The following is a 57501-nucleotide window of genomic DNA, read 5'->3' on the forward strand; positions in this document are numbered from 1 at the left end:
CCCTCATCGCCCTCGCCATGCTCAGCCTCGGCGGCCACAAACCAGTGCTCCCCGGCCGGGTTTAACCCACGGTTACGACAGGAGAGCCAAAATCTCCGTCGAATTCGTTAGGGCGTGGGGCTCCCACGCGTGCGGGGGATGTGCGGGAGACGCGCGGGGCTGGCTCGCGAGGCCAGCCGAGGCAGGCCTAGAGGGGCTCGCCCGAGGTTCGGGCCGCCGGGACGGATGCGCCGGGCGCCGGCTCCGGCTGCTCGCGGGGCTCGTGGTGCGGCGCCGTTCCGGACAGGCGCAGGGTGGCCAGGAAGCCGAGCACGAGGAACCCCGCCGCGGCGAAGGCCGAGTAACGGGTGCCGTCGCTGAAGGCCTCCCGCGCGGCATCCGCCACGGCCGGGCTCTGCGCCTCCAGGGCCGGGATCGCGGAGCCGGCGCTGTCCACGACCGCGTCCACGATCTGGGTCTGCGTCTGGGCCGGCAGACCCGGCACAGAGGACAGCTTCTCGTCGAGCGAGGCCCCGACCGCGGTGAACAGCACGGTGCCGAGCACCGCGATGCCCAGCGCAGACCCGATCTGCCGGGCGGTGCTGGAGGTGCCGGAGCCCTGGCCGCTCTGGGACACCGGCACATCCTTGAGCACCACGCCGGTCAGCTGGGCGGTGGCCAGGCCGACGCCCATTCCGTAGACGAACAGGAACGGCACGACCACCAGCCAGGTGGCATCCGCCGTGATGACGAGGCCGAGCCCGGTGACACCGATGATCTCCGCAACGATGCCCATGCGCACGATCGTCTCCGGTGAAGTCTTGTTGCCGAACGCGCCCGACAGCCCGCTGGCCACGAAGGAGCCCATCGCGAGCGCGAGCAGCACGAACCCGGTCTGCAGGGCGTCGTAGCCGAGCACGTTCTGCAGCCAGAGCGGCAGCGAGAGGATAATGCCGAATTCGCCGAGCGACACGATCATGGCGGCGATGTTGCCGTTGCGGAACGACGGGATCGCGAACAGGGAGAAGGCGAGCAGGGTGGTCTTGCCGACCCGCTGGCGGTAGAGCCCCCAGTAGACGTACGCGACCCCGGAGAGAATCGTGAGCAGGAACACGAACGGGATGATGGACACCTCGTACGGCCAGGTCCAGTCGCCGACCGTCGGGGCATTGTTGGTGAGCCACCAGCCGTAGCTGCGGCCCTCGATCAGCCCGAAGACGAGCGAGGCGCTGGCGATGACCGAGAGGATGGCGCCGACCACGTCGACGCGGCGGGGCTCCCCCGCGTCCTTGGATTCGGCCACGAAAACCAGCACGCCGACGATGATGACGATCCCGAGCGGCACGTTGATGCCGAACGCCCACCGCCACGAGTAATACGTGGTCAGCCAGCCGCCGAGCAGCGGGCCGACGGCCACCATGCCGCCGATGGTCGAGCCCCAGATCGCGAACGCGATGCCGCGGTCCCGGCCGCGGAAGGTCGCGTTGATGATCGACAGCGACGTGGGCAGCACCATCGCGCCGCCGACGCCCTGCACCAGCCGGGCCAGGATGAGCAGGTCACCCGACTGCGAGAACGCGGCGAAGACGGATGCCGTGGCGAAGACGACCACGCCGAGGATCAGGATGCTGCGGCGCCCGAAGCGGTCCGCGAGGGTGCCGAACACGAGCAGGAGCGCTGCGAAGACGAGGGTGTAGCTCTCCTGCACCCACTGCACCTGGGTCGAGGTGATGGCCAGGTCGTCCACGATCGAGGGGATGGCGACGTTGATGATCGTGGAGTCGACGATGATCAGGGCCACCGCGACGCTGATGAAGACGAGGCCGAACCAGCGGCGGCGGGCCGCTGCGGCGGGCGAGGTGACGGCGGGGGCGGGGGCGGGGCCGGTCATGCGGATACCAATCCTTCTGTTGAGGCGAACGAGGAGCTGCGGATGCGGGCGAAGGCCGTGACGATCACGATCACGGCCACCGCGGCGATGGCCGCGATCGCGGTCGGGGTGGAGAGGAGGTAGCCGGTCAGCCGGGCGACGGCCACCCAGCCGAGGCCCCAGCAGAGCGAGGCGGCGGGGGCGAGCCGGCCACGGCCGTAGAGGGCGATCAGCACGCCGACCAGGCCGGCCACCGCGATCACCCCGACCCCCCAGACGTCGGAGCCGAGGCCGAAGCCGAAGAAGCCGGAGGCGACCAGCACGGCCGTCACGTTCGCGGCGGTCGCGACGCTGACCCAGCCGAGGTACAGGCCGACCGTGCCGTCGGCGACGATCGTCTCGATCAGGTTCTTCGGCCGCGACGCGAGGGTGAGCCGGAAGGCCCGGGTCAGCACGATCAGCAACAGCACGATCACGGGGACGCTGAGCACCAGAAGATCGAACTGGATGCTGAGGATCCAGGCGGCGTTCAGCACCAGCGAGGCCGCGATCGGGTAACCGAGGGCGCGCTGCCGGGCATCCGTCTTCTGCGCCGGCAGGAACTGCCAGATGGCGTAGGCGATGAGGCCGAGGTAGATCGGCGTCCAGATGCCGAATGCCGGGCCGCCGGGCGCGATCGGAGTCGCGTCCGCGGCGAGGGCACCGCCCGACGCGTTCTGGATCGGGGTTCCGCCGGCGGCGCCCGAGCCGATGAACGACCCCACGATGGCCAGGACGGCGCTGACCAGCACCACCGTCTGCCGCAGGCGATCGCTGCTCTGTTTCATTTCAGTCTCCTAGTAATCAGCTAGCTGATGACTTGACGCTAGCACTAGATTAGGGGCATGACCACACCTGATCCGGGACCTCCCGCGGAGAAGGAGCCGCTGACCGAGTCGATGGCCTGCTGGCCGACCGGACGCCTGCTCTCGACCGCCGCACGGCTGGTCGAACACGCCTGGGTGGAGGCCCTGGACCGGCTTGGACTCACCCACGCCGGCATGATCGCGCTGCACCTGCTCGGCTCGGGACCGCTCAGCCAGACCGAACTCGCGCACGCCGCCCGGGTGCAGACCCAGACCATGTCCCGCACCCTCGAACGGCTCGAACGGGAGGGCTACGTGGTGCGCACCCGGGACGAACACGACGCCCGGCGACACTCCGTGGCCCGAACGGATGCCGGCACCGCCGCCTGGGAGAAGTCGCGCACGCTGGAGGCGGACCTGTTTCCCGCGCTCGAGAACGCCGACGCGATGCGCGACACGCTGCTCCAGATCATCTCCGCTTCCTCCGCCCACCGCTGGTAGCACTCACCTAGTAGGACGCCTCCGAACAGGTTTGCTGCGCGGCGGTCTGGCCCCGGAGCCCCTCGAGCACCGCCGGGCTGGTCGGGGTCGGGGTCGGCGTGGGGGTCGGCGCCGGGGCCGGGCCCGAGACGGGGCCAGCCGACGGGTTGGTGCCGGGCAGGATCGACGGTGGCGCCGACGGGGCAGCCGACGCAGGGACCGACGTTGCGGGGGCGGTCGGCCCCGGGGACGCCTGGTCGAGCGTGGCACTGGGACCGAGCGCATCCGGCGCGAGTGCGAAGGATTCGTCGGCGGCGACCTTGCGGAATAGCTCAGTGGCGAGGTCCGGGGACGGCACGAGCTTGGCGCTGTTGTCCGGGTTGGGCTCCGAGGGGTACTGCACGAACACGATCCGGTCGAGGCTGATGTCCCGCAGCGCCAGCGCCATGCTCACCATGGTGGACATGTTCGCGAGCGAAGTGGAAAGCTTGAGGTTCTGGCCGGCGGCGGCGGACAGCCGAGACAGCTTGGGCAGGTCGGTCAGAGTGGAGTTGCTCTTCAGCACCCGCACGAGCGAGGACATGTAGGCCTGCTGCGAGGAGATCCGGGACAGGTCGCTGCCGTCTCCCACCCCGTGCCGGCTGCGGAGGTAGGACAGTGCGGTCTGGCCCGACACGACGCTCGGTCCGGCCGGGAGGTTCAGCCCGGTGTACGGGTCGTTGATGGGGTCGGTCAGGCAGATCGGCACGCCTCCCACCGCATCGGCCATGGCGACGGTGCCCTCGAACGAGATCAGCCCCGCGTAGGGGATCGACAGTCCGGTCAGGAGGCCGACCGTCGCGACCACGCATCCCAGACCGCCCCGGCCGAACGCCTCGTTGATCGGCTGGGCCGAGACCGCGCCCGCGACGTCGCCGGTGACCGGGTCGGTGCAGTCCGGTTGCGGGATGACGAGGTCCCGGGGAATGCTGACGACGACGGCGCTCCGGTGGTCCGCCGCCACGTGCAGCAGGATGTTCACGTCATTGAGCGTGCCGCCACGATCGCCGAAGGCCGCGCTCTGGTCGGCCGTGTTGTCGACCCCCACCATCAGCACGTTGAAGCCGCCGTCGAACGAGCCGAGCTGCGGGGCGGCGGCCCCGCGGCCATCCGTGCGGCCGTTGGAGATGTCGACCGCGTTCGCCGTGACATCGTTGGCGAATCGGGTCACCCACAACCCCGCCAGGACCGTGCCGCTGACCAACACGACCGCGAGGGTGCTCGCGGTGAACTCGAGCAACGGCAGCCCCGTGCTGTGCCAACGGGAGCGGCGCCGGTGCCGCACCGGAACGGTGCCGTGGCGGCGCCCCGGCTCGGCCAGTTCGTCGGGTTGCCCATCCGGAGCCACCGGTCCCTCCCGCCACTCGAGTATGCGAAACTGCGGAGATGCTCATCAACGGAGTGCACCACATCGCCATTATTGCCAGCGACTACGAAGTGTCCAAGGCCTTCTATCTCGAGATTCTGGGGTGCACCCTCGAAGCGGAGTACTACCGCGCCGAACGGGAGTCCTGGATGGGCAAACTCGCCCTGAACGGCCATTACCTGATCGAGTTGTTCTCGTTTCCGGACACCCCGCCCCGCCGCAGCGGACCCGAGGCGCTCGGGCTGCGCCACCTCGCGTTCGAGGTCGACGACGTGGCGGCGGCGCACGCCGAACTGCTGGGCAAGGATGTCGACTGCGAGGAGCTCCGGGTGGATCCCAACAACGGGAAGGCAATGTTCTTCTTCCGGGACCCCGACGGCCTGCCGCTGGAGGTCTACGAACGCTGACCCGGTTTCGGGGGCGATCGGTAGAGTGGCCCGCGCCATCGTCGCCTCCGCCCCGCAGGCGGAGTTGTTCCTGTATCCCGGTGATCAGCATTACTTCGCCGACAGTTCGTTGCCCTCCTACGATGCCGGCGCCGCCGAGCTCCTTCTGGAGCGGGTGATCGGTTTCCTGGGCAAGATCCCCGGGTGAGCAGCCGGGCCCGGGGCCGCTAGCGCGGCTCGACCAGGTGGAAGACCACTCCATCGTCCTGTACCGACACGCGCAGGCGGTCGAGACCGGGCACGACCAGGTCGGCCTCCAGTTCGGCGGCGAGGTGGGTGCCGACGACGCCGATCGTGGCGCAGCCGGCGGCGCGGGCCGCAGCGAGTCCGGCGGGGGCGTCCTCGACGACGACGCAGCGGGCCGGGTCGACGCCGAGACGTTCGGCCGCCAGCAGGAACGGCTCGGGGAACGGCTTGCCGCGGCTGGTGTCGTCGATGGTCACGACCGTGACCGGTGCGGAAAAGCCCGCGGCGTCCAGGCGCAGCAGGCAGAGTTCCCGGCCGCAGGACGTGACGATCGCCCGGCGGCCCTCGGGGATGCTCTGCATGAGTTCCGCCGCGCCGGCCAGGATCGTGACGCCATCCGTGTCGGCCAGTTCGAGCTCGGTCAGCCGCACGACGGATGTCTCGACCAGCTCCTCCGCCACCAGGGTCGCGATCATCTGACGTGCCGGTACGCCGTGCTCGGGCCCGGTGAACGACGGCCCGAGCCCGACCTCGGCGGCCCAGCGCAGCCAGGACCGGGTGACGGCCCGGGTGGAGTCGACCAGGGTGCCGTCCATGTCGAAGAGCACCGCCTGGAAGACCCGTCCCTCCAGGGCTTCCGTCACGTGGGGCACGGACGTGTCGAGCGGGGCGGTTCCTGGCTGCGTCATTCTGGTTCCATTCGTCTCTGGGTCGGTACCCCTCAAGTCTGCGCCCCCGCCGCGCCCGGACCTATCCGGGGCGGCGTCCCGGCCGGAGCGCATCCACCGCAACTACGCTGGAACTCATGACCACTCCTCCCCGCGCCGCCAGGAAGCCCCAGCAGCGCAGCTTCCACAACGATGTGTTCACCGACGACTACGACTGGCTGCGCGACAAGGACAGCCCCGATGTGATCGCCCATCTCGAGGCCGAGAACGCGTTCACGGATGCCCGCACCGCGCACCTGTCCCTGTTGCAGGAGCAGGTCTTCGAGGAAATCAAGGGTCGCACCCAGGAGACCGACCTCAGCGTTCCCGTTCGGCAGGGAAAGTGGTGGTACTACACCCGCACGGTGGAGGGGCAGTCGTACGGCATCCACTGCCGGGCGCCCATCGCGGGGCAGGGCGACTGGACGCCGCCGGTTCTGCCCGAGCAGGTTCCCGGAGTGACGCCGGGCCTTCCGGGCGAGCAGATCGTGCTCGACGACAACGCCGAGGCGGCGGGCCATGAGTTCTACTCGCTCGGCAGCACCGACGTCAGCGGTGACTCGAGCCGGCTGCTGTACGCCGTCGACGCCGAGGGCGACGAGCGGTACACGATCCGGGTGCGCACCATCGCGACCGGCGAGAACCTCGCCGACGAGATCCCGAACACCGGCGAGGGCGCCCTGTTCGACCCCAGCGGCCGCTACATCTTCTACACCACGGTCGACGACGCCTGGCGGCCCGACACCGTCTGGCGGCACGAGGTGGGCACCGCGGCATCCGCCGACGTGTCCGTCTTCCACGAACCCGACGAACGGTTCTGGGTGGGCATCGGCCTCACCCGCAGCCGCCGGTTCCTGCTGATCGAGGCCGGCTCGAGCGTCACCACCGAAACCCGCCTGCTCGACGCCGCCGACCCCACCGGGGACTTCGCGCTGGTCTGGCCGCGCCGCGACGGCGTCGAATACGACGTGGAGCACGCCGTGCTGGGCGGCGAGGACGTCCTGTTGATCGTGCACAACGACAACGCGGTCAATTTCGAACTGGTCAGCGTCTCCGTCACCGACCCGCAGGGCGGGAAACGGATGCTGCTGCCCCACGACGCCGCCGTGCGCCTGGAAAGCATTGACGCCTTCCGCGATTTCGTGGTGGCCGAATACCGCCGGGACGGGCTCACCCGCGTGGCCGTCGCCCCGTCCATGGCCGGGGGCGGGGCCGGGGGCGGTCTCGATTTCACCGAGCTCGCCTTTGAAGAACCGCTGTACTCGGTCGGCACCTCGGCCAATCCCGAGTGGGAGCAGCCGACCATCCGTCTCGGCTATACCAGCTTCGTCACCGCGTCGACCGTCTACGACCACGTCGTCGCCACCGGCGAGCGCCACCTGCTCAAGCAGCAGCCTGTGCTGGGCCGCTACGACCCGAGCCTGTTCGAGCAGCGCCGCGAGTGGGCCACCGCGGCCGACGGCACGCGGGTGCCGATCTCCCTCGTCTACCGGCGGGACCTGGTCGCGGCAGGCAAGCCCGCGCCGACCCTGCTCTACGGCTACGGGTCGTACGAGATCAGCATCGACCCGTCGTTCAGCATCGCCCGGCTCAGCCTGCTCGACCGCGGCATGATCTTCGCGATCGCGCACGTGCGCGGCGGCGGCGAACTCGGCCGGCTCTGGTACGAGAACGGCAAGAAGCTGCACAAGCGCAACAGCTTCACGGACTTCATCGACTGCGCCCAGCACCTGATCGACGCGGGTTACACCGCTCCCGACCGGCTCGTCGCCGAGGGCCGCAGCGCCGGCGGCCTGCTGATGGGCGCCGTCGCCAACCTGGCCCCCGAGCTGTTCTCCGGCATCCTCGCGGGGGTCCCGTTCGTCGACGCTCTGACGTCGATCCTGGACCCGTCGTTGCCGTTGACCGTGATCGAGTGGGACGAGTGGGGCGACCCGCTGCACGACCCGGAGGTGTACGCGTACATGCGCGGCTACTCCCCCGTTGAGAACGTGCACGACACGCACTACCCGCGCGTGCTCGCCGTGACCAGCCTCAACGACACCCGGGTGCTCTACGTCGAACCGGCGAAATGGGTGGCCCGGCTGCGCGACGTGGGGGCGGACGCGCTGCTGAAGACCGAGATGTCGGCCGGACACGGCGGGGTGTCCGGCCGCTACAGCCGCTGGCGTGAGACCGCGTTCGACTTCGCCTGGATCATCGATGCCGCGCGGGCGCATCCGTCGGGTGAAGGGGCGCTCACGGCCTGAGTCGGCGGGGACCGCGCCCGCGGCCCGGGTGAGCGGCCCCGAACCAATTCGACGGAGATTCTGCCCGAATCGCCCCCAAACAGCCCGCACAAGCAGTTTTGCGGCAAAATCTCCGTCGAATTGGGTGAACACCGGACACGGCGGCGCTCCGCCTGTGCGGCCCGCGTGAGAGCATGGAGCCATGTCTGAGGCCGGGTCTCCCCCGGCGCGGGCGGACTGGAAGCGGATTGCGGGGCGCGCCGCTGAGCCGGCCGGCGCAGCCGTGTCACCGGGCGCGCGGCGCGCCGCCCCGGCCCCGCCCGTGGCCATGGGCCTCCAATTCGAGCTGCGCGAGCAGACACCCCGCACGAACGACCGCTGGCGCGGCGCCACGGCCCGGACGGTCACGTCCCTCGGCGCCGGCCACGGCGTCCTGCGGCTGGGGGTGCGGCCGGTCATCCTGAATGCCCGAGGCAATTGGGTGCGCACCAACGTGTCCTGGAACCAGCTCGGCTTCCACCTGAACCGGTTGAACCTGAACCTGGCCCACCACCGCTGGCTCAGCCAGCTCCTCGCCCTGCACCGGGCCGTGCGCGGCGTCTACACCAGCCAGGAAGCCGACTGGCTCTACCTGGACGACTTCGCGAGCCCGCTGCTCTGGACTCTGTTCGACGAAGCCGACGTGCTCGGCCTGCGGCTGGTCGGCAGCAAGAAGGATGCCACGGTCACGGTGCACCGCGAGGCCCGCGTCAGCCTCGACGCCACCGCGCACATCGACTACGAGCTCCTCGACGCGATCGCGCTCGAGACCACCGCGCACCCCGCCGTGCCTGACACCATCGACGTCGCCCCCGCGACCACCCCCGCCACCGTGCCCGCGCCCGCCGGCCTGCGCCTGACCACCCGGCTCCTGTTCGACGGCGCCCCGCACGACCCCGCACGGGCGGGCGCCATCGGCACCCACGGGGTGTACGGCTTCGCCCTGGGTCCGCAGCCGGCGTTCACCCTGGCCCCCACCGCCGGCCCGCTTAGCCCCGAACAGGCCCGGCTGCTCGGCCGGCCCGATTCCGTGATCGTGCCCGAATCCGACGTGACCGAGTTCCTGACCGAGTTCTACCCGGCGCTGCGCCACGCCCTCCCGGTGACCAGCACGGATGCCACGGTGCACTTCCCCGAGTCCGACCCGCCCGTGCTCGTGCTCACCGCACGCTTCCGGCCCCGGCAGACCCTCGACCTGGGGTGGCACTGGGAGTACCACGAGGGTTCCGCCGTGACCGCGCTGCCCGTGCTGCCTTCGCTGCCCCTGCTGCCCGTCCGGGCCGTCCGGGCCGAGGCCGGGAGCCCGGCCGGGAGGCCGGCCGACAGCCCGGCCGACTCTCGTGGCGCAGGTTCTGGCCCGGGGCGCAGGCTCGAGCATGCGCCCCGGGCCGTAACCACCGCCACGACGAACGCTCCGGGCGACGATGGCACCGCCGACGGGACGAACGACGGGACGGACGACGGGACGGACGGCGACGGGACGGACGGCGACGGCACGGACGGCGGCACGGACCACAACGGCACGGGCGACGACGGCAGCAGGGACACGGCCGCCGAGCGCGACATCCTGGGCCGGGTCAACGCAGAGCTCGAGCAGGCCGGGCAGGGGCGGCTGGGCCCGGCCGCGGCATCCGTCACCCTGCAGGGCGTGGACGCGGCCGAGTTCACCGAGAAGACGCTGGGGCGGTTGGCGCTGCCGGGCGTGCGGGTCGATGCCGTCGGCGTGCAGCCGGACTACCGCGAGCTGACCGAGACGCCGGAGCTGACCATCACCACGATCGAGACCGACCAGCGCGACTGGTTCGACCTCGGCGTGATCGTGACCATCGACGGCCGCAGCGTGCCGTTCGGCCCATTGTTCAAGGCGCTGGCCAAGGGGCGGAACAAGCTCCTGCTCGTCGACAACAGCTATCTCTCGCTGCGGCAGCCGGCGTTCGAGCGGCTGCACGAACTGATCGACGAGGCCCGCGCCCTGCAGGAATGGGACACCGGGCTGCGGATCAGCCGCTACCAGGCCGGGCTCTGGGCCGAGTTCGAGGACCTCGCCGAGCACACCGAGCAGGCCGTGGCGTGGCGCGCGGCCGTGTCCGGGCTGCTCGCCCTGAACGGCCCGAACGGAGAGAACGGCGACACCGGCACCGGCGCGGCCGCGAGCACCGACACGAGCCCCGCCCCCGTCCTCGCACCGACCGCCCTCCCGGCCGGCGTGCGGGCGACCCTGCGCCCCTACCAAATGCAGGGCTTCACCTGGCTGGCGTTCCTCTGGCGGCACCGGCTGGGCGGCATCCTCGCCGACGACATGGGCCTCGGCAAGACGCTGCAGACCCTGGCGCTGATCGTGCACGCCACCGGCGAGCCGGGCCCGGTCGAGCCCGGCACCGACCGGCGGCCGTTCCTGGTGGTGGCCCCGACATCCGTCGTCGCCAATTGGGCCTCCGAGGCCGCCCGCTTCACCCCGGGCCTGACGGTGCGGGTGATCACGGCCACCGAGGCGGCGTCCGGCGTGACCCTGACGGATGCCGCGGCCGGCGCCGACGTGCTGGTCACCTCCTACACGCTGTTCCGTCTCGACTTCGAGGCCTACCAGGCCCACGGCTGGGCCGGACTGATCCTCGACGAGGCGCAGTTCGTGAAGAACCGCACCTCCCGGCTGCACCAGTGCGCACGCGAACTGAACACCCCGTTCAAGCTCGCCATCACGGGCACCCCGCTGGAGAACAACCTGTTGGAGTTACACGCGCTGTTCGCGATCGTGGCCCCCGGACTGTTCCCCTCCCTCCGCCGGTTCACCGAGGAATATGTGCGCCCGGTGGAACGCGGGGACAACCCGGAGCGGCTGGCCAGGCTGCGCCGACGCATCCGCCCCCTGCTGCTGCGGCGCACCAAGGAACTCGTCGCCCCCGAGCTGCCGCCCAAGCAGGAGCAGGTGCTGCAGATCCCGCTGAACGCCCGGCACCGCACCCTCTACGACACCTTCCTGCAGCGCGAACGGCAGAAACTCTTCGGCCTGATCGACGACCTCGACCAGAACCGGTTCATCGTCTTCCGCTCCCTGACCCTGCTGCGCCTGCTCAGCCTGGACCCGTCCCTGGTGGACGAGAAATACGCCGGCGTGCCGTCGAGCAAACTCGACGCCCTGTTCGAGCAGCTCGAGGACGTCGTCGCCGAGGGCCACCGGGCGCTTGTCTTCAGCCAGTTCACCTCGTTCCTGCAAAAGGCCGCGGCCCGGCTCGACGCCCGAGGCACCTCGTACTGCTACCTCGACGGCTCCACCCTGCGCCGGTCGGAGGTGATCGACCGGTTCAAGACGGGCGCCGAGCCGGTGTTCCTGATCAGCCTCAAAGCAGGCGGGTTCGGTCTCAACCTGACCGAGGCGGACTACGTGTTCCTGCTCGACCCGTGGTGGAACCCGGCCACCGAGACGCAGGCCGTCGACCGCACCCACCGGATCGGTCAGACCCGCAACGTGATGGTCTACCGCATGGTCGCGACCGGCACGATCGAGGAGAAGGTGATGGCCCTGCAGCAGCGCAAGGCCGCCCTGTTCGATTCCGTGCTGGGGGGCGAAGGCACCGGTTTCAGCGACGCCCTCACCGCCGACGATATCCGCGGCCTGCTCGAGCGCTGACAGGCCCTGAGAGCGGTCAGCGGGCGTCAGCCGGCCGGCAGCTCCTTGGCGATGGCCGCCGCCCACTCGTCGATCGCGGCCCAGTTGCGAAAGTCTCCCTCGGGCAGCAGGTCGCGGCCCGACGGGATACGCCGGACCAACCGGTCGCGGCGGCCGAGCACGGCCGGGTCGAGTGCACCGAAGAACACCTGCATCCCGCGCGGCTGGAGCGCCTGGCTGAACTCCTCGAATTGCTTCGGCTCGGACTCCTTGAGCAGGTCTCGGCCCTGGGCGTCCTTGCCCGCCGCGCCGAGCGGCCCGCTGCTGAACAGCCAGACCGGCTGGGTCGCGAGCAGCTCCCGATTGCGCTTGACGAACTCGGTCGCCTCCTTGCGCCAGGAGCCCATGTAGGCGGAACTGCCGATCACGAACCCGGCGTAGTCGCCGGGGTTGTCAACGGATGCGACGGGTCGGGCCTCGGCCTCGCGACCCGCTTCGCGGAGCTTCCGTGCGATGCGCTCCGCGATCCCCTCGGTGGCGCCGTACTTGCTCGAATAACCCACCAGTATCGTCATGATTGCCTCCCGCTCGTCGTGCACGCCGGCCCTACGGGGTCGTCAGTCCTACGGTTCAATCGTATTCGTGGCGAGCCTGATCCCGGGCGTTCCGCGCACCGATTATCCCACCCTGCCCCCAACGTTCACCGGGCGACGGTTTTCCTGCTGTCATCGGCCACTGACAGCCCGTCCCCGCTGCTACTCTGATCATGAAATATGTGGGGGTCCATTGCAGTCGAAGTCAGGTGCTGATTACCGTCGCCGACTCGGCGTGTACATCGCCAGTCCGGGCACGAAGCTCATGTGGGTCATGGCATTACTGGTCTCCGCCTATGTGGCCGGACTGCTGTTGCCCGGCGACGCTCCCCGCCCCCTGCTCGACGGTTGGCTCGCGGGCCTGATCAAACTGGCTCTCGTCGGTGTCTGCTGGGCATCCGCGGCCAGAACGAGCTTCCGTCGTCCTGAACTCCTGCTGACCGCCGCGGGTGTCACCCTGGTCGGCATTTCCGACACCTACCTCCTCCTGGTTCCGGCGGATGTCCGACCGGTCGCCTTCCCGGCGCCGAACAACGTCGGCTACCTCGGGTTCTACGTTCTGATGCTGTCCGTGCTCGTGATCCTGCTGCGCCGCCAGATCCGCACCACAACCTGGTCGGTGGTGCTGGACAGCACCATCGGTGTCCTCGGCGCGTCCTCGGCGCTGGTCGTTCTGCTCACTCCCGTGCTGTTATCGATCGATGAGAACGGGACGGGCCTCTCCCTGGCACCGGGCATGGGCAACCCCCTGTTCACGCTGCTGCTGGTGGCCGGCATCGCCGGCATCGCGATCTCGCAGGGCCCGGTAGACAAGCGACGGTGGATCCTGTTCGTGCTCGGCCTGGTGATCTTCGCCTCCACCAACATCGTCTACGCCCTGATCGGCACCGGCTACGTGGTGGGCACCCCGCTGGACGCCGGCTGGGCCGTCGGCCTGGCCCTGATCGCCACCTGGACGGATGCCGCCGCCAACCCCGAGACGGCGTCGCCCCATTATGTGAACGGTACGGCCGCTCTCGCGCTGCCCGCCATCTCCACTGCGGCCGGCCTCGGTGTTCTCATCCTGGCCAGCCAGGTCCCGATTCCTGCGTTCGCGGTCGGGCTCGCGGCCACGACCATGGCCCTGGCCGCCATCCCGCTGGTCTCCCGGCAGGTGGCCCTGCGGCGCCAGGCGAGGACGGACGACTTGACCGGGCTGCCCAATCGCCGCGCCCTGTATGCCGGCGTCTCCCTGCGCCTCAGCACCGACCGCAGCCAGCGTCGCGCGTTGTTGCTCCTGGACCTGGACCGCTTCAAGGAGGTCAACGACAGCCTGGGACATGACGCAGGCGACCGTCTCCTGGTGCAGGTCGGTGACCGCCTGCTGAGCGTGCTCCGCACCGGGGACCTCCTCGCCCGGGTGGGCGGCGACGAATTCGCGATCCTGCTCGACCATTCCGGCCAGGTCGAGGCTGAGTCCGTGGCCGCCAAGCTGCGAAACGTGCTGGCGGCGCCATTCACGTTGGAGGGAATCGCCCTGCAGATCAGCGTCAGTATCGGGATCGCGCTGTATCCCGAGCAGGGCGACGACCTGACCGCCCTGCTGCGCAAGGCCGACATGGCGATGTACAAGGCCAAGTCGAACAACAGCGGTCACCACGTCTATCGCAGCGTGGACAACAGCCACGGCGAGACCAGGCTCCGCACCCTGCAGGAGCTGCGCGTCGCCCTGGAGAACGACCAGCTGGTGCTGCACTTCCAGCCGAAGATCGACCTGTCGGCGGGCATCGTCCACAGCGTCGAGGCCCTCGTGCGCTGGAACCACCCCACGCGTGGCCTGCTCTTCCCCGATCAGTTCCTCGCCCTGGTCGAAGAGGCCAACCTCATGCACGGCCTCACCCAGGAGGTCCTGCGCAAGGCCCTCGACCAGGCCCAGGACTGGGCGAGCCAGGGACGACCCCTGACCGTCGCGGTGAATCTGTCGGCCAGCTCCCTGGTCGATGCCGACCTCCCCGAGCGGGTCGGCGCCATGCTGAAGGCCCGCGACCTGACCGCGAGCGCCCTGATCCTGGAAATCACCGAGGACTTCCTGATGGCCGACCGCGACCGGGCCCGGGACATCCTGGTGCGGCTCCGCGGCAGCGGCATCCGTATCTCCGTCGACGACTTCGGCACCGGTTACAGCTCGCTGGCCTACCTGCGCGATCTACCCATCGACGAACTCAAGCTCGATCAGTCCTTCGTTTTCCCGATGGCCGAGGACCCCCGGGCCGCAGCCCTGGTGGCCTCGACGATCGACCTCGCGCACGGCCTGGGCCTGCGGATGGTGGCCGAGGGTGTGGAGAACGCCACCACCTACGACGAACTGGTGCGCTACGGCTGCGACTACGCGCAGGGCTATTTCATGTGCCGGCCCGTTCCGGCCGCACAGCTGGACCTGTGGATCGCCGCCCGCACGGGCGACCCGGCCAGGTCGCTCTGATCGGGGTGACATCGACCGGGACCTCGACCGGTACCTCGACCGGGATGTCGGCCGGGGACACCTCGATCCGCGGGCTGGCGAGGACCCTGCTGCTCCTGCTCGCCGGCCTCCTCGTCGTTGCCTACGCCGTGGGCCTGGTGGTGAAGGGCTCGGGGTTCAGCCCGCTGGTCGACGGCTGGCTGGCCATGGTCTCCGAGTGGGTCCCCGTGCTCATCGCCTGGCTCGCCTTGCGCCGGGTCGGCGGGGGCCGCATCGAGGTGGCCCTGGCGGCCGCCGCTCTCACCGCGAACGCGCTGGCGGACACGTACTACCTGGCGTCGACGGATTCCGGCGGTGCGGCGCCGTTCCCCTCGCCGGCAGACGCGGGTTACCTCCTGTTCTACGCCCTGATGCTGGGCGCGCTGGCCGTGCTCGTCAACCGCCGGCTCCGCGGATCGGCGTGGTCGGTGCTCCTCGACAGCGCCGTCGGCTCCCTGGGCGCCGCCGCCGTGCTGGCAGTGCTGCTCAGCCCCGTGCTGGACTCCGCGACGTCGGGTCCGGTCTCCCTCACCATGGCGGTCGCTACCGCCTACCCGGTCCTGGACCTTCTGCTGGTCGCGGCCGTCGCCGTGATCGTCGCCACCCACGGTCCGACGTCCGGCCGCCGCTGGCTCCTGCTCGTCGCGGGACTGCTCGTCTTCGCCGCCGCCGACACGGCCTTCGCCCTGTTGGGCGGCGGCTACCTCGTCGGCACCCCGCTGAACGCGAGCTGGAACATCGGCACGCTGCTGATCGCCCTCTGGGTTGATCGCTCCACCACCCCGCTGCCCTTGCCGAGCCGCCCGGTCACGAACGTGTCTGCCCTCGCCGTTCCGGCGGTGTCGACCCTGGCCGGACTGGGTGTGCTGCTCCTGGCCAGCCAGGTTCCCGTGTCCGGCCCGGCCGTCGGTCTGGCCGGCGCGACCATGGCCCTGGCCGCGATCCCCCTCGTCGCGAGGCAACGCGTGCTGCGCCTCCTCGCCCGAACCGACGACCTCACGGGTCTCCGCAACCGCCGGGCGTTCAACACGGATGTCCCGCTCCGCCTGGCCGCATCCGAGCACCGCCACAGCGCCCTGCTCCTGCTGGATCTCGACCGGTTCAAGGAGGTCAACGACAGCCTCGGCCATGACGTCGGCGACCGGCTGCTGATCCAGGTCGGCATCCGTCTGTCGCAGCAGCTGCGTTCCGGGGACCTTCTGGCCCGGCTGGGCGGCGACGAGTTCGCGATCCTGCTCGGCGACTCGACCAGGGAGGACGCGGCGACCAGGGCCGAAAAGCTGCGCTCCGCACTGGCCGTGCCGTTCACGCTCCACGGGATCGCGCTGCAGACCAGCGTCAGCATCGGCATCTCCCTCTACCCCGAGCAGGGACAGGACGTGATCGCCCTGCTCCGCAAGGCGGACATGGCGATGTACAAGGCCAAAACCACGCACACCGGGCACAAAGTCTATGACAGCGAGGACGACAGCCACGGCGACATCCGTCTGCGCACCCTGCAGGACCTGCGGTTCGCCCTCACCGACGACCAGCTGGTGCTGCACTACCAGCCCAAGGTCGACCTTGTCACCGGGGACGTGCAGGACGTCGAGGCCCTCGTGCGCTGGAACCACCCCACCCGGGGCATGCTCATGCCGGACCAGTTCATCGAACTGGTCGAAGAGGCCGGGCTGATGCACGCGCTGACGCAGGAGGTGCTGCGGAAAGCCCTGGACCAGGCGGCCGTCTGGCAGGCCCAGGGGCATCCGTTGCGGATCGCCGTCAACTTGTCGGCCAGTTCCCGCGTGGACATGGAGCTGCCGGAGCGGATCGGAGCCATGATCTCCGCCCGCGGGCTGACCGCGGCGGCACTGACCCTGGAAATCACCGAGGAGTTCCTCCTGAACGACCGGGATCGGGCCCGCGCCATCCTGACCCGGCTGCGCGGTCAGGGCATTCGCATCTCGGTGGACGACTTCGGCACCGGCTACAGCTCGCTGGCCTATCTCCGCGACCTGCCGATCGAGGAGCTCAAACTCGACCAGTCCTTCGTCTTCCCGATGGTGGACGATGCCCGGGCCGCGACCCTGGTCTCTTCGGCCATTGCGCTCGCCCACAGCCTCGGCCTGCGCATGGTGGCCGAGGGCGTGGACAATATGGCGGCCTACGACAAGTTGATCGGTTACGGCTGCGACTTCGCGCAGGGGTATCACCTCTCGCGCCCGGTCTCCGCCGCCGTTCTCGACGACTGGCTCGCCGCGCGGGGCGCGCCGCCCGAACTCGTGCCCGCCGCTCCCGTCGCTCCCGCCGCCCTGTAGCCCTGTAGCCACGCCGCCCCGTAGCCCCGTAGCCCCGAGAGTTCCGTAACCCCGAGAGTTCCCGTAGCCCCGAGAGTTCCCGTAGCCCCGAGAGTTCCCGTAGCCCCGAGAGTTCCCGTAGCCCCGAGAGTTCCCGTTCCGGTCGAGAGTGACCGGCATACCGGCCGCGCTCGACCGGAACGGGAACAGTCACGGTGCCCTTGTCGAGCGGCGCGCGGCGGAGTAGAAAACGGGTGGACCGGTCTTCGTCCATCGGGCGTCCGACGCCGATCCCGTAGGTGACGTAGCCCTCGAAATCACCGGCCGGGGCATACCGGGTGATGGCGTCGTAACCGATCACGGCCGGGGGAGCGGAGACGACGCTCGACTCCGTGCCGCAGACGCCGGTGCGGGTGTACGAAGTGGAGAAGATCGAGCAGGGCCGGCACCTCTACGTCGTGGCGATCCAGATCGACTCCAGCCAGTGGCGCTGAGCGCGCGCCGTGGGGCACAGCCGTGAGGGGCGACTGTTCCCGTTCCGGTCGAGAGTGACCGGCACAGCGGCCACTCTCGACCGGAACGGGAACAGTGGCCGGATCTAGACTGGGCTGGACCCGGGCTCCCGGGGCGGCACCCGGTGGACCGGGAGCGGCACCGGACACTCCGGAGACACCGGACACCGAAGACACCGGAGACGAGGACCTCTGCAGATGGACGCGTCGGTTCCAGCGGAGCAACCCGGGCAGGGTGAGCCGGGCCTCGAGCCGTCAGCGGTCGACCCGTCACGCGTCGACGCGTCACGCGTCGACGCGTCCCTGGTTGATGCCGGCGAGATCGCCCGCCGCCTCGAGGTCGATGTCACGACCGGGCTGTCCACCGACGAGGCTGCCCGGCGCTTGGCGGCCGACGGACCGAACGCGTTGCGCACGGTGCGGCCCGTGCCCGGCTGGCGCAAGATCCTCGCCCAGTTTCAGGACCCCCTGATCTACCTGCTGCTGGTCGCCACCGCGGTGTCGATCGGGGCCTGGCTGATCGAGGGCGCCGCCGGGCTGCCCGTCGACGCCATCGTGATCGCCGCGATCGTCATTCTCAACGCCGTGCTCGGCTTCGTGCAGGAGGCGCGGGCCGACAACGCGGTCGCCGCCCTGGCCACCATGACCGCGGCATCCTCGACCGTGCTGCGCGGCGGCCTGCTCACGACCGTGCCCAGCACCGAGCTGGTGCGCGGGGATCTGCTCGTGCTCGGCGAGGGCGACAGCGTGGGGGCGGATGCCCGGCTCACCGAGGCGACCGCGCTCCGCATCGCGGAGGCCTCCCTGACCGGCGAGAGCCAGTCCGTGACCAAAGACCCGCGCACCCTCCCCGCGGCCGTCGGGCTCGGCGACCGCCTGAACATGGTCTTCAAGGCGACCGCGGTCAGCGAGGGCGTCGGTCGGGCCGTCGTCACGGGTACCGGCATGGACACCGAGGTGGGCGTCATCGCGACCATGCTCGACAGCACGCAGGCGCACCCCACCCCGCTGCAGGACGAGATCAGCCACATCGGCAAACTGCTCAGCATGGTGGTCATCGCGATCGCCCTCGTCGTGATGCTCACGATCGTGCTCGCGCAGGGCGTGTCCACCCCCGCCGACTTCGTCACGGTGTTCCTGCTGGGGGTCTCCCTCGCCGTGGCCGCCGTCCCCGAGGGGCTGCCGGCGATCCTGTCGGTGATCCTCTCCATCGGGGTGCAACGGATGGCGCGGCAGAACGCCGTGGTCAAGAGCCTGAAATCCGTGGAGACGCTCGGTTCCGCATCCGTGATCTGCTGCGACAAAACCGGCACGCTGACCCGCAACGAGATGACGATCCAGCGGGTGCTGACCGCGTCGGGGCGGGTCGAGGTGACCGGGGTCGGCTACCGCCCCGAGGGCGAGGTGCGCCACGGCGGGGCGCCGCTCACCGACCCGGCCCTGCGCTACGAGACGCAGCTCGTGCTGGGCGCCGGCTCTCTCGCCGGCAACGCGCAGCTGGCGGAGCGGGACGGTGAGTGGGAGATCCAGGGCGACCCGACCGAGGCCGCGTTCCTGGTGGCCGCGGCCAAACTCGAGGGCACGACCGTGCACATGGCCCGGTTCGACCGGCTCGGGGAGATGCCGTTCACCTCGGAGCGCAAGATGATGTCTACCCTGCACCAGGAGCGAAGCGACGGCAGCCTGCGCATCTTCAGCAAGGGCGCGCCCGACGTTCTGCTGCACCGGTGCACGCGCCTGCAGGTCGGCGAGACCATCGTGCCCCTGGACGACGAGTCGCGGCGGCGGCTGCTGGCCGACATTCAGGAGCTTTCCGCGCAGGCGTTCCGCACCCTGGGCGTCGCCTACAGCAGCGCCGACGAGAACACCGCCCCGCTGGATGAGGCCGACGAACGCGACCTGATCTACGCCGGGGTCGTCGGCATCATCGATCCGCCGCGCGACGAGGTCACGGCGGCGATCGCGGAGGCCCACCGCGCCGACGTGCGGGTGGTGATGATCACCGGGGACCACCCGGGCACGGCGGCCCGGATCGCGAGCGACCTGGGCATCGACCGGCCCGGGGCGACCGCGCTGTCGGGAGCGGACCTCGACCGCCTCGACGAGGCGGGGCTGCGGGAGGCGGTGCGCGGGACATCCGTTTTCGCCCGCGTCTCCCCCCGCCACAAGCTGCGCATCGTCGACGCCCTCCAGGCGAACGGCGACATCGTGGCGATGACCGGCGACGGCGTCAACGACGCGCCGGCCCTGAAATCCGCGGACATCGGCGTGGCCATGGGAATCACCGGCACGGAGGTGACGAAGGAGGCCGCGAAGATGATCCTGGTCGACGACAACTTCGCCACCATCGTGGCCGCCGTGCGGGCCGGGCGGGTGATCCTGGACAACATCAAGAAGTTCCTGCGCTACCTGCTTTCCTCGAACATGGGCGAGGTGCTCACGGTGTTCCTCGGCGTGCTCCTGGCCGGAGTACTGGGGCTCACCGGCGCGAGCACCGAGACCGTGGTGCTGCCGCTTCTGGTCACCCAGATCCTCTGGATCAACCTCGTCACCGATTCCGGGCCGGCCCTGGCGATGGGCGTCGACCCCGAGATCGACGACGTGATGGCGCGCCCGCCGCGGCGCATCACCGACCGGGCGATCGACCGGCGGATGTGGGTGGGCATCATGTCCACCGGCCTGGTCATGGCCATGGTCACCCTCGCCACCATCGATCTGTTCCTGCCCGGTGGTCTCCTGCCTGCGCTGGACCCCGGCAGCGACGGCCTGACCGTGGCGCGCACCGCCGGCTTCACCACCCTCGTCTTCGCCCAGCTGTTCAACACCCTGAACGCCCGCTCGGAGTCGACCAGCGCCTTCCACCGCCTGTTCGTGAACCGGTGGCTGTGGGGTGCGATCCTGCTGGCCGTGCTGCTTCAGGTCGCCGTGGTGCAACTCCCGGTGCTGCAGGCCGCGTTCGGCACCGCCTCGATGGACCCGCTGCACTGGCTGGTCTGTGTGGGCATGGCTTCGCTCGTGCTGTGGGTCGAGGAACTGCGCAAACGGATGCTGCGCTCGCTCGGCCGCGCCTGACCGGTCCGTGTGATGCGCTCGTGTGTGCGCTCGCCGCTCGCCCCGCCTGCGACATCCACCCAGCTCACCCAGCTCCCCCCGCTCACCCAGCTCACCCCGCTCACCCAGCTCCCCCCGCTCACCCAGCTCCCCCCGCTCACCCAGCTCCCCCCCCGCTCCCCGTCTGCCGTTCGCCGCTCGTCCGAACGAATTCGACGGAGATTTTGCCAGAATCGGTCCAAAACAGGCTGAAATCAATGTTTTAAATCAAAATCTCCGTCGAATTGGTTAGTCGCGGTCTCCACGGTCAGGTCGCAGATAAGGAGGGAGGCCGCCGGTCGGACAGGCACCTGTGCGCGGCCCTCCCGTCCGAACGAATTCGACGGAGATTCTGCCGAAATCGGGCCAAAACAGCGCGCAATCACCTTTTTAGATCAAAATCTCCGTCGAATTGGTTAGTCGTGGGTCGCCTTGCTCCGCGCCGTTGCCTTGGCCAGCATCCGTGGCTGCAGTGAGCCCGCGCGCAGGCAGAACGGACTTGCCGGGCGGCGCAGCGGGGCAGCTCGGGCCCGCCGGCGGCTGGGGCGCCCCAGCTCGGGGCCGCCCGCCGGCGCGGGCCCGCCGGTTACGGCATACTCGGCGGGATGGGGACCGGGACCGCGTCTGCCGACTCGACGAGGGTGATGAACGCGCTGAGCTCCGCGACCGCGGCGGGCGTGACCGGCAGGAACTCGGTGAGCGCCGGCGAGTGCACGAGGTAAGCCGCCCATTTCGCCCGGGAGATCGCCACGTTCAGGCGGTTCTTCATGATCAGGAAGGAGAGCCCGCGGGGAACGTCTTCGGCAGAGGATGCCGCCAACGTCACGATCGCGATCGCCGCCTCCTGGCCCTGGAACTTGTCGACCGTGCCGACTCGCACCCGCGGGAACCCGGCCGCGGCCAGGGCCTCCCGCACGGTGTTCAGTTGCGCGTTGTAGGGGGTGACGACGATCACGTCCGCCTCGGTCAGCGGGTCCTCGCGGCGCCCCTCGGTGGGGTCCGTCCACCGGCGGCCGAGCCCCGGACTCACAAGCACCGAACTTTCAGGCACCGAACTCACCAGCAAGGAGCGCACCAGCGACACCACGACGGCGGCCTCCTCGGGCGACTGCACGGAGTTGCCGACATGCGTGACGGGCACGACGTGCAGGCCGGGCGCCACGCCCTCGAGCAGCCGAGTCGCGGCATCCGGATGCGAACGCAGCTCCCCCTCGTAGGACAACCTCGACACCGGTTCGGTGACGGCCGGATGCATGCGGCGGCTCTCCGCGAGGAAGTAGCCGAGTCCGGCCGGCAGCACGTCGTGGCCGGCACTGACCCAGCCGAGCGCGGACTGGTCGATCGGCTCCGGATGCGTGCCCTGGCTCACCTGCGGCAGCTGCTGCGGGTCGCCGAGGAGCAGCAGGTTGCGCGCTCCGACGCTCGCGGCGATGGTCGACGCGAGGGAGAACTGGCCGGCCTCGTCGACGACCAGGAGGTCGAGGCTCTGCCGGGGAACCCGGGCGGGGTTGCTGAAGTCCCAGGCGGTGCCGCCGACCACGAATCCCGTGGCGGCGTGGTCGAGGGCGAACATGAGTTGCCCGTCTTTCGCCAGTTCGGTGAACCGGGCCGGGGCATCCGCATCGGAATCGGAATCTGAATCCGCGGAGGAGGGCACACTGCCGGCCCTGGGCACCTTGCCGACCAGGGCCGGGTCGAGCCCGGCCTTCACGATCGCGGCGAGGAGAGTCTCGACCACGGCGTGCGATTGAGCCACCACCCCGATCTTCCAGCCGTGGCGGCGCACGAGGGTGGTGATCACATGCGCGCCCAGGTAGGACTTGCCGGTTCCGGGCGGGCCCTGCACGGCCAGGTAGGAGGAGTCGAGATCGAGCAGGCTTGCGGTCACGGCGTCGATCCGTTCGCGGCCGGCCGTCACGCCCGGAGTGACGCCAGCGGTCGCGCCTGCGGTCACACCCGAGGCCACACCGGCGGCCACACCGGCGGCTGCGGCGACCGGCGCCAGCAGGCCCGAGCGAGTGCGCGGCGGAACTCGCCGCAGAATGTCCACCATCGGCTCCTCGGGCCAGCCCGGTCGGGCGTCGACGATGTTCTGCGCCCACTCCTCGATCGCCGGCTTCTGCTGGCCGGCGGCCGGCGGCGCCGCCGGAGCCAGGGCGCTCGGCTTCTGAGACCACGGCTCGGTGTCCTTCGGCACGGTCTCCCGCACGAGGATGCTGTCGTCGTCGGCCACCTCGAGCACGGTCACCGTGCGGGCGGTGCGGGACCCGGGCTCGAGACGGGGGTCGAGGAAGGGGCCGGGGTATTCGTAGAGCAGGAACGGTCCGGCCTGGTCGCCGGGCTTGATGCTGCTGCCCGGCGCGAGGCGCCCCCAGAGGCGCAGTTCCCGGCGGTCGGTGCGCTGCCGGCCCTCCCGGTACCAGTCCCGTTCGACCCGGGCGCGCTCGACCCGCAGCACATCCCGGGTGTCTTCCCACGCCTCGATCGGCTGCGCGAGGCGGGCGTAGTGGCCCCACCAGAAGCTCTTCTGCTCGCGCCGGTGATAGTCGAGTGCGGCGGCGGCGAACGCGGCCGCCGTCCGGTCGGCGCTACGGTGCGGGTCGAGCGCTTCCCCGGCCACGGCGAGCAGCTCGCCGCGGAGCGGGGACGGCTCCAGCTCCCCGACGGTTTTCTCCGGGGCGACGGCGCCGACCGGGATGCCCCGCTCGGCCGCACGCGCGAGCAGCCAGTCCCGCAGGCGCAACGTCGACACGCAGTCGTACCGGTTGTAGTCGGCGATGGAGCGCAGCATCCGTTCGCCCTCGTCGACCTGGCCGAGCAGGTCGAGGTCGCGCGCCGCGGCGTATTCGGTGATCGAATCGGCCGCGTTCGTCACCTCGCCCACCCGCAGGTCGGCGCCCATGTAGAGCGGTTCGAGCTTCTTGATCGAGTAGGACCGCGACCCGACCCGCATCGCCTTCTTCACCAGCGGGAAGAGGTCGACGAGCACGTTCTGCTGCAGCAGAGCGTCGACCTCGTCTTCGCCGACGCCGTGCCGGGCGGCGATGCTCAGCAGGTGCGTGCGTTCGTAGGGGGCGTAGTGGTAGACGTGCAGGTTGGGGTAGCGGGCCCGGCGGGCGCCCAGATAGTCGAGGAAGTCGCGCAGCGCCTGGCGTTCCTCCGCCCAGGTGTGGGCCCAGAACGCGCGGAACGTGCCGTCGACCTCCACCAGGCCGAACAGGTAGTCGAGGCCCCAGCTCTCCGCGGCCCCCTCGGTGTAGAGCGGATCACCCTCGAAATCAAAGAAGATATCGCCCGCGTCGGGCGCGGGCAGCACGGCCAGCGCGGCCGGGTTGCAGAGCTCGACCGGCGGCGGCTCGTCGGCCACGGCCCGCACCTGCAGCCGGGCCTGCGTGCGGAGCCCGCCAAGTGTGCTCTCCCCGATCCCGTCGACCACGACAGCGGGCAGCCCGGCGGCGCCGGCGACCGGGTCAACGGATGCCGCGAGCTGGTCAATCGTGAAGATCCCCGCCTCAGCCAGGCGCGCGCGCTGCGAGACGCGCAAACCGGCCACGAGCAGCACATCGCGCCGCGCCTGCACCTCGGCGTCACAGGTGCCGCAGCGCCCGCAGACCGTGTACCGCGCATCGCCCCACAGGATCGGGGCCGTCTCCGCGACCCGCTCGCCGATGATGCGCAGCAGTCGTTCCCGGCGCTTGCGATACACCGGGCGGATGTCGGCGAGCCGGTGCTCGCTCACGGTTCCGTCGCCGAGCAGCAGCTGCACGGTCTCGGCCGTGCGCACCCCGATGCGGTCGAGCTGCTCGGCGTAGGCCGCCAGCTGGAGCAGCGCCGTGACCCGGGCGCTGCGGGCGAGTTTGGTGTCCTGGACGAGGTAGCTGCCGTCCGGGCGGCGCACGATGAAGTCCGCGAAGCCGATGAAGGCCACGCCGGGGGCGGTCTCGTCGAAGAAGGTGGCCTGGAAGACGGTGTCGGCGCCGGCTGCGAAGGCGCGCACGGTGTCGGCGACGACGATCTCGATGCTGGCGCGCGACATCCGTTCGGGGCGGGTGATTTCGACCACGCCCCCGGCCATTCGGTAACGCTCGAGCACTCGGGCTTCGTGCTCGTCGCCGAGCCGCGCGGTGCGCTCGAGCATGGCGTCGGCCTTCTCCGGCACGGCGGCGGCGCGGCCGAGTTTCGCGTCGAGTTTGCGCAGAAAGGCGAACTCGCACTTCGAGGCGGCAGCGAGGTCGCTCGCGCTCGTCACCACCGTCTGGGCGGGACGCGTGCCGCTCATGGTCGCACTGCTCACCGGCGTGCCCGGCACCTCGTCGCGCTCCAGCAGAAACATCGTTCCCCTCTCGGTCCGCCCGTGACGAGCGTATCGGGAGGGTCTGACATCCCCGGTGAAAGCGCTCCGACGGGCAGCAGCGCGCCACCGCGGGCGGGGCCGCTTTCATCACGGGTCAGAACCCGGTCAGGAGGTGCGGCCGGTGTCACTGCTGTTGAAGTCGCTGCTGTCGAAATCGGTCGTCGCGATCTCCGCGTACGCGGGCGAGGGTTTGGGTTGCTGGAGAGCGAGAACCCGGTCGCGGAGGACTGCGATCACCTCGGTGATGTTCGGCTCGTCCCAGAGGGAATCCTCGGGAACGCTGATCAACTCACTCATCGGCCCCACGATCAGTTTCACCATGATCGGCTTCCCGGCGACATTGATCGCGGGCAGGTTCAGTGACTCGGTCGTCTGACTGATACCCAGGGCGGTGACGAGTTGGAAGAGTGCGTCTGCGATGGCGTCCGCGGTGAGGAAGGACGCCCCGCTGTAGGAGATTCGTCGCATGCAATCACTGTCTCCCCACCCCGCTGGGTATTCAACCCCCCAGGGAACAGCCCGAGGCCCGGCGGCCGCCAACAGGCGGTCGTCGGGCCCGAACAGGCGGTGCGGCGCGCTACTGCGCGTCGGACTCATCGGCCGCGTGGAACCACGGCGGGTACACGGCCACCTTGGGCTTGTGCGCCCCGGCGGCGAGGATGCCCCGCACCGCGTCGCGCACCTTGTCGTTGGCGACGCCGATCAGCGTGACCAGCTGGAACGGGAACTGCTCGCTGACGAGCAGCTCCGCCGCGCGGATCGCGCCCGATTCCTGGTCGGCGCGCAGCCGGCGCAGCAGCCGGTCCGCGCTCTCCGGCGCGGCACTGAAGCTGGTCAGCGGCCCGGCGGCGTCCGCGTCGGTGACGACGACGGCCGCCGCGGCAGGCTCGTCGGCGGTGGCGAGGTCGTCACGGAGCTTCTTGACCGTGCTGACCAGGATCACGAAATCGAAGATCTCAGCGTCGTGGGCCTGGCCCGAGAGGCGGGGGTCGGTGGCACCGGTGAGGATGCCGTCCCAGAGGTACGCGTTCGGCGACAGGAAGAACGGTACGTACGCGGCGACCCGGGTGTCGTCCGCCTCCGTGACGACCGCGGCGCGGCGTGCCGCGCGGGTGAGCACGGAGGAGAGGTCCACGGCGGGCCGGGTCTCCCAGGCGTCGCTGGCGTCGGCGAGCAGGCGCCCGCTGCCGAGGATTCCGGCGAGGTTACGGATGTGGGTGACGTGGTAGATCCGCTGCTCCCCCACGTTGTCGACGGCCGTCTTCGCCGCGCCGGAGACCCGCACCGGTGAGGCCTTGACGGTTCCGGCCGCCTTGGCCACCGGCACGGTCTTCGTGCCGCCGAGGGTCACGGTTCGCGGCGACGGCGAGCTGCGCAGCGAAGGAGCCTTAGCGGACTTGGCCCGGCTGGCGCGAACCGCGGGAACGGCCGGCACGATCTCGGGGGCTGCTTTCGGGAAGCACAGGGCACACAATCTACCCTCGAGTCCGTGGATACATTCGTCGCTCAAAACTAGTGAAAACCTTTCGTGTGCGTGGCCCCCACACTCTTCAAGTCCGATGCTCAAAGACCACGTATCAACGGTACGGTCATTTCGGCCCGGATGGTGACCGTTCGGCGCATTCTCTGCAGACCGACGGATGCGGCGAGCGCCAGCGTTCCGGTCGCCGCGACCCACACATTCAGCCCGAACACCATCAGGCAGAACGGCGCCAGCACGATCAGCAGGGTGGAGACCGAGACCGCCCAGTCGGCCGCGGCCCGATCGCCGATCCGCCGCAGGACCGGCCATTCCAGTCGGCCGAGCAGGGCCGACAGCAGGAACAGGGCCGCCACCGTCGCGGCGAAATACGCCGGTCTGGTCCACCACCACAGGGGCGTTTCCGGCGCCGGACCGCCCCACGGGGTCAGGAGCGTCAGCCCGACCAGCAGGGCGATCACCGGCACGTGCCAGAGGTAGATCGTGATCAGGCGGGCACCGATCGCCCCAACCAGCACCCGCACGGGCGCGAGCGCCGCGATCCGGTGCAGCACCGGGCGGGCGAGCGCCAGCAGCGCGAACTGGCCGACGCTAAGCACGGTCAGGGCCAGGCTCGGCGGGTTGAGGTCCTCGAGAATGTTCACCCGGGAGAGGCCCGTCTGGACCATCCCCCACAGGAGCAGGAAGCTGTCGGCTGCGAGCAGCAGCAGCGCCGCCCGGCCGCGCCGGGCGAACCATCCGTCGGCCACCCAGAAGCCCAGTTGCTGCAGGAACAGCCAGATGAAGATCATGTTGAAGATGCCGATCACCGCCAACCCGGAAGACAGTCGCCCCGCCTCGACCACGATCGCGCAGCCGAGCAGCACCAGCAGCGTCAGCACCCGGGCGCGGGCGTGCAGTTCCACCATCCCCGGCAGGAAGGCCTGGCTGAACGCGTAGGCGGCGAGGAACCAGAGCGCCGACGTCACCCCGGCGCCGATCAGCAGGACGGATGCCCGGTCCACCCCGCTCCACTGCAGCACCAGGATGCCGCTCGTGAGGGCCAGGAACAGCGGGGCCGCGGGCCGGGCCAGCCTCAGGATGCGGCCGCGGATGAATTCGGCCGGGGTCAGCCCGGCGGCGGCCGCCGCGGTCCACGCCCGATGGCCGGCGAACCCCCCCCGATGATGAAGAAGAGCGGCATGATCTGCGCGACCCAGGTCACCGGGGGCAGCCACGGCTGGGCCGCCAGCACGTTGTCGAGCCGCAGGCCAGCGCCCGGGCGGAGGGTCGCCCCCATCATGAGCAGGTGTCCGAGCACCACCGGCAGAACGCAGACGACCCGCATGAGGTCGAGCACCCGGTCGCGGGCATCCGGTGTGTCAGGCGCCATGGCCTCAGCCGCCCTCCCAAGGGAGAGGCTCCTCGAAGGGGACGGGAGCGAGCGGGATGACCACCACCGGCCGGTGCTGCCGGTGAGCCAGCCGCACGGCGACGGAACCGCTGATGAACTTCGCCAGGGTGGACCGCACATTGGACTCCCGGGTGCCCACGACGATCATGGCCGCCCCGAGGGTCTGGGCCAGATGGCCGAGGGCGCGAGCCGGGTCGCCGGCCAGCGCACGGGTCGACCAGACGACCCCGGCCCCCTCGAGGATCTCCGCCAGGTGCGCGGCCAGGCGCGGATCGAACCTCTCCTCGGTCAGCTCGGGAGTGTCAGGGTCGAACGGGAGGGAACTCATGCTGCCGTCGGCATGCTCCACCACCATGTACCGGGTCGCCTCGACGGTGGCGCAGACGAGTTCGGCCTGGAAGCGGGAGGCGAAGACGGCGGCCTCCAGCACGACGGCATCCGGCTGCCTGTGCGTCACTCCGACGATCACCCGGACCGGTTTATCTGCACTCATCGCGCCCTCCGTTGCTTTCGCTGGTGACACTAGTCAGAAACCGGCGGACCGTCACCGTTTCGAGGGCGAGGCCGGCAGGGCGGGTCGGTGCGGGTCGCTGCGGGTCGGGTCGGTGCGGGTCGGTGCGGGTCGGTGCGGGTCGGTGCGGGTCGGGCGATCCGGCGCCGCTGGGCGAGCTAAGTTGGAACTGTGGGGCAGTCGACGATGACCAGGAGCGAACGGTGGGAACGGGCGACGGATGCGCCCCTCCTCTGGCTCGGGTTCGCTTTCCTCTTCGCCTACGCGACCCCGATCATCGCGCCCGAGATCGGCTCGTGGTGGCGCCTGCTGCTCGAGTGGGTCGAGATCGCCACCTGGGCGGCTTTCGCCCTCGACTTCACCGTGCGGCTAAGCCTCGCCCGCGGGCGCCTGAAGTTCATCCGCACCCACCTGCTCGATCTGGTGGCCGTCGCCCTGCCGCTGTTCCGGCCGCTCCGGGCGCTGCGCGTGCTGTCGATCGTGATCCTCTCTGCCCGGCGCCTGAGCAAGAAGCTCAAGAACCGGGTGATGACGTACGCGGCCGTGACCGCGGTCTCGGTCTGGTTCATCGCCGGCCTCGCGGTCACGGATGCCGAGCGGGGCGCCCCGGGCGCCAACATCCACTCCGTCTGGGAGGGGTGGTGGTGGTCGTTCATCACGATGGCCACGGTCGGATTCGGCGACCTGTACCCCGTGACGGCCGAAGGACGACTCGTCACGGTCGGTCTGGTCGCCACCGGCATCGCCCTGATCGGCACCCTCACCGCGTTCATCGCCGCCTGGTTCGCGTCGGCGAGCCGGGAAGCCGAGGAGGAGATCAAGGCCGAACTCGACGTCAGCGAGGACAAGCTCGACGCCCTGAAGCTCGAGATCGGTGAACTGAAGACCCTGGTCGAACGTCTGCTCGAACGACCCGTGCCCCCTTCGTCACCATCGCCATCGCCTGAGGGGTAGACAGGGGGCGTGACCGCACACATGACCGCCGCCGACCTCGGCCTCGACCTGTCCGACGGGGCCGAAGACCAGCTCTTCCGCTGGTTCCTGGCCAGTGTGCTCTTCGGCCGTCCCATCCAGCAGGAGGTCGCCGCCCGCACCTATGGGGTGCTGATCTCCCACGGCCTGACCGCCCCGGAGGAGTTCGCCCGCTACGACCGGGAGGGCCTCCGGGCCCTGCTCGACGAGGGCCACTACGCGCGGCTGGACTACATCATGACCGACGAGCTGCACGAGGTGATGCGAAGCGTGGCCGCCGAGCACGGGTCGGTCGGCGGGATGGTGCGCGCGGCGGCGTCACGGGAGGAGCTCACCCGCACACTCGTCGCGTTCAAGGGCATCGGACCGACGACCGCAAAGATCTTCCTGCGGGAGCTGCCGGCGAGCGTGCTGCCGCGCTGACGGCATCCGTTCTTTGTGCCACGTACCCCGCCGAGTCTCTGGACAGGTTCAGGTTCATCTGCCTAACATGGTAATGAGCGAATGCCCTTTTCGGGGCCGGGGAACTCGCCAGCAGAATCGACGCCACGCCCCACATGCCCCACGCAATAGAAAACGACATCCTGCCGATTCCGACCTGTGTCTCCTGTTTCACCCCCATGGCCCCGGCCGGCGGTGGCTGGTGGTGCGACGGTTGCCAGGAGTTCCTCTGACCGGGTTGACGGCTCCGTCTATTTGACGGCGATCAGCTCGATCAGACGGATGTCGGGATCATTCGCCAGCAGGCTCGGCCCGTGTTCGGCGAGGGCTGCGGGGATCGCACCGCCCAGGTGAGCCTGTCGGCCCTCCTCGGTCTCGAAGGTGTCGAAGATGCCGAACGTCTTCTCGTCGACCCGGAAGGCGTACCAGGTGCGGGTCTGGGGCTCCTCGTCCACCACCGCGCGGCCCGCCTCCAAGAAGTCCCACACGTCCTGCTCCTTGCCCGGCTTCGCTTCCACCAGGGCCAGTACTCCGAACTTGAGTGCCATCGGACTCTCCTTCACTTCTTCTTGGCTTCGTCGCGTCGTGAGCTCCGGGCGGGCGGATGTCCCCCGTGCAGCGAGCGTAGAACGCCGCCCCTGCCCCGGCAAGGACTGCGAGGGACCCGCCCCTAACGAATTCGACGGAGATTCTGCGTTAAAACCGTGCGCAGGAGGCGAAACGGCTCATTTTCGGCAAAATCTCCGTCGAATTGGTTACACAGGGCGGGGGCGGGGAGGTTGGGTAGTGTGGACGGGTTCCACCCCCGGCCAGCGGCACCAATGTCCACTACCGGCACCAATTCAGAGGAGTCCCATGTCGACCACCGTTAAAGGCGTCATCGCACGATCGAAGGGCGCGCCCGTTGAGCTCGTCGACATCGTGATCCCTGACCCCGGTGCGGGCGAGGTCATCGTCGACATCGAGACCTGCGGCGTCTGCCACACCGACGTGCACTACCGCGAGGGCGGCATCAACGACGAGTTCCCGTTCCTGCTCGGGCACGAGGCCGCCGGACGCGTCAGCGTTGTCGGCGCCGGCGTGACCCACGTCGAGGTGGGCGACTTCGTGGTGCTGAACTGGCGCGCGGTCTGCGGCGACTGCCGGGCCTGCAAGCGCGCCGAGCCCTGGTACTGCTTCAACACCTTCAACGCCGACCAGAAGATGACCCTCACCGACGGCACCGAGCTCAGCCCGGCCCTCGGCCTCGGGGCATTCGCCGAGAAGACCCTCGTGCACGAGAAGCAGTGCACGAAGGTGAACCCGAAAGCAGACCCCGCCGTCGTGGGCCTGCTCGGCTGCGGCATCATGGCCGGAATCGGAGCGGCCATGAACACGGGCAACGTCAGCCATGGCGACTCGGTCGCCGTGATCGGATGCGGCGGCGTCGGCAACGCGGCGATCGTCGGGGCCCGGCTCGCCGGGGCATCCGTCATCATCGCGATCGACCGCGACGCCAAGAAGCTCGTGATCGCCCAGACCCTCGGCGCCACCCACTCCATCGACTCCTCCGACCTGGACGAGGACGGCGTGGTCGCGGCCGTGCAGGCCCTGACCGGCGGCTTCGGAGCGGATGTCGTGATCGACGCGGTCGGACGCCCCGAGACCTGGCGCCAGGCGTTCTACGCCCGCGACCTGGCCGGCACCGTCGTGCTGGTGGGGGTGCCGACGCCCGAGATGATGCTCGAGATCCCGCTGCTGGACGTGTTCGGGCGCGGCGGCTCGCTCAAGTCCTCCTGGTACGGGGACTGCCTGCCCGAGCGCGACTTCCCGATGCTGACCGACCTCTACCTGCAGGGGCGGCTGCCGCTGGACGAATTCGTCAGCGAGCGCATCGGCATCGGACACATCGAGGAGGCCTTCGCGAAGATGGCCCGCGGCGACGTGCTGCGCTCGGTCGTGGTCCTCTGATGGTCGCCCGGATCGAACACCTCGTCACCTCGGGCAGCTTCAGCCTCGACGGCGGCACCTGGGATGTCGACAACAACGTCTGGATCGTCGGCGACGACGACGAGTGCGTCGTGATCGACGCCGCCCACTCCGGTGACGCCATCCTGACGGCCATCGGCGACCGCAAGCTCGTCGGCATCCTCTGCACGCACGCGCACGACGACCACATCGGCGCCGTCGCCGACGTGCAAAAGGCGCACACCGCGCCGACCTACCTGCACCCGGACGACATGATGCTGTGGGACCGGGTCTACCCGGATGCCCCGCCGAGCCGACCGTTGGAAGACGGCCAGCTGATCGAGGTGGCCGGGATCGACCTCCAGGTGCTGCACACGCCGGGCCACTCCCCCGGCGCGGTCTGCTTCTACGCGCCCGCGCTCGGCACCGTGTTCAGCGGCGACACCCTCTTCCACGGCGGCCCCGGCGCAACCGGCCGCTCCTTCAGCGACTTCCCCACGATCATCACGTCGATCCGCAGCCGGTTGCTCACGCTGCCCGCGGAGACCGTCGTTCTCACCGGCCACGGCGAGTCCACGACGATCGGCGCCGAGGCGGCCCACCTCGACGAGTGGATCGCCCGCGGCCACTAGGCGGATGCCGCCGACGGATGCCGCGGCATCCGTCGGCCGTCACGCCCGTTTGTTGTGGCTGTATCTTGTGGCTAATTCAGGAGATCTCGCCGTCGGGCCGCAACTCGCCGCATGATTCCGCGGCCGGTGTGGCGCCGGTAGACGGTTCTCCTGAGTTAGCCACACGGCCGACGTTTGAAGGGGCGGGATCGGCGGCAGGGATCGGCGACGCGGGGCCGGCTCAGGAGGGCCGGCCCACTGTTCGGCTCACCGGCGCACGATCGAGCGCAGCAGCCGCACCACCACAGACAGGGACGCCATGTCGTCCTGGGCGAGGGCATTGACCTCCTCGAACACGCTCCGGGCCCGGCCCAGCTGTTCCGCGTTCTGTTCCTCCCAGGCGAGCAGGCGGTCCTCGGCGCTGGCGGCGTCCGTTTCGCTGAGCACGGCCCGGGTCATGTCGGCCACGGTCGTGTACAGGTCGTCGCGGAGGGCGGCGCGGGCCAGTGCCTGCCACCGGTCCTTGCGCGGCAGCACGGTGATGCGCTCGAGCAGGTTGTCCACCCTGAAGCGGTCGTACACCGTGTAGTACACCCCGGCGACATCCGTCATGGGCTCGTCCGCGTGGGCGGCGATCGTGGCCACGTCCAGCAGGGCGAAGGCCTCGAAGAGTTCCGCCCACCGGCGGCCGAGGTTCTCGGGCACGCCCCACGCCTGCGCGGTGTCCAGCAGGGACAGCACCCGCTTCAGGTCCCCGCCCTTGAGGTAGTCGTCCAGGTGCGCCCGCATCAGGTCCATCTGCGGCTTGTACTGCGCGACCACGTCGCCCACGGGCCGCGATGCGCCCTGATTGACCTGCCAGCGCACGGCACGGTCGAGCAGGCGACGGATGTCCAGGTGGATCGCCGTCCAGTGCCGGGTCGGGAACGACGACGGCAGGGCGTTCAGCTCCTCGACCAGCACGTCCAGTTCAAAGATCTCGCGCAGGGCGACGAACGCCCGGGCGATCGTGGCCTGGTTCGCCGAGGTCTCCTCCATCGCCCGGAACGCGAACGTCACCCCGCCGAGGTTGATCATGTCGTTCGCAACGACCGTGGCGATGATCTCGCGGCGGAGCGGATGCGTGTCCAGCTCGGCGTCGAAGCGCTCGGACAGCTGCCGGGGGAAGTACCGGCGCAGCGTGCGGCGGAACCACGGGTCGTCGGCCAGGTCGCTGTCCCGCAGCGCCGTGGCCAGTTCGATCTTGGCGTACGCCGCCAGCACGCTCAGCTCGGGTGAGGTCAGGCCCTGGCCCGTTTCCAGGCGCTCGCGCAGCGTCGACGTCGTCGGCAGGGCCTCCAGGTCGCGTTTGAGGTCGCCGGATGCCTCCAGCCAGTCCATCAGGCGTTCGTAGCTGGGGCTCCAGCTGGCCACCTTCGCGCGGTCGTTGAGCAGCAAGATGTTCTGGTCGACGTTGTCCTCCAGCACCAGGCGGGCGACCTCGTCGGACATGGAGGCGAGGAACTCCGACCGTTCCTCCTCGGAGAGCTTGCCCGCGGCGACCATGCGGTCGACGAAGATCTTGATGTTCACCTCGTGGTCGGAGCAGTCGACCCCGGCGGAGTTGTCGATCGCGTCGGTGTTGAGGATGACGCCCTGCAGCGCCGCCTCGATCCGGCCGAGCTGGGTCAGCCCGAGGTTGCCGCCCTCGCCGACGACCTTGACCCGCAGGTCCCTGCCGTCGACCCGGATGGCGTCGTTGGCCTTGTCGCCGACCTGCGCGGCCGTCTCCGTGCTCGCCTTGACGTAGGTGCCGATGCCGCCGTTGTAGAGCAGGTCGGCGGGGGCCGTCAGGATCGCCCGGAGCAGTTCCGGCGGGCTGAGGCGCGTGGTGCCGTCGGGCAGCCCGAGCGCGGCCCGCACCTCGGCGGAGATCGGCACCACCTTGGCCTGGCGCGGGAAGACCCCGCCGCCGGCGCTGATCAGGCTGGAGTCGTAGTCCGCCCAGGAGGAACGCGGGAGGGTGAACAGGCGCCGTCGTTCCGCGAACGAGGCCGCGGCATCCGGAGTCGGGTCCAGGAAGATGTGCCGGTGGTCGAAGGCCGCAACGAGACGGATGTGCTGCGACAGGAGCATCCCGTTGCCGAACACATCGCCGGACATGTCGCCCACCCCGACGACCGTGAACTCCTCTGACTGCGTGTCCACGCCGAGTTCGCTGAAGTGCCGTTTGACGGACTCCCACGCACCGCGGGCGGTGATGCCCATGGCCTTGTGGTCGTAGCCGATCGAGCCGCCGGAGGCGAACGCGTCGCCGAGCCAGAAGCCGTACTCGGCGGCCAGCCCGTTGGCGATGTCCGAGAACGTGGCCGTTCCCTTGTCGGCGGCGACGACCAGGTAGGAATCGTCGTCGTCGTGGCGCACGACCCGGCTGGGCGGCACCAGCTGCTCGCCGTCCGCGGTCGTGACCAGGTTGTCGGTGAGGTCGAGCAGTCCCCGGATGAAGGTCTTGTAGCTTTCGATGCCCTCCGCCATCCACGCGGCCCGGTCGACGGCCGGGTCGGGCAGCTTCTTGGCGAAGAACCCGCCCTTGGCCCCGGTGGGCACGATCACGGCATTTTTGACCGTCTGCGCCTTGACCAGGCCGAGCACCTCGGTGCGGAAGTCCTCGCGCCGGTCCGACCAGCGCAGACCGCCGCGGGCCACCTTGCCGAAGCGGAGGTGCACCCCCTCCACCCGCGGGGAGTAGACCCAGATCTCGTAGCGCGGCCGGGGGAAGGGCAGCAGTTCGATCGCCGTGGGGTCGAGCTTGAGACTCAGGTACGGCTTGCCCTGGAAAAAGTTCGTGCGCAGCGTCGCTTCGATCAGGTTGATCAGGGTGCGCAGCACCCGGTCCGCGTCGAGCGTGGTGACCTGCTCCATGGCCACGGTCAGGTGCTCGCGCACCTGCGCCGCCCGGCTGGTGCGTTCCTCCTCGGCCAGATCCGGATCGAACCGGGCCTCGAACAGCGACACCAGGCCGCCGGTGACGGCGGGGTTGGCGAGCAGCGTGTCCGCGACGAACCCGTAGGAGTTGGTGTTGCCGGCCTGGCGGAGGTACTTGGCGTAGCTGCGAAGGATGACGACCCGGTGCCAGGCCATGCCCTCCCTGAGTACCAGCCGGTCGAGCCCGTCCGATTCGGTGGCTCCGCTGACGGCGGCGCCGAACGAGTCGGCCAGCAGGGCGCCCGTCTCGATCGGGTCGACGCCGGCCGGGTAGGTCAGGCCCAGGTCGTAGAGGTAGAAGTCCCGGCCGTCGGCGGTTCTGATCTCGAAGGGCACCTCGTCGAGAACCTCGATGCCGAGGTTCTGCAGGAACGGCAGGATCTGGCTCAGGCTCTTGGGCTCCATCAGGTAGAGCTTGACCCGGGCATCCTCTTCGGCGGCGCCGCGCCCAGCGGTGCTCCCATCGTCGGCGTCGGCGACGGTGTCGCCGGCGCCCGTGCCGGTCGGAAGGTAGACGTGAAGTGCGGGCCTGGCCGGCTCAGTGCCGACGGCACGCGCGGCGGCTGCCGCGGCGGCGCCCTCCTCGAATCGGCCGATGTCTTCCAGAGCCTCCTCGAGCTCGTAGTCCACCCGGTAACTGGCGGGGAAGGCCTCCGACCAGAGTTCGGCGAGGCGCTCCGCCTCATCCAGCGGGTAGCTCTCGCGCAGTTTCTCGCCGATCCCCTCGGGCCAGGACCGCACCGCCATCACCAGGCGGTGTTCCAGTGCGGCGGTGTCGACGACGCCGACCGTGTCGTTCTTCTGCAGCCGGATCCGGAAGAACAGTCGAGCCAGCGCGGACTCGGTCATCCGGGCCTCGAAGTCGACGGACTCCGCGTGGAACGTGTCCCGCAGCTCCTTCTCGATCCGGAGACGGACGGCCGTGGTGTACCGGTCGCGGGGGAAGTAGACCAGCGCGGTCATGAACCGGCCGTAGACATCCGGGCGAAGGAAGAGCCGGGTGCGGCGGCGCTCCTGCAGCCGCTGGATGGCCAGCGCGGTGGTGAACAGCGTGGGCACGTCGATCTGGAACAACTCGTCGCGGGGGTACGTTTCCAGGATTCCGAGCAGCTCCTTGCCGCTGTGCGACCCGGGCGGGAAGCCGGCCTGCTCCATCACCGCGTCGACCTTCTCGCGCAGGATCGGCACGTCCCGCACCGAACTCGTGTACGCCGTGGCGGCGAACAGGCCGATGAAGCGCTGCTCCCCCCGCACGTTGCCGTCGGCGTCGAAGCTCTTGATCCCGATGTAGTCGAAGTACGCCGGCCGGTGCACGCTCGACCGCGAGTTGGCCTTGGTGATCACCAGGGCGCTGCGTTCTCGCGCCTTGTGCCGGCCGGCATCCGTCAGGTGCTGGATCTGGTGGCCGTCTTCCATCGAGCGCAGCAAGCCGAGGCCACTGCCCTCACGGATGGTCAGCACGTCTTCGCCGTCGACGGTCTCCAGGTCGTACTCCCGGTAGCCGAGGAAGGTGAAGTTGTCGCGGTCGAGCCAGCGCAGCAGGTCCTGCGCCTGCTTGATCTCCTGGATGCCCTCGGCGTGGGCGACGTGGCCGAGGTCGTCGGCGATCTGCACGGCCTTCGTTCGCATGGCCCGCCAGTCCTCGTTCGCGGCGCGCACGTCGCCGAGCACCTTGGCGAGACCGGTGACCAGGCTGGCCCGGGCCTCGTCGTTGGCGGTCTCGATCTCGATCGCGATCCACGACTCGACCTGGCTCACGGTCTCGTCGACGTCGCCGGGCCGGGCGGCGTCACCGCCGTGCACACGGCTGACCCCGATCAGCTCGTTCGTGTGCCGGTCGCGGGTCACGACGAGGAGCGGGTGCACCTCGAGGTGGATGGCGGAGTGCTGCCGCACCAGCTCGGCGGTGACGGAGTCGACCAGGAACGGCATGTCGTCGGTGACGATGTAGACGACGCTGCGGCCGGCTTCGTTATGGACCTCGATGTTCGGGGTGCCGGGAGTACGGCTGAGGGCGACCTGCCAGTGGTGGACGGCCCGCTCGTGGAGGGTTTCCACGTTGGAGTTCTGGCGGTCTTCACCGGCCAGGTGTTCGTAGTAGTCGGAGATGAAAGCGTCGAGCGTGCTGCCTGTCGGGGCCGGGATCGCACGGGTGGACTCAGACGTCATTGAAAACAGCCTCCATCAAATATGTGATCTCCGCGTCATTGCGGATGGTCGAGCCGTGAACGCGACGCGCCGGCTGGTGTCGGCGGTCGAACGAGGAGACTCCCTGACCATCGTAGTTTTGTTCCCGGGATCCGCCCAGTCGCCCGGCGGCGGGTCCCCGATCTGCCCCGTCATGTCACCTTTCCGGTCGAGAGCGCCCGTTCCGCCGGTCACTCTCGACCGGAAAGGTCACGGTCGGCGCTCGTAGGATGGCACGCATGCGCGCGATTCTGGTAGACACCCCCGGCGGGCCCGAAACCCTCACCCTCACGACCGTGGCCGACCTGCCCATCGGGCCCCGCGACATCCGGATTCGGGTGGCCGCGGCCGGCGTCAACCGGGCGGATGTCGCCCAGCGGCTGGGCAGCTACCCCTCGCCGGCCGGGGCGCCGCAGTGGCCCGGGCTGGAGGTGTCCGGCACGGTCACCGGGACCGGCGCCGAGGCCTCACGGTTCCAGGTCGGCGACCGGGTCTGCGCCCTGCTGGCCGGCGGCGGCTACGCCACCGAGGCCGTGGTGCACGAAGACCTCGCTCTGCTCGTCCCCGACTCGACGGACCTCGTCGAGGCGGCCGCCCTGCCGGAAGCCCTGGCGACCGTGTGGTCGAACGTGTTCCTCTGCGCAGGATTGGCCGCCGGGGAGACCCTGCTCGTGCACGGCGGCGCGAGCGGCATCGGCACCACGGCGATCCAGCTCGGCGTGCTGGCCGGTGCCCGGGTGGCGGTGACGGCCGGGTCGGCCGCGAAGCTCGCGGTGTGCCGGGACCTGGGCGCGGACATCCTGATCAACTACCGCGAGCAGGATTTCCCGGCCGAGATTGCCGCGGCGACTGGGGGGCACGGCGCCGACGTGATCCTCGACATCATCGGCGGCTCCTACGCCGCCCGCAACGTGGCCGCCCTGGCCCTGAACGGGCGCATCATGGTGATCGCCAACCAGAGCGGCGAAGACGCCATCTTCAACCCGTTCCACCTGATGCAGAAACGCGGCCGGTACTGGGGCACCACCCTCCGCTCCCGCCCGTTCGAGGAGAAGGCCGCCATCATGCAGGCCGTCAGAACGGATGTCTGGCCCTGGGTCGCATCCGGCCGGTTCCGCCCGGTGATCGACAGCCGTTTCTCCTTCGACGATGCCGCCCAGGCCCACCGGCGGCTGGAAGCATCCGTTCACGTGGGCAAGATCCTGCTGGTGCCCTGACATGATGCCGACGGCCCGGAAGAACGACATCGTGCTGGTGCGGCACGGGCAAACCGAGTGGAGCATCTCCGGCCGGCACACCGGGCGCACCGACATCCCGCTGACCGATCTCGGTCGACAGCAGGCGGATGCCCTCGGCGGCATGCTGCAGGGCCGCGATTTCTCGCTGGTGCTGTCGAGCCCCCTCACACGAGCCTGGGAGACCATGCAGCGGGCCGGATATGCTGGCAAGGGCATGCCCGACGAACACATTCTCGAGTGGGATTACGGCGTCTTCGAGGGCCGCACGACCGCGGACATCCGCGAGGCGGAGCCCGACTGGTCGGTCTGGACCTCTCCCATCGTCGGCGGCGAAACCGTCGACGATGTCGGCGTGCGGGCCGACACCGCCATCGAACGCTGCCTTGGCGCCCCCGGCCCCGTCGCCGTGTTCGCCCACGGGCACTTTCTGCGAATCATGACGGCCCGCTGGATGGGTCTGCCCGCGGCCGCGGGGCGGCACCTCAGCCTCGGCACGGCGACCGTGTCCACCCTCGGCTGGGAACGCGAGACCCGGGTGCTGCAGATGTGGAACGACGCCTGCCACCTCAACTCGATGGACCCCGTGGTCTGATCGACGCCAGCGGGCAGGTCCCGGCTACACTCCGGGGCATGATGATCACCGAGCTTGCGTCTGACGAAGTCTTCGTCTTCGGATCGAATGCCACCGGGATGCACCTCGGCGGAGCGGCCGCGACGGCGCAGGAGAAGTTCGGCGCGGTCTGGGGCGAAGGCCACGGCCTGCACGGCCAGTCCTACGCGATCGACACCATGAGCGGGCTCGAGGTGATCGCGGCGGAGGTGGCGACGTTTCTGGAGTTCGCGGGGCAGCATCCGGAACTGCGGTTTCTGGTCACCGAGATCGGGTGCGGGATCGCGGGCTACACGCCCGCGCAGATCGGGCCGCTGTTTCGCGGGGCGCCCGGCAATGTGGTGCTGCCGGAGAGCTTCCGGTAGGCGCCGGGCGGGGATTGCGGGCTGCTCGGGTTCGGCCCACGGGAGTGTGCCAGACTCGATTCCGGCCGCCACCCGAGCCTGGTTCGGTTGCTGTGAACGTCTCCCACCCGATTGGACATCGAACCCGTGAAGAACTGGTCCTTCAATACCTGCGCGATCGCCGGGTTCAGCTTCAGCACCTTCTCGGTGGCGCTGGTCATCCTGAACGCGGTCACCGCGAACCGGTTCCTGACCGTGCTCTTGTCGGTCGCGGGGGTGGCCCTCCTGATCGGAGGCGCACTGTCCGTGCGCGCCCACTTCCTCTGGTCCCGCGGCGGATCGCGCTAGCCGGGGCCAGGCTGTTCTCGCGACCTGTCCCGCTTCCGGTCCAAGCGCTGATAGCTTCGGCCCATGAGACTGTCTTGGGGTGCGGCCGTTGTGGTCGCGGGAGCGCTCGTTGCATTGTCCGGCTGCTCGTCGGCCGGTCCCGGCGCCGGTGAGGCTCCCGCCTCGACTCCGGCGGCCGCCGCACCCCTGACCTGTGCCGAACTCGTTGGTGGGCCAGACGTGGATGCGGCCCTCGCGTCACCGTCGACACCCAGCGATTTTGCGAGTCTCCTGTCCTACCCCACCCCGCACGACTCCGCATCGACCGCAGCCGGAGGGATTCGCTGCGCCTGGCTGGCCGATGGGTCCCAGGGCCGCTACTCGAAAATCATCGGCGAACCCGGGGTCCCCTGGCTCGACGTCGAGGTCTTGCCCGGCGCCGCCGAGAAATGGACCTCGTACACGTTCGGCGACGGACCGGGAACAACGGCGACAACACCGTTCGCGGTGTTCGACGGAGCGCAGTCCTGTGGCGATCCCGGCTGCAAGGCCACGGCGCCCATCGGCTCCGCCTGGGTGAGCGTCATGGTGCACGATCCAGGGTTCGGCGTGGGAGACAGCCTGGTCGGATCGTCGCAGGAGGATATCTTCGCGAAGCTCAACCCGGCGGCCTCGGCCGTGTTCTCAACCATTGCGAACGCGACTCCGGCGCAGCTCGACTGGCCGGCGACGCCGGCTCGTGCGAGCGATCCTCTGGTGGAGCCCTGCTCGAGCTTCCTCAAGGCTCCGGCGCTGGCCACCGCGCTCGGAGTGGCAACCGTTGGTGAGTATGCCGACTCGGCCGCTCTGCCGTCGGACATCGTCTCGCTCGACAGCGTGGCCCTCACAGATGCGGGGTTTGTGGACTGTTTTGCGGAGGCAGGGTTCGACGCGAGGGCGAGTTTCGTTCTCGCGCTCGACAACGCAGCCATCGTGGATCGTATTGCTGCCGGGCTCGGACCGAACAGCGACGAGCACCTCGACCGGCTGATGGGTCAGACGGGAAGCGAGAAAGCCGTGTCGAATTGCGTTGCTGGTCGCCCGAATTGCGACCTCTGGTTCTCGCTCGGCGCGGACGCCATCTTTGTCTCGTCGATTTCCAGCGATTCGAAGGCCATCGCCCAGGCCATCATCGCTCAGGCGCGATAGGCGCGATAGGCGCGATAGGAGGGTCGGCGCCGTCGGCGGGACCCCGGCCCCGGCTCAGATACTGAAGTCGCCGCCCGGGGCCCGCTCCGACTCGGCGAGGCTGGCCGGGACGTTCGTCTGGTTGACGGGTTCGTCACTGTACGACGACGTGACGAGGATGGGCATGTGGTCGGAGTCGCCGATCGGCAGCGTCTCGACGTTCTCGATGGTCAGGCCGATGGAGGTCGCCAGGTCGAAGTGCCCGCGGAAGAACTTGTACCGGGTGTAGGTGCGCGTGTCACTCATGGTGAGGTCGTAGCCGGACTGGTTCACCTGGTCGCCGAGGTGGCCTTTGAAGATGGGGTAGTTGTAGTCGCCCACCATCAGGGTCGGCAGGCCGGGACCGAGGATGTTCAGCTCCTCGTGGGCCGACCGGATCTGGTTGCGGCGCAGGGAGTTCAGCGCGGTAAGCGGTGCGGCGTGGAAGGACGCGACGACGAGTTCGCGGTTCTCGGCGAGGTCCGTCAGCCGGGTGCCGATCAGCCGCTCGTGCGCGGGCGTCAGCAGCCGGTCATGCAGGGATTTCTTCAGCGCGAAGGTCTTGGTGTGTTCCGCCGTGAAGCGGTCCTTGCGGTAGTAGATCGCCAGGCCGAGCCGGTTGCGCACGGTCGAATCGGCCAGGTGCAGCAGGCCGATCTCTTCGGGCAGCTCGCGGGTGTCACATTCCTGCAGGCAGAGGACATCGGGATCGTAGCGCTCCGACAAAGCGATGAGTTCGCCGCTCGCGCGGTCCTTACGGAGGTTGTAGCTGATGACCTTCACGAAGCCAGCCTACGTTTGCGCCGGAAAAAATCCACATCGTCTAAGTGAATTCTCGGCTGACCGAACACGGGCGTATGCGAGACTCGGGGACATGATGCAGGATGCGCGCGGGGCGGTGGTCTCGGTCAGCCGGGACGACCGGCACCGGTTCAGCAAGCCGGTCGTGCCGGACATCCGTCTGATCAGCGGCGTCGGCGTCGAGGGCGACGCGCATGCCGGCGCCACGACCGCGCACCGCTACCTGGTGCGGAAGGATCCCGGCCGGGCCAACCTGACCCAGGTGCACCTGCTGCCCGCGGAACTGTTCGACGACCTGGCCGAGACCGGGTTCACCCTCGCGCCCGGCGAGCTGGGCGAGAACGTGACCACGCGCGGCCTCGACCTGCTCGGCCTCCCCCTCGGCACCCGGCTGCATCTCGGTGCCGACGCCGTCGTGCAGGTCACCGGCATGCGCAACCCGTGTTCCCTGATCAACGGGCTGCAGCGCGGCCTGATGAAGACCCTGATCGAAACGGATGACGCGGGCCGGGTGACCCGACGGGCCGGCATCATGGGCATCGTCGTCAGCGGCGGCACGGTCACCCCCGGCGACCCGATCCGGGTGGAGCTGCCGGCCGGAGACCACCTGCCTCTCGGCGTGGTCTGAGACGTCCATCGCGCCTTCTGGGCAACGACAATACGCCCTGCTATTCTCGGCCTCATCCACCCGTGAAGGAGTCCCCGATGGCCCGCAAGGTGCGCACTGATGATCAGACGATCTCCCGCCTCAGGGCGTACAACATCGTGGCCGGCTCCCTGCATCTGGTGCAGGCGATCGGGTTCGCCTATGTCCTCACTCTCCTGAGCGACCAGGTCACCTTCGCCGTCACCGCCGACTACCTGGCCGGGCCTCCCGGGGTTCCGCTGCCGCCCGAACGCGTGACCCTGTTCGACGTCAACGTCGGCATCGGCGTGGTGGCATTCCTGGCCCTGTCGGCCTTCTTCCATTTCCTGATCTCCTCGCCCTGGTTCTTCGCCCGCTACGCGACCGGACTTCGGCAGAACCACAACTACTTCCGCTGGGTCGAGTACTCCCTGAGCTCGTCGATCATGATCTGGCTGATCGCGCAGATCACCGGCATCACGGATGTCGCGGCCCTCTTCTCGATCTTCGCCGTGAACGCCGCCATGATCATGTTCGGGGCGTTGCAGGAGAAGTACGAGACGCCCGGCAACGGCAACTTCCTGCCGTTCATCTTCGGGGCGATGGTGGGCGTGGTGCCGTGGATCGTCATCCTGATCTATTTCATCGCCCCGGGGTCGACCAGCGAGGCCGAGCCGCCGGCCTTCGTGTACGGCATCATCATTTCGCTGTTCCTCTTCTTCAACACGTTCGCGGTCAACCAGGTGCTGCAGTACAAGCAGGTGGGCGGCTGGCGCGAATACCTGCGCGGCGAGCGCGCCTACATCACGCTGAGCCTGGTCGCCAAGACCGCACTGGCCTGGCAGGTCTTCTCTGGCGCGATCATCCCGGCGCTCTCCTGATCGGGCCTTCCTCCACGACGAGGACGGGTCGGGACGACCGCCGGAATCAGGTGGTGGAATCGTGGAAGGTGCTGAATCTCGGCACGACCGGTTTGATGTTCTCGTTGAGGTGGAAGACGTTCTCCGGGTCGTACTTCGCCTTGACCGTGGCCAGCCGGTCGTAGTTGACCCGGAAGGTGTCGGCGATGCGCACCTGGTCCTCCGAATCCTTGAAATGGATGTAGCGGTCGGGTTCGGAGAAGGGCCGCAGCGCGGTCCAGAAGTCACGCACCCATTTCATGTTCGCCTGGCTGTCGGCGGGGTCGTCCCACATGCACGCGATCGTCGGCGAGAACCGCGTGTGCCGGTAGGGGAACGCCGTCTCCTCCGGGCCGACGCGTTGAACGGCACCGTCGATGGGATGGATATGAACGGACGTGTCCAGGGTGGGCACCATCCGGCCGAAGTCCAGATACGCGGTGATGGCCCCGTCACTGAGCTCGGGCAGGAAGTTGGCCTTCCCGTAGACGTGCAGGCCCGAGCGCAGCCCCCCGCCGAAAACCGTGTTGGCTTCGGCGTTAGGGCATCCGCTGCACCATGGCGCCGACGACCGGGGCGACATCCAGGTAGGGCTGCCAGCGTGCCTCCCCCTCCGCGGGGTCCCCGATCCAGATGCCCGCGACGACGCACATCGGTTCGCCGTGCCGTTCGGAAGGCAGGTAGGACGCCGCCGGGCACAGGTGGAACCCGAGAAACGCGCTGAACTCCTTAGGGGCGCTCGCCAGGTGTTCCCGGTAGAATTCCGCCACCGTCCGGGAATCATCGATGGAGTAGAAGATCACGCCCGCGTGCACCATGTCGACCGGATGCAGCCGGTATTCAAACGATGTGACGACCCCGAAGTTGCCGCCGCCGCCCCGCGGGGCCCAGAACAGGTCCTCGTTCTCGATCGCACTGGCCGTGTGCACGGTCCCGTCGGCGATCACGACCTCCGCCGAGAGCAGATTGTCGCAACTCAAACCGTATTTGCGGGCGAGGTAGCCGATCCCGCCGCTCAGGGTCGGCCCGGCGATTCCCTCCGCGCCGTCGAGGCCCCCGGTGGTGGCCATGCCGAATGCATGAGTGGCGTGGTTGAAGCCCGCCCAGCGGGCGCCGCCCTCCGCGCGCGCCCGAGCGGTCACGGGGTTCACTCGTACCCGGTCGTAGTCGGCGAAATCGATGACGATCCCGCCGTCACAGGTGCCGAAGCCCGATGCGCTGTGGCCGCCACCGCGAATAGCGAGATCGACACCGAATTCCTGCGCAATCCTGACGGCGCCGACGACGTCGTCGACACCGGAGACGCGCACAGTGGCCGCGGGCCTCTTGTCGACCAGGTTGTTGTAGACGAGGCGGGCGATCTGGTAGTCCCTGTCCACAGGGGTGATCACCCGCCCCTGCAGGCGAGTCATCAACTGAGGAATCAAGCTATCGGGCACGACGGCCTCCTATGCGAATTCCCCACCAAAGTAACGCCGCCCCGCGGTGGCTGTCAACGAGACGCGGCTCACGGCGGGCCCTACTGACGGCCCTGAACGGGGACTACATTGGGTGCCGTCGGCCTCGGTCGAGGCCGGCATCCGTTGTCGCCGCCCTGGAGGACCCCATGAACGAGTCGAACTCGAGCCGCGCACCCTGGTCGGGGTGCACGAGACGATCAAAATGACCGCGATGAGCGAGTTCATGGGGCGGGCCTTCGGCACCGCGGCCGCCGAACTGGGCAAGCAGGGCGCCTTCCCGGCCGGTCCGCCGATCTCGATGTACCACGGCATGCCCACCGACACCGTGGACGTGACGGCGGGTTTCCCCGTGGCCCACCCGGTCACGCCGACACCCCTGGTGGTCGTCGAGACGCTGCCGGGTGGCCCGGCCATCGAGGCCATCCACACCGGCTCCTATGACACCCTCACCCAGACCTATGGCGAACTCAGCACGTGGCTCCTGGAGCAGAAGCTGGACCTGGCCCCGGACATGTGGGAGGAATGCCTGGTCGGCCCCGACACCGAGCCGGACCCCGCCAAGTGGCAGACCCGGATCGTGTTCCCGCTGCGCTGATCCCGGATGTCGCGTCCGAGTGCTTCTGCTTTCGGTGCTTTCGCCTAACGGATGCTTTCGCCTAGCGGATGCCCAGCTGGCGGACCAGCCCCGGCAGGTCCTCCGCCAGGGCGTCCCAGACGAGCTCGTAGTCGACGTCGGGGGCGGCCGCGAGGTAGTCGGCGAGGAACCGCAGCTTCTCCCAGGCCACCAGCGGATACCGATCGCGGTACGCCGTGGGCAGTGCCTGGACGGCCGTCTGAACGTCGATCACGATGGCTCGCCCCTCGAGCCGACGGGCCAGGTCGGCCGGGCCGGCCGGACGGGCCGGGTGGACGAACGACTCGCGGCCGCGACGCGTGATGAGCTCTGCGCGACGCACGAGATCACGGATGTCGGCCAGCAGGGCATCCGTTCGGTCGAAGTCGCCACCCATCATGCGTCAATCATGGCGCAGGATCCGGCGTATTCGGCGACCAGCCGTCGAGGAACTCGAGCACGTCCTGCATCAGGCGAGGTTCACTGGTCACGACCATGTGCCCCTGGCCGGGGTACACGATCGCACGGCCGTTCGGGATCAGCGCCGCCGTCTGCCGGAACAGCTCGACCGGGTAACCGCCGTCCCGGTCGCCGCCGACCACCAGGGTGGGCGCATCGATCTCGCTGAGCCGGTCGCGCAGGTTGAAGCCGTCTTCGGCGTGAATGATGGCCATCATGTCGGGCGTCGCCTTGCCCAGCATGGCCGGGCCCAGGAGCCATCCCATTCCGCCGGACAGCCACCGGGTGAACGCCGAGGTGCCGAGGGTGCGGAACATCTCGAGCCCGGCCCGGCGCGGGCGGCCCGCCGCCACCTCCTCCGCGACACGCGACTGCACCTCCTTGCCCACCGGCCCCAGCTTGTAGGCCGCGGAGACCACGATCAGTCGCTGCACCACGTCCGGGTGGTCGGCGGCCAGCTGCAGGGCGATGCTCCCGCCGGTCGAGATCCCCATCACATCGACCGGCCCCGGAAACTCCAGGCGCAGGGCGTCGGCGTAGTCCCGGGCGATTTCCTTCATCGTGGAGTTCGGGTCGAGGCCGGGGCGCGAGGTCAGCCGCAGGATTCGGTGGTTGGCCGCGAGCGGCATCAGCGTCTGGGAGACGAACATCCGCTCGAAGCCGACCGTCGGTTCATTGTTCTGGCCGGATCCAGGCAACACGACCAGAGGCGTGCCGGTGCCGAACCTCAGGTAGGGCATCCCGCCGAGCAGGGTGCCCGTTCGACGGGCTATGGCGCGCGCATCCGTGCTTATTTTCGTGCCTGTCGTGGCTGTCCTGGGGGGCATCGAAGCGACCCTTCCGTTGATAGTGCGTCGGTGGTTGATAGTGCGTCAGTGAACGTGACGGATGCCGTCGGCCGGCTCCGCGGCAACCGCTGGTGAGCGTACCCGCGCCCCGTGCCCCCCGGAAGAGTCACCCGCGCCCCGGGTGGAGGCCGACCAGGCCCAGCCACTCCAGGATCGGGTCCGGGTCGGCCGTGGCCGCGCGGAACCCGACGTAGCCGTCGGGGCGCACGATCAGCACGCCGGTTCCGGGGCGGTCGGTCAGGCGGTGCAGGTGGATGCGGGCATCCGTCGGCCCCCCGCCCTGCGGCGCCAGGCCCGGATCGGCCGCACCGGCCTGCAGCAGGATGTGCACTCCGGGGCGCGCGAGGAGGGCGTGCAGCCGCACCCGCTCCCCCGCGCAGGTGACCTCGGTGTCGGCGACCCGCGACCCGGGGCGCGGGCCCCGCCCTGAACGCGGAAGCTGCTGGTTTTTCGCCGGCACTGCCGCATCGACCGAGAGCGGGCTGCCCCGGTAGTTCATCCGGAACTGGGACGGCGTGCGTCGCGCGCAGCACGAGCTGGTCGGCCGGGCGCCGCTCCCGCTCGTAGGAGTTCAGCAGCACCGGGCTCGGGCGGACCTGGCCGGCGGCGAAGGCCAGCTTCCAGCCGAGGTTGAGGGCGTCCTGGATGCCCGTGTTCATGCCCTGCCCGCCCGCCGGGGAGTGCAGGTGGGCGACGTCCCCGGCGAGGAAGAACGGCCCCCGCCGGAAATGCGTGGCCAGCCGGTGCTGCAGCCGCACCTGGGCCGACCACGCGACATCCGTGATCGTGGCGGGCAGGCCGGCCTCGTCGACCAGGGCCTGCAGCTCGGCCCGCGGGACTGCGGGTCCGGGCTGCCCGAACGGCAGCGGGGCGGGGCCGGCGGGGCGGGTGGCGAGCATGCGCCAGGGGGCGCGCTCACCGTTCGCGAACAGGAACAGCAGTCCGCGGCGTGCGGCGACGACGTGGGCGCTGCCCGGGTCGAGGGTGTCGGCGGCAGCCCCGTCACCGTCGGACCGGGACTGCAGGCCCAGGTCGGCGAGCACCACCTCCTGGGCATAGTCGCCGCCGCGCCAGGCGCCGACCCGTCCGCGCACGAGGCTCGCGGCGCCGTCGCAGCCGACGAGGTAGCGGTACGCCGCCGCCTCGATCCCCGATTCCCGGCGGATGAGCGCCAGCCGGTTCTCCAACCGGAAGCCCACCAGTTCCGCGCCGCGCTCGATCCGCACCCCGCGCTCCTCCAGCGCCTGCGCCAGCACGGCCTCGACGTCGGCCTGCCGGATCACCAGCAGGTGCGGGAAGGCGGTTCCCGGCAGGTCGAGCTGCCGGGAAGCCACGGCGACCACCCGGGAGCGCAGGTGCAGCCGAACCTCGGCTGCGGTGTCGCCGCGGGCGAGGAGGGCATCCGTCACCCCCAGCGGCCGCAGCACCTCGAGCGTGCGCGGGTGCATCAGCAGGGCCCGGGACGGCCGGAACAGGTCTTGGCGGCGTTCGATGATGCGCACGCGCGCGCCGTGGTCGTGCGCCTGCAGCGCCAGGGCCAGGCCGGTGGTGCCGGCCCCGACGACCAGCACGTCGACGATCCGGTCAGTCACCGCGGGGCCCAGTCATTGCAGGGCCCGGTCACCGCGGCGGCCCGTCACCGCAGCACCCGGTCACCGCATCGCCGGCACGGGCTGCGCGGGCAGCCATCAGGCTTCGCCGGCCGACCTCGGGGCCGGGGCGCCGGCATCCGTCGCCAGAACGGGATTGGCCAGAAAATCGTCCCGACGGATGCCCGGCAGCACCCGGTAACGGATCGAACCGGGCACGCTGCCCAGCGCCAGCACCCGCCAGAGTGTGCGCGTAGTTCTCCGCGCGTTCCGGGCCGTCCCACTCGTAGATGCCGCGGTAGACGCCGTTCGCGTCGTTGGTCAGCCACAGTTTTGACACGTAACCGGGGAATCCGACCACAGGGGCGTGCTCAGGATGCTCTCGGCGCGGAACAGGGCATGGGCAGAGTCGCTTCGGAGCACGCGCAGCCGGAACGCGACGATCAGCACCGTTGGGTGGAGGGTCGGCCCGCGATCGACGATCGTCTCGCGGTAGACGACTGCCTCGCTGCCGTCGGTGAAGGGCAGCCGGCGCCCCACCCTCTGCCGGGGCAGGTGCACGCGGCGCCGAGCCAGCAGCATCCCTGTGGCGGCGACGCTGCGGCCGACATATCTCACGGTCTGCCACGGCTCGGCCGGTGGTTTCGGCAGGCGATCGGGGTTCATAGGTGCCTCCTGGCTTCATAGGCGATAGGAAACGCGGGTGGAATTGCGGGGCTTTCCGGGGATTCGAGCCCGTTCGGTGCCAGCATAAGGAGGCGGTCTGCACCTGGGAAGACCCTCCCCCGGCCCGATAGGGCGTGACGAATGGGCGGCGGCATCCGTCTTACTAGAGTGACTTGTTCGCAGAATGAAACACCTGACCTCGCTTCCCCGAACGGACGGACCCCATGACGACCACCGACCTCCACAACGACGCCCCGACCGAATCGGCGACCGACAGCCGGCTCGCCGCGGTCATCTACAACCCGGTGAAGGTGAACCTCGACGACCTCAAGGCCGCCGTCGCGGCCGAGCAGACCGCCGCGGGCTGGCCGGAGACGCTGTGGTTCGAGACGTCGGAGGAGGACCCGGGGCAGGGCCCGGCCCGGAAGGCGATCGAGGCGAGGGCATCCGTCATCATCGTGGCGGGCGGCGACGGCACCGTGCGCGCCGTCGCGGAAGAGGTGGCCGGCACGGAGTGCGCGCTGGCCCTGCTGCCGTCGGGCACCGGCAACCTGCTCGCCCGCAACCTGAAGCTGACCCTCGACGACGCCGCGCACTCGCTGCACACCGCCTTCACCGGCAAGGACAAGGCGATCGACGTCTGCCGGATCAAGATCGAGCGGGCGGACCGGTCGGTCGACAAGCACGTCTACCTGGTGATGGCCGGGCTCGGCCTGGACGCCAAAATGCTCGCCAACACCGACGACGGCCTCAAGGCGAAGGCCGGCTGGCTGGCCTACGTGAAGGCCCTGGTCGCCGTCGGCAAGGACGACAGCGAGCTGAATTTCCGGTATCGCCTCGACGGCAAGCCCGAGCAGTCGTTGCGCGCGCACACGGTCATGATCGGCAACTGCGGGTCGCTGCCGGCCAGCATCGAACTCATCCCCGACGCGGCCCTCGACGACGGGGCCTTCGACGTGGTCGTGATGAAGCCCAAGGGCCTCGGCGGCTGGATCCAGATCCTCTCTAAGGTGCTCTGGGAGAACGGCGTACTCAGCCGCACCGCGCTCGGGCGCAAGCTGCGCACCGGCGACGTCGACGCGCTCAACTACGCCACCGGCAAGGAGCTCATCCTGCGTCTGCACCGCCCGGAAGAGATCGAACTCGACGGCGACGGGTACGGCACCGCCGTCGCGCTCAAGACCTGGGTGGAGCCCGGCAGCCTCACCGTGCGAGTGCCGAGCGACGCCGAGTAGGCCGCGGCGCGGCATCCGTCGCCCGTCTGTTCTGCTCGAACGCGCCAGGTGCGCCGCTCTGCGCGTGGCGTACTGCCAGCGAAACGGCGCAGCACGCGCGCGCCGCGGAAACAGCTGTCACCGCGGCGTGCGCAGGCCGAGCCGCACCAGGGCGATGCGCACCACCAGGAACCAGGCCGGCATCAGCAGGCCGTAGCCCAGATAGAACGAGGGAACCACCTGCCGCAGCGCCTCACCGGCGACGCCGAAGACCCCGGCGGCCACTCCCAGCCAGCCGATCCAGCGCGGCAGAGCGCTGTGCAGCATCGCCAGCGAGATGAGCAGGATGCCCGCCGCGGACAGCACACCGACGATGGCCGGGGTGTTGTTCTCTCCCAGGATCGCCTCCGCTGCCGTGGCGAAGCGCGCACGCTCGGTGTCTGAGGTTGCCTCCGAATGGCGGCCGCTCAGGTAGACCAGGGTGAGCGAGCCCCGGCTGGTGACGGGGATGGCCAGGAACGACGCCCAGGACAGGCCGCCGACCACCGCGCCGATCAGAGCCAGGCTACGATTTGTCGGCGCCAGCGCCACGAACAGGGCCACGAAGCTGAGCACCGCCAGCATGTTCGGCAGCAGCCAGAGCACCTGCTCGGCCACGTAGACCGACTTGTTCGTCGCGATGAACTCGAGCGTTTCCGCGCCGCCGTCGACCGGTGGCGGCGACACGGTGTCCAGTGTGATGGCCGCGATCAGCAACAGGATGAAGCCGACGGATGCGCCGCCCGCCACCAGATACAGGGTGCGCCACGAGTTGATGCCCTCGGCCGCCCGGGCGGAGTCGCCCACGGGCCTCACGTTGCGCTCGGTCATGCGGCACCCGCGTCACGTTCGGCACGTGCGTCACGTGCGTCACGTGCGTCACGTGCGTCACGTGCGTCACGTGCGTCACGTGCGTCACGTGCGTCACGTGCGTCACGTGCGTCACGTGCGTCACCGACGATTCGTTGCATCCCGCCAACTTCCCTGCGCTCGATGGTGCCCGCGGCCGGCGTCGGCCGGCCCGGCACTGCTCGTGACAGTGTGCGCGCGGGAGCGCCCGGGGTCAACGGGTCAGGCTGCAGGCTCGAGGATTCCCCGTCCCGGCCGTCGAACTCGCCTGAGGGGTCCCAAATCGACCTTCCGGAGGCCCGGGAAGGTCGATTTGGGACCCCTCAGCGGCTGGCGGGCGAACCGCCGGGCAGGGTGGCGGACTTGGCGACCGAGCCGATCAGTCCGGTCACGGCAGCGTTGAAGGCGGTCGCGCTGAAATCGCCCTGCAACATGAGCCAGCCCGGTTTCGGTGCACCCTGCTCGTAGAGCACGACGAGCTCCCTGGCCCAGTCGCGCTCGACGCCCCAGAGCACCGCGAAGGGGAGCAACTTCTCAGAGAGCCTAACCAGTTCGACGGTGTCGGGTGCGCCGGCGGCATCCGTCTTCACAGCCGGCGGCGCGTCGTCGGCGCTCTGCACCAGGCGCACGCGGTCTGCCTGGGCGAGCCCGAGGAAGATCTTCAGACCCTTGAGATGGTCGCGCTGTTCGGCACCCGCCTCGGTGAGCTGCGGCGTGGCCGCGGCGAAACGGTTGGCGAGGTAGATGCAGATCGCGGCGATGCCGACGAACGGAACCACCTTGCCGAGCTGGCCGGATCCCGCGCTCTGCACCACCGCACCGAAGATGACCAGGGTCGGCAGCAGCACGGCGGCCATCACGATGACGATCAGCTTGCCGCCGCGGCCGACCATCAGAGCCCGCCAGCCGCGGGCCGTAACCAGGTCCCTCGCCGCCCTGGGGCAGGAGCGCAGCTGGGCCGCCAGCGCCCGGTCGGTAACCCCGAGTTCGCGCACGCCGCCGACCGCCAGTCCGGGGAACAGCGCCTCGAGCAGCTGGCGTTCCAGGGTGTGCACGCCGTTCACGGTCAGCAGCTGCAGCGTGTAGGCGCCTCCGCCGGCACTGACCGGGAAGGCGAGGATGCGCACCTTGCCGCGCACCGCCAGGCTCACCAGCTGCGCGGCGACGGCCGTCGTCGGCCGATTCACGAGGTCGGCCGCCTCCAGCAGGTTGTAGCCCGTCGGCACCTCGTACCGGGCGATCACGGCGCCCCGGCCCGCGGCGCCGCGCTGTCCGAAGCGGCGACGGAGGTAGGCGGCCGCGACGCCGAGGAGGCTGACGGCCGACAGGATGATGATCAGGGACGTCTCGGCGTCTGCGGTCGGTTGCATGGTGCAGCTCCAATGTCTGGCGGCGCCTGAAGCCTCGACGCGGCGAAACGGCGCCGAGACGTGATGCCCCCACAACAGCCGCTCAGTACAGGCTAGTACGGGCGGTCGGGCCGTCGCGGCCCGGCAACTGCTCTGCTGACGCGGCTGAGGGGTCCCAAATCGACCTTCCGGAGCCCCGGGAAGGTCGATTTGGGACCCCTCAGGGTGGAGCTAGCGGCCGCCGCCACCGCCTCCGCCGCCACCGCCGCCGGAATGCCCGCCTCGGCGAGCTCGAGGTAAACCTTGATGCCCTTGAGGTAGTCGCGCGGTCCGGTGCCAGCCAGCCGGCCGCGATGACGCAGAACGCGGCGATGAAGACTCACGGCACCACTTCGCCGTACTGCGGGGAGCCGTTGATCAGCGCCATCCCGATCAGGATGACCAGAGCGGGGACCAGCACGACGGACATGCCGATGCCGATCCAGTGGCCGCCGCGGCCGGCTGCCTTGGCCCGCCAACCGCGGGCGATGACCGACAGCTTCGCGGCGTGGAGGAACCCGCTCAGCTTGGTCGCGAGCGTGCTGTTGACGGCCCCGATCTCCCGCGTCACGCCGATCGCCCCGTGCGGGAACAGGGCTGTCAGCAGCTGGCTTTCCTGGGCGTCCACACCCTCACGGGTGAGCAGTTGCAGCGTGTAGTCCCCGCCGCCCCTCGTGACCGGGTAGTCGAGGATGCGCACCTTGCCGCGCACCGCGAGGCTCACGAGTTGCGCGGCGATGGCCGTCTTCTGCCGATTCACGAGGTCGGCCGCCTCCAGCAGGTTGTAGCCCTTGGGCACGCTGTACTGGGCGATGATGGCGCCCCGCCCGCGCGCATCGCGCACCGCGAGCCGGCGATAGCCCCAGGCCGCACCGACGCCGAGGATGCTGACGCCCAGCACGAGGAACGCCAGCACCGTCGCGGGGTCCACCCCGCTGTCGGAATAGCCGCCGTCGGAGTACCCGTCACCGCTGTAGCCGGCCGAGGCCGGCACCTGCAGGAACGTGCCGGGCTGGAACCCGATAGCGACGGTGACGTTCTCGCGCGGACCGAGGGTGCGCTCGGACGAGGCGAACAGCTGGCCGGTGGTGCCGGGCACCGCGGCATCCGGTGTCTGGGTGATCTCGCACCGCGTGGTGTCCGCCTGAACCCCGGAGTAGCAGGCGTAATTGCCGGTGAGGAACTCGGCGATGCCGGGGTCGACGTGCACGCGCGCGGTGACGGAGCCGAAGGGCTGGTCGAACCCGGTGCCGTTGGTGTCCCAGTAGAGTTCGTCGTTCTTGGTGTCGGCGAATGCGCGCACCACGTTCTGCTGCGTGTAGGTGATCGTGTAGGTCTGCGAGCCGCGCACGAACTCGTCGGTGCCGAGCGGCACCTCGGTGATGCTGCCGCGGTCGAGGGCCTCGAAGTTCACGGGCGCACCGGTGGCGTCGGTGACGGATTCGACGGTGGTGTGCAAAGGCACCCCGTTGTAGTCGTTTGGGAGGAGCCGCACCATTCCGCGGTTCTGGTCGAAGTTCGGGAACTTCGCCACGAAGGTTTCCACGGTGCGCAGGGTGGAGTGCCCGGCGTCGTCACGGGAGAGGTAGTAGTCGGCGTCGAAGGAGGTGAACGTGAAGTCGCTGGTGTCCGCGGAGGCGGCCAGCGGCATCCCGAGTGCCAGCGCGGTGGCGACGGCGAGCGCGGCGACTACCCGAACAAATCGCCGCCCGCGTCGCCGCAACGGATGTCTGGTCGGTGCGTTCCCGTGCATGCTGCGGCTCCCCCTGGTTCAACCGGAGCCGGGAGCCTCGCCGCGGCGAAACCGCGCCGAGGCGTGCCGCCCCCGCAACATCCGTTGTCAGAAGGCTAGCGGAGGGTTCCCCCGTTTCCCGCGGTCCGGCCGCAACGCCGCCGCGTCCCGCGCCTTGCACGTTTCCCGCGGTCCGGCCGCAACGCCCCCCACGCAGCGCGCCGAGCCGTGAGTCTGGCCCCATTTGTCGGTGAAAACAGGGGCGCAACTCACGGCTCGGCGAGGTGGTGCGGACGTGTCGGGGTCAGGTCCGGGGGTCAGAGCATCAGTACCAGTTGACGGCCTGCGAGTGCGCCCAGGCGGCGCACGGCGTGCCGTAGGAGGAGGCCTTGATGTACTGCAGGCCCCAGGCGATCTGCGTGGTCGCGTTGGTGGCCCAGTCGGTTCCGGCCGAGGCCATCTTGCTGCCGGGCAGCGCCTGCGGGATGCCGGTGGCACCGCCGTTGGAGTTGACGGCGTCGTACTTCCACTCGGATTCCTTCTGCCACAACTGGCTCAGGCAGGAGAACTGGTCACTGCCCCAGCCGTACTGGCTCAAGGCCATGGCCTGGGCGGTGGCCTTCGCGCCGGCGGGGGTGTTGCCCGCCGCGAGCGACGTGACCCGGTTGGCTTCGGCTGCCGCGGCCGCGGCGACCGCGGCTGCGGCGGCGGCTCGGTCGGCCTCGGCGGCCGCAGCGGCCAGCGCCGTGGTCTCCGTCTTGGTCTTGCTGGTCAGGGACGAGATCTCGTCGAGAGGCAGAACCTCGTAGCCGGCCAGGGAGCTGGTCACCTGGGTGAGGGCGGAGGCATCCGCTTTGCCCTGCGTCGCGGAAAGGACTTGGTTGGCCTGGTCCAGGGCGACGGATGCGTTGTGCTGCGTGTGCGCCTTGGCTATGCCGTGATAGGCGTCGAGCTGTTCGGGGTGCACGCCGGTGCTCTCGGCCAGCGCGGCCGTGGCGGACACGCGGTCCTGGGCGGCGACCGCGGACTGAGTCGCGAACGTGCCGCCGACGACGAGCCCGGCGATGGCCAGCGCACTGCCGGCGAGGATCGCGATGCGGTGCGGCTTCTTGAGCGTGTGGCGGGCGCCGGTGTTGGTGTCGTTGCTGCTGGCCGTGCTGTTGCTGAACTTGTTCTGTGCTGCGAAGCGGATGATTTTTTCTTCGGGTGTTTCTGGCATGTTTGTGCGAATAACCTTCGGGTGACGCAAGCGCGAGCGCTGGTGAGCGCCGGCTCACTGAGCGTCGGGCCTGCGCTCTCGGGGTGCGGCGCAGACGAAGCGTCAAGCATGCCTCAGGTTTCTGAACGAACCCTCACTTATAGCTCGGAAAGTCATGTGTGCCAGGGGCTTGACACCGGCCTGGGCAGTCTATTCGCCGCAGGAGCTGCCCGGGGATGCGGTGGCGAACACCTGATGAGAAGGAAGATTTTCTCGGCGAGCAGGTGCCGCAGCGCTGCGAGGTCGGGCATCCGGTTCTGCTGGGATGTGCACCCCTCAAAGTCGTCGGTTCCCAGGTATTTCAGGGACTCGCCCACTCTTCGCGCCATTCCGACGCCCGCTGGCGGGTGTTGCGCCGGGACCGGGTAGGCGTCAGGCTGGGCGACAATGTGACGGGGCGGCCGAGCTGAGCTGAGCCGAACCGGGCCACTGCCACTGCCACCCACGACGAGGGAGCCCCGATGATCCAGACCGTGCAATCCGCCGACGGAACCAGCATCGCCTACGAGAAGAGTGGATCCGGCCCCGCGCTGATCCTGGTCGGCGGCGCGTTCAACACCCGACAGTCCCCCGGGCCGCTCGTGCCACCGCTCGCCGAGCACTTCACCGTCTACACCTACGACCGCCGCGGCCGCGGGTACAGCACCGACGTGGCGCCGTATGCCACCGATCGCGAGGTCGAGGATCTCGCCGCCCTGATCGACGCGGCCGGCGGGACCGCGATGCTGTACGGGCACTCGTCGGGTGCCATCCTGGGGCTGCTCGCGGCGGCGAGCGGCCTTCCGATCACTCGCCTCGCCGCATACGAGCCGCCCTTCACCGCGGAGGAGCGCGGGTCGGGGCCCCTCGATGGCTGGGGAGCAAGCGTGCAAGCCGCCTTGGATGACGGCGACCGCGCCCGGGCCGCCCAGCTCTTCATGCTGGGCACGGGTGCCGATCCGGCGATGGTCGCGGGGATGTCCGAGTCGCCCTGGTGGCCGGGCCTGCTGGCCATTGCGCACACCCTCCCATACGATCTGGCCCTGACCGGTGATGGCCTGGTTCCCGCCGGCCGCTTGGCGAGGATCCCCGTTCCCGTCCTCGTCGTCGTCGGGGGCGACAGCCCGCCGTGGGCCGCCGCAGCCGCCGGGGCGGTGGCGCGCGCGGTGCCCGGCGCCACCCAGGTCACCCTCGACGGGCAGACCCACAACGTGGATGCCGCCGCGCTGGCCCCGGTGCTGATCGACTTCTTCGGGTAGCCAGCGCCGCGTCTGCACCGCCCGATGCGATGCGCGGGGGCTGCGCCGCTACGCGGGTGGCGTGCCACGCGCGCAGCGGCGCAGCTACCGCGCGACGGCTACCGGCGCTCGAATCAGGCGTGCACGGGCGCGGCTTCCGGCAGGCCTACTCCCCCGCGGCCGCCGGGCGGCGGGTGAAGAAGGCCGCGGGGATCGCGAACAGCGAGATCACCGCTCCATAGAGGAACGCGGCCTGGATGCCCGCGGCGGTGGCGGCGACATCCGTGGCCCCGGTGGCCAGCCGCGACGCGGCGACGGATGCCATCACCGTCACGAACAGCGCCGTGCCGACCGCACCGGCGAGCTGCTGCACGGTGCCCACGACCGCGCTGCCGTGCGAATACAGCGACGGCTTCACGGCGGCGAGGCTCGCGGTGAACAGCGGGGTGAAGAGCAGGGCGAGTCCGAAGCTGAGGGTGACGTGGGCGGCGAGCACGAGCCAGGGCGAGCTGTTCGC

General features: G+C 69.7%; 48 protein-coding genes and 1 pseudogene (1 of these 49 only partly in view). 22 read left to right on the forward strand and 27 right to left on the reverse strand.

Features of this window, described 5'->3' with window-relative positions:
• Nucleotides 1–187: 187 nt before the first annotated feature.
• Entirely contained in the window at nucleotides 188–1870 is a 1683-nt protein-coding gene (locus E3T24_RS15265; RefSeq protein ID WP_134402455.1) for a DHA2 family efflux MFS transporter permease subunit, read from the reverse strand.
• Nucleotides 1867–2676: a TspO/MBR family protein gene (locus E3T24_RS15270; protein ID WP_134402454.1), complete on the reverse strand. Its 810-nt coding sequence runs from the start codon at nucleotides 2674–2676 to the stop codon at nucleotides 1867–1869. The genes E3T24_RS15265 and E3T24_RS15270 overlap by 4 nt, the downstream gene beginning before the upstream one ends.
• A gap of 57 nt (nucleotides 2677–2733) precedes the next feature.
• On the opposite strand from E3T24_RS15270, the gene E3T24_RS15275 reads away from it, so the two are divergent.
• The gene (locus E3T24_RS15275) at nucleotides 2734–3195 is read left to right on the forward strand and encodes a MarR family transcriptional regulator (RefSeq protein ID WP_198415973.1); all 462 of its coding nucleotides are present in this window, start codon (nucleotides 2734–2736) and stop codon (nucleotides 3193–3195) included.
• 7 nt (nucleotides 3196–3202) lie between these two features.
• On the opposite strand, the gene E3T24_RS15280 is transcribed toward E3T24_RS15275, so the two are convergent.
• Nucleotides 3203–4561 (reverse strand): LCP family protein, encoded by a 1359-nt coding sequence (locus E3T24_RS15280; RefSeq protein ID WP_134434834.1) that lies wholly within the window; start codon nucleotides 4559–4561, stop codon nucleotides 3203–3205.
• A gap of 38 nt (nucleotides 4562–4599) precedes the next feature.
• On the opposite strand from E3T24_RS15280, the gene E3T24_RS15285 reads away from it, so the two are divergent.
• Together E3T24_RS15285 and E3T24_RS18100 are read left to right on the forward strand one after the other, a co-directional pair.
• The gene (locus E3T24_RS15285) at nucleotides 4600–4986 is read left to right on the forward strand and encodes a VOC family protein (protein ID WP_134365758.1); all 387 of its coding nucleotides are present in this window, start codon (nucleotides 4600–4602) and stop codon (nucleotides 4984–4986) included.
• Between the two features lie 25 nt (nucleotides 4987–5011).
• On the forward strand, nucleotides 5012–5173 hold the full coding sequence (locus E3T24_RS18100; protein WP_241975805.1) for a dienelactone hydrolase family protein: 162 nt from the start codon (nucleotides 5012–5014) through the stop codon (nucleotides 5171–5173).
• A 19-nt stretch (nucleotides 5174–5192) separates the two neighbouring features.
• On the opposite strand, the gene E3T24_RS15295 is transcribed toward E3T24_RS18100, so the two are convergent.
• Nucleotides 5193–5900: an HAD-IA family hydrolase gene (locus E3T24_RS15295; protein ID WP_134404443.1), complete on the reverse strand. Its 708-nt coding sequence runs from the start codon at nucleotides 5898–5900 to the stop codon at nucleotides 5193–5195.
• A gap of 116 nt (nucleotides 5901–6016) precedes the next feature.
• Here E3T24_RS15295 and E3T24_RS15300 point away from each other — a divergent pair, with 116 nt between their 5' ends.
• Nucleotides 6017–8167, forward strand: a complete 2151-nt coding sequence (locus E3T24_RS15300; RefSeq protein WP_134402453.1) for a S9 family peptidase — start codon at nucleotides 6017–6019, stop codon at nucleotides 8165–8167.
• A gap of 181 nt (nucleotides 8168–8348) precedes the next feature.
• On the forward strand, nucleotides 8349–11813 hold the full coding sequence (locus tag E3T24_RS17600) for a DEAD/DEAH box helicase (RefSeq protein WP_194087742.1): 3465 nt from the start codon (nucleotides 8349–8351) through the stop codon (nucleotides 11811–11813).
• Nucleotides 11814–11839: 26 nt separating this feature from the next.
• Here the strand turns inward: E3T24_RS17600 and E3T24_RS15310 are convergent, their stop codons facing one another.
• Complete coding sequence (locus E3T24_RS15310; protein ID WP_134365897.1) at nucleotides 11840–12367, reverse strand: flavodoxin domain-containing protein; 528 nt, start codon at nucleotides 12365–12367, stop codon at nucleotides 11840–11842.
• A gap of 292 nt (nucleotides 12368–12659) precedes the next feature.
• Between E3T24_RS15310 and E3T24_RS15315 the strand changes: the two genes are divergently transcribed.
• The 3 genes from E3T24_RS15315 to E3T24_RS15325 all read left to right on the forward strand — a co-directional run bounded on the left by E3T24_RS15315 (nucleotide 12660) and on the right by E3T24_RS15325 (nucleotide 20724).
• Entirely contained in the window at nucleotides 12660–14846 is a 2187-nt protein-coding gene (locus E3T24_RS15315) for an EAL domain-containing protein (RefSeq protein WP_134365898.1), read from the forward strand.
• Nucleotides 14804–17161: an EAL domain-containing protein gene (locus E3T24_RS15320; RefSeq protein WP_134434835.1), complete on the forward strand. Its 2358-nt coding sequence runs from the start codon at nucleotides 14804–14806 to the stop codon at nucleotides 17159–17161. The genes E3T24_RS15315 and E3T24_RS15320 overlap by 43 nt, the downstream gene beginning before the upstream one ends.
• 689 nt (nucleotides 17162–17850) lie before the next feature.
• On the forward strand, nucleotides 17851–20724 hold the full coding sequence (locus E3T24_RS15325) for a cation-translocating P-type ATPase (RefSeq protein ID WP_134434836.1): 2874 nt from the start codon (nucleotides 17851–17853) through the stop codon (nucleotides 20722–20724).
• 604 nt (nucleotides 20725–21328) lie between these two features.
• Here the strand turns inward: E3T24_RS15325 and E3T24_RS15335 are convergent.
• The 6 genes from E3T24_RS15335 to E3T24_RS15355 form a co-directional block, all read right to left on the reverse strand.
• Nucleotides 21329–25021 (reverse strand): TM0106 family RecB-like putative nuclease, encoded by a 3693-nt coding sequence (locus E3T24_RS15335; RefSeq protein WP_134434845.1) that lies wholly within the window; start codon nucleotides 25019–25021, stop codon nucleotides 21329–21331.
• Between the two features lie 180 nt (nucleotides 25022–25201).
• Nucleotides 25202–25564: a hypothetical protein gene (locus E3T24_RS15340; RefSeq protein ID WP_134365060.1), complete on the reverse strand. Its 363-nt coding sequence runs from the start codon at nucleotides 25562–25564 to the stop codon at nucleotides 25202–25204.
• Nucleotides 25565–25673: 109 nt separating this feature from the next.
• Nucleotides 25674–26606: a DarT ssDNA thymidine ADP-ribosyltransferase family protein gene (locus tag E3T24_RS15345; protein ID WP_166789224.1), complete on the reverse strand. Its 933-nt coding sequence runs from the start codon at nucleotides 26604–26606 to the stop codon at nucleotides 25674–25676.
• Between the two features lie 53 nt (nucleotides 26607–26659).
• Entirely contained in the window at nucleotides 26660–27793 is a 1134-nt protein-coding gene (locus E3T24_RS17480) for an acyltransferase (RefSeq protein WP_166789225.1), read from the reverse strand.
• Nucleotides 27685–27948, reverse strand: coding sequence for a hypothetical protein (locus E3T24_RS15350; RefSeq protein ID WP_134434839.1), 264 nt, complete (start codon nucleotides 27946–27948; stop codon nucleotides 27685–27687). The genes E3T24_RS17480 and E3T24_RS15350 overlap by 109 nt, the downstream gene beginning before the upstream one ends.
• 4 nt (nucleotides 27949–27952) lie before the next feature.
• Complete coding sequence (locus tag E3T24_RS15355; RefSeq protein WP_134365061.1) at nucleotides 27953–28462, reverse strand: universal stress protein; 510 nt, start codon at nucleotides 28460–28462, stop codon at nucleotides 27953–27955.
• A 204-nt stretch (nucleotides 28463–28666) separates the two neighbouring features.
• Between E3T24_RS15355 and E3T24_RS15360 the strand changes: the two genes are divergently transcribed.
• Together E3T24_RS15360 and E3T24_RS15365 are read left to right on the forward strand one after the other, a co-directional pair.
• A complete protein-coding gene (locus E3T24_RS15360; protein WP_134365062.1) occupies nucleotides 28667–29434 on the forward strand; it encodes a potassium channel family protein in 768 nt (255 codons plus the stop codon).
• A 9-nt stretch (nucleotides 29435–29443) separates the two neighbouring features.
• Nucleotides 29444–29875: a DNA methylase gene (locus E3T24_RS15365; RefSeq protein WP_134365063.1), complete on the forward strand. Its 432-nt coding sequence runs from the start codon at nucleotides 29444–29446 to the stop codon at nucleotides 29873–29875.
• 269 nt (nucleotides 29876–30144) lie between these two features.
• On the opposite strand, the gene E3T24_RS15370 is transcribed toward E3T24_RS15365, so the two are convergent.
• Entirely contained in the window at nucleotides 30145–30441 is a 297-nt protein-coding gene (locus E3T24_RS15370; RefSeq protein ID WP_134365064.1) for an antibiotic biosynthesis monooxygenase, read from the reverse strand.
• A 307-nt stretch (nucleotides 30442–30748) separates the two neighbouring features.
• Here E3T24_RS15370 and E3T24_RS15375 point away from each other — a divergent pair, with 307 nt between their 5' ends.
• Together E3T24_RS15375 and E3T24_RS15380 are read left to right on the forward strand one after the other, a co-directional pair.
• Complete coding sequence (locus tag E3T24_RS15375) at nucleotides 30749–31843, forward strand: S-(hydroxymethyl)mycothiol dehydrogenase (protein WP_134402583.1); 1095 nt, start codon at nucleotides 30749–30751, stop codon at nucleotides 31841–31843.
• Nucleotides 31843–32472, forward strand: a complete 630-nt coding sequence (locus E3T24_RS15380) for an MBL fold metallo-hydrolase (RefSeq protein WP_134404893.1) — start codon at nucleotides 31843–31845, stop codon at nucleotides 32470–32472. Before E3T24_RS15375 ends, E3T24_RS15380 begins: the two co-directional genes overlap by 1 nt.
• A 246-nt stretch (nucleotides 32473–32718) precedes the next feature.
• Here the strand turns inward: E3T24_RS15380 and E3T24_RS15385 are convergent, their stop codons facing one another.
• Nucleotides 32719–37584, reverse strand: coding sequence for an NAD-glutamate dehydrogenase (locus tag E3T24_RS15385; RefSeq protein ID WP_134404896.1), 4866 nt, complete (start codon nucleotides 37582–37584; stop codon nucleotides 32719–32721).
• Between the two features lie 257 nt (nucleotides 37585–37841).
• Here E3T24_RS15385 and E3T24_RS15390 point away from each other — a divergent pair, with 257 nt between their 5' ends.
• The 5 genes from E3T24_RS15390 (at nucleotide 37842) to E3T24_RS15410 (ending at nucleotide 41309) form a co-directional block, all read left to right on the forward strand.
• Nucleotides 37842–38819: an NAD(P)H-quinone oxidoreductase gene (locus E3T24_RS15390; protein ID WP_134365068.1), complete on the forward strand. Its 978-nt coding sequence runs from the start codon at nucleotides 37842–37844 to the stop codon at nucleotides 38817–38819.
• Between the two features lies 1 nt (nucleotide 38820).
• Nucleotides 38821–39432, forward strand: coding sequence for a histidine phosphatase family protein (locus E3T24_RS15395; protein ID WP_241975846.1), 612 nt, complete (start codon nucleotides 38821–38823; stop codon nucleotides 39430–39432).
• 38 nt (nucleotides 39433–39470) lie between these two features.
• The gene (locus tag E3T24_RS15400; protein ID WP_134365069.1) at nucleotides 39471–39815 is read left to right on the forward strand and encodes a hypothetical protein; all 345 of its coding nucleotides are present in this window, start codon (nucleotides 39471–39473) and stop codon (nucleotides 39813–39815) included.
• A 111-nt stretch (nucleotides 39816–39926) separates the two neighbouring features.
• Nucleotides 39927–40142, forward strand: coding sequence for a hypothetical protein (locus tag E3T24_RS15405; protein ID WP_134402582.1), 216 nt, complete (start codon nucleotides 39927–39929; stop codon nucleotides 40140–40142).
• 63 nt (nucleotides 40143–40205) lie between these two features.
• Complete coding sequence (locus E3T24_RS15410; RefSeq protein ID WP_134411204.1) at nucleotides 40206–41309, forward strand: hypothetical protein; 1104 nt, start codon at nucleotides 40206–40208, stop codon at nucleotides 41307–41309.
• A gap of 54 nt (nucleotides 41310–41363) precedes the next feature.
• Here E3T24_RS15410 and E3T24_RS15415 read toward each other — a convergent pair whose 3' ends face one another.
• Complete coding sequence (locus E3T24_RS15415; RefSeq protein WP_134365073.1) at nucleotides 41364–42110, reverse strand: endonuclease/exonuclease/phosphatase family protein; 747 nt, start codon at nucleotides 42108–42110, stop codon at nucleotides 41364–41366.
• 94 nt (nucleotides 42111–42204) lie between these two features.
• On the opposite strand from E3T24_RS15415, the gene E3T24_RS15420 reads away from it, so the two are divergent.
• Both E3T24_RS15420 and heR read left to right on the forward strand, forming a co-directional pair.
• Nucleotides 42205–42756, forward strand: a complete 552-nt coding sequence (locus tag E3T24_RS15420) for an MOSC domain-containing protein (RefSeq protein WP_134365090.1) — start codon at nucleotides 42205–42207, stop codon at nucleotides 42754–42756.
• A 77-nt stretch (nucleotides 42757–42833) separates the two neighbouring features.
• Nucleotides 42834–43634: a heliorhodopsin HeR gene (heR, locus tag E3T24_RS15425; RefSeq protein WP_134365074.1), complete on the forward strand. Its 801-nt coding sequence runs from the start codon at nucleotides 42834–42836 to the stop codon at nucleotides 43632–43634.
• A 46-nt stretch (nucleotides 43635–43680) separates the two neighbouring features.
• On the opposite strand, the gene E3T24_RS18105 is transcribed toward heR, so the two are convergent.
• The gene (locus tag E3T24_RS18105) at nucleotides 43681–44235 is read right to left on the reverse strand and encodes a BBE domain-containing protein (protein ID WP_241975845.1); all 555 of its coding nucleotides are present in this window, start codon (nucleotides 44233–44235) and stop codon (nucleotides 43681–43683) included.
• Entirely contained in the window at nucleotides 44192–45091 is a 900-nt protein-coding gene (locus E3T24_RS18110; protein ID WP_241978715.1) for an FAD-dependent oxidoreductase, read from the reverse strand. Before E3T24_RS18110 ends, E3T24_RS18105 begins: the two co-directional genes overlap by 44 nt.
• Nucleotides 45092–45203: 112 nt before the next feature.
• On the opposite strand from E3T24_RS18110, the gene E3T24_RS15435 reads away from it, so the two are divergent.
• On the forward strand, nucleotides 45204–45707 hold the full coding sequence (locus E3T24_RS15435) for a GyrI-like domain-containing protein (protein ID WP_241978716.1): 504 nt from the start codon (nucleotides 45204–45206) through the stop codon (nucleotides 45705–45707).
• Between the two features lie 61 nt (nucleotides 45708–45768).
• Here E3T24_RS15435 and E3T24_RS15440 read toward each other — a convergent pair whose 3' ends face one another.
• From E3T24_RS15440 to E3T24_RS17705, 6 genes and pseudogenes are all read right to left on the reverse strand, one after another.
• Complete coding sequence (locus E3T24_RS15440; protein ID WP_134365075.1) at nucleotides 45769–46125, reverse strand: hypothetical protein; 357 nt, start codon at nucleotides 46123–46125, stop codon at nucleotides 45769–45771.
• A gap of 7 nt (nucleotides 46126–46132) precedes the next feature.
• Nucleotides 46133–47011 carry an alpha/beta hydrolase gene (locus E3T24_RS15445; protein ID WP_134365076.1) on the reverse strand — a complete coding sequence of 293 codons (879 nt, stop codon included), beginning with the start codon at nucleotides 47009–47011 and terminating at the stop codon, nucleotides 46133–46135.
• Between the two features lie 127 nt (nucleotides 47012–47138).
• Entirely contained in the window at nucleotides 47139–47531 is a 393-nt protein-coding gene (locus E3T24_RS18285) for a hypothetical protein (protein WP_338144962.1), read from the reverse strand.
• 82 nt (nucleotides 47532–47613) lie between these two features.
• A pseudogene (locus tag E3T24_RS18290) lies at nucleotides 47614–48624 on the reverse strand (FAD-dependent monooxygenase); the annotation flags it as partial.
• Nucleotides 48625–48720: 96 nt separating this feature from the next.
• Nucleotides 48721–48858, reverse strand: a complete 138-nt coding sequence (locus E3T24_RS17700) for a hypothetical protein (RefSeq protein ID WP_198415929.1) — start codon at nucleotides 48856–48858, stop codon at nucleotides 48721–48723.
• A gap of 84 nt (nucleotides 48859–48942) precedes the next feature.
• Complete coding sequence (locus E3T24_RS17705; RefSeq protein ID WP_198415930.1) at nucleotides 48943–49287, reverse strand: hypothetical protein; 345 nt, start codon at nucleotides 49285–49287, stop codon at nucleotides 48943–48945.
• A gap of 224 nt (nucleotides 49288–49511) precedes the next feature.
• Here E3T24_RS17705 and E3T24_RS15460 point away from each other — a divergent pair, with 224 nt between their 5' ends.
• Nucleotides 49512–50522, forward strand: a complete 1011-nt coding sequence (locus E3T24_RS15460; RefSeq protein WP_134411202.1) for a diacylglycerol kinase family protein — start codon at nucleotides 49512–49514, stop codon at nucleotides 50520–50522.
• Nucleotides 50523–50639: 117 nt separating this feature from the next.
• On the opposite strand, the gene E3T24_RS15465 is transcribed toward E3T24_RS15460, so the two are convergent.
• The 4 genes from E3T24_RS15465 to E3T24_RS15480 form a co-directional block, all read right to left on the reverse strand.
• Nucleotides 50640–51371 carry a DUF4386 family protein gene (locus E3T24_RS15465; RefSeq protein WP_134411200.1) on the reverse strand — a complete coding sequence of 244 codons (732 nt, stop codon included), beginning with the start codon at nucleotides 51369–51371 and terminating at the stop codon, nucleotides 50640–50642.
• A gap of 341 nt (nucleotides 51372–51712) precedes the next feature.
• Nucleotides 51713–52759 (reverse strand): DUF2207 domain-containing protein, encoded by a 1047-nt coding sequence (locus E3T24_RS15470; protein WP_134434840.1) that lies wholly within the window; start codon nucleotides 52757–52759, stop codon nucleotides 51713–51715.
• Nucleotides 52760–53117: 358 nt separating this feature from the next.
• A complete protein-coding gene (locus tag E3T24_RS15475; RefSeq protein ID WP_134402578.1) occupies nucleotides 53118–54530 on the reverse strand; it encodes a DUF2207 domain-containing protein in 1413 nt (470 codons plus the stop codon).
• A gap of 304 nt (nucleotides 54531–54834) precedes the next feature.
• A complete protein-coding gene (locus E3T24_RS15480) occupies nucleotides 54835–55728 on the reverse strand; it encodes a hypothetical protein (RefSeq protein ID WP_241975841.1) in 894 nt (297 codons plus the stop codon).
• A 500-nt stretch (nucleotides 55729–56228) separates the two neighbouring features.
• On the opposite strand from E3T24_RS15480, the gene E3T24_RS15485 reads away from it, so the two are divergent.
• On the forward strand, nucleotides 56229–57005 hold the full coding sequence (locus E3T24_RS15485; RefSeq protein WP_134365081.1) for an alpha/beta hydrolase: 777 nt from the start codon (nucleotides 56229–56231) through the stop codon (nucleotides 57003–57005).
• Nucleotides 57006–57150: 145 nt separating this feature from the next.
• On the opposite strand, the gene E3T24_RS15490 is transcribed toward E3T24_RS15485, so the two are convergent.
• Nucleotides 57151–57501 carry the end of a DHA2 family efflux MFS transporter permease subunit gene (locus E3T24_RS15490; RefSeq protein WP_134365082.1) on the reverse strand. 1164 nt of this gene lie beyond the right edge of the window, so the window shows 351 of its 1515 coding nt (coding positions 1165–1515); the start codon falls outside the window, past its right edge; the stop codon is at nucleotides 57151–57153.

Origin of the sequence: Cryobacterium sp. TmT2-59, from assembly GCF_004403545.1 — a bacterium.
GTDB classification, from domain to species: domain Bacteria; phylum Actinomycetota; class Actinomycetes; order Actinomycetales; family Microbacteriaceae; genus Cryobacterium; species Cryobacterium shii.

Excerpts from the sequence above, each read along its gene's own strand:
- E3T24_RS15265 (WP_134402455.1), bottom strand. The coding sequence starts at position 1,870 with ATGACCGGCCCCGCCCCCGCCCCCGCCGTCACCTCGCCCGCCGCAGCG.
- E3T24_RS15270 (WP_134402454.1), bottom strand. The coding sequence starts at position 2,676 with ATGAAACAGAGCAGCGATCGCCTGCGGCAGACGGTGGTGCTGGTCAGC.
- E3T24_RS15275 (WP_198415973.1), top strand. The coding sequence starts at position 2,734 with ATGACCACACCTGATCCGGGACCTCCCGCGGAGAAGGAGCCGCTGACC.
- E3T24_RS15285 (WP_134365758.1), top strand. The coding sequence starts at position 4,600 with ATGCTCATCAACGGAGTGCACCACATCGCCATTATTGCCAGCGACTAC.
- E3T24_RS15295 (WP_134404443.1), bottom strand. The coding sequence starts at position 5,900 with ATGACGCAGCCAGGAACCGCCCCGCTCGACACGTCCGTGCCCCACGTG.
- E3T24_RS15300 (WP_134402453.1), top strand. The coding sequence starts at position 6,017 with ATGACCACTCCTCCCCGCGCCGCCAGGAAGCCCCAGCAGCGCAGCTTC.
- E3T24_RS17600 (WP_194087742.1), top strand. The coding sequence starts at position 8,349 with ATGTCTGAGGCCGGGTCTCCCCCGGCGCGGGCGGACTGGAAGCGGATT.
- E3T24_RS15310 (WP_134365897.1), bottom strand. The coding sequence starts at position 12,367 with ATGACGATACTGGTGGGTTATTCGAGCAAGTACGGCGCCACCGAGGGG.
- E3T24_RS15315 (WP_134365898.1), top strand. The coding sequence starts at position 12,660 with ATGGCATTACTGGTCTCCGCCTATGTGGCCGGACTGCTGTTGCCCGGC.
- E3T24_RS15325 (WP_134434836.1), top strand. The coding sequence starts at position 17,851 with ATGGACGCGTCGGTTCCAGCGGAGCAACCCGGGCAGGGTGAGCCGGGC.
- E3T24_RS15335 (WP_134434845.1), bottom strand. The coding sequence starts at position 25,021 with ATGAGCGGCACGCGTCCCGCCCAGACGGTGGTGACGAGCGCGAGCGAC.
- E3T24_RS15340 (WP_134365060.1), bottom strand. The coding sequence starts at position 25,564 with ATGCGACGAATCTCCTACAGCGGGGCGTCCTTCCTCACCGCGGACGCC.
- E3T24_RS15350 (WP_134434839.1), bottom strand. The coding sequence starts at position 27,948 with ATGGCGCCTGACACACCGGATGCCCGCGACCGGGTGCTCGACCTCATG.
- E3T24_RS15355 (WP_134365061.1), bottom strand. The coding sequence starts at position 28,462 with ATGAGTGCAGATAAACCGGTCCGGGTGATCGTCGGAGTGACGCACAGG.
- E3T24_RS15360 (WP_134365062.1), top strand. The coding sequence starts at position 28,667 with ATGACCAGGAGCGAACGGTGGGAACGGGCGACGGATGCGCCCCTCCTC.
- E3T24_RS15370 (WP_134365064.1), bottom strand. The coding sequence starts at position 30,441 with ATGGCACTCAAGTTCGGAGTACTGGCCCTGGTGGAAGCGAAGCCGGGC.
- E3T24_RS15375 (WP_134402583.1), top strand. The coding sequence starts at position 30,749 with ATGTCGACCACCGTTAAAGGCGTCATCGCACGATCGAAGGGCGCGCCC.
- E3T24_RS15380 (WP_134404893.1), top strand. The coding sequence starts at position 31,843 with ATGGTCGCCCGGATCGAACACCTCGTCACCTCGGGCAGCTTCAGCCTC.
- E3T24_RS15385 (WP_134404896.1), bottom strand. The coding sequence starts at position 37,584 with ATGACGTCTGAGTCCACCCGTGCGATCCCGGCCCCGACAGGCAGCACG.
- E3T24_RS15390 (WP_134365068.1), top strand. The coding sequence starts at position 37,842 with ATGCGCGCGATTCTGGTAGACACCCCCGGCGGGCCCGAAACCCTCACC.
- E3T24_RS15395 (WP_241975846.1), top strand. The coding sequence starts at position 38,821 with ATGATGCCGACGGCCCGGAAGAACGACATCGTGCTGGTGCGGCACGGG.
- E3T24_RS15400 (WP_134365069.1), top strand. The coding sequence starts at position 39,471 with ATGATGATCACCGAGCTTGCGTCTGACGAAGTCTTCGTCTTCGGATCG.
- E3T24_RS15410 (WP_134411204.1), top strand. The coding sequence starts at position 40,206 with ATGAGACTGTCTTGGGGTGCGGCCGTTGTGGTCGCGGGAGCGCTCGTT.
- E3T24_RS15420 (WP_134365090.1), top strand. The coding sequence starts at position 42,205 with ATGCAGGATGCGCGCGGGGCGGTGGTCTCGGTCAGCCGGGACGACCGG.
- heR (WP_134365074.1), top strand. The coding sequence starts at position 42,834 with ATGGCCCGCAAGGTGCGCACTGATGATCAGACGATCTCCCGCCTCAGG.
- E3T24_RS18105 (WP_241975845.1), bottom strand. The coding sequence starts at position 44,235 with ATGTCGCCCCGGTCGTCGGCGCCATGGTGCAGCGGATGCCCTAACGCC.
- E3T24_RS15440 (WP_134365075.1), bottom strand. The coding sequence starts at position 46,125 with ATGATGGGTGGCGACTTCGACCGAACGGATGCCCTGCTGGCCGACATC.
- E3T24_RS15445 (WP_134365076.1), bottom strand. The coding sequence starts at position 47,011 with ATGCCCCCCAGGACAGCCACGACAGGCACGAAAATAAGCACGGATGCG.
- E3T24_RS18285 (WP_338144962.1), bottom strand. The coding sequence starts at position 47,531 with ATGAACTACCGGGGCAGCCCGCTCTCGGTCGATGCGGCAGTGCCGGCG.
- E3T24_RS17705 (WP_198415930.1), bottom strand. The coding sequence starts at position 49,287 with ATGAACCCCGATCGCCTGCCGAAACCACCGGCCGAGCCGTGGCAGACC.
- E3T24_RS15460 (WP_134411202.1), top strand. The coding sequence starts at position 49,512 with ATGACGACCACCGACCTCCACAACGACGCCCCGACCGAATCGGCGACC.
- E3T24_RS15465 (WP_134411200.1), bottom strand. The coding sequence starts at position 51,371 with ATGACCGAGCGCAACGTGAGGCCCGTGGGCGACTCCGCCCGGGCGGCC.
- E3T24_RS15470 (WP_134434840.1), bottom strand. The coding sequence starts at position 52,759 with ATGCAACCGACCGCAGACGCCGAGACGTCCCTGATCATCATCCTGTCG.
- E3T24_RS15475 (WP_134402578.1), bottom strand. The coding sequence starts at position 54,530 with ATGCACGGGAACGCACCGACCAGACATCCGTTGCGGCGACGCGGGCGG.
- E3T24_RS15480 (WP_241975841.1), bottom strand. The coding sequence starts at position 55,728 with ATGCCAGAAACACCCGAAGAAAAAATCATCCGCTTCGCAGCACAGAAC.
- E3T24_RS15485 (WP_134365081.1), top strand. The coding sequence starts at position 56,229 with ATGATCCAGACCGTGCAATCCGCCGACGGAACCAGCATCGCCTACGAG.